Consider the following 55,953-nt stretch of genomic DNA (forward strand, 5'->3'; position numbering starts at 1 on the left):
ACTAGCGCGCATCCGTGCCCGACGATCAGCAGCCAGAACGCCGAGGTGCGGACGGCGGCGCGCAGGTCCATGTCGGGTCCGGTGGGCGGCTCGGGTTCCTTCACGACGGCGTCCGCGGGGGCAACGGCAACCCGGCGCCGCAGGCCACGCCGTGGGGCGAGCGGCCCCGGCAGCCACAGGCATGCGACCAGCCCGACGACGGTCGTCACGGCGGCGACGACGAGGAATGCGGTGCGCCAGCCCGCGGCGCCGAGCAGCCACACCACGGCGGGGACGAGCAGCCCGCCGAGCGCGATACCGCTGGGCAGCAGGCCGAGGGCGAGGGTGCGCCGGTCGGTGAGCGACTGGACGACGGCGACGGTCAGCGGGGTGATCCCGGCGGCCGAGCAGCCCAGGGACACCACGACGACGGCGCCGATGAACCCGCCGGCGGTGCCGGCGTGGGCCACCATGACGCAGCCGGCCGCGGTGCACAGGGTCCCGACGGCGGCGACGGCGCGGGTGCCGAACCGGTCGCAGGCCCAGCCGGTGACCGGGGAGATCGTGCCGTTGCCGAGCTGGATGATCGCGAACGCGACGGCGACGATGCCGGGGCTCCAGCCCGTGTCCGCGGTGATCGCGACGAGGTAGGCGCCGAACGCGCTGATCACGCACCCGGTCTGGACGAGCAGGAGTACGGAGCCGGCGACGACGACGCCCCAGCCGTGGCCCCGCGCGGCGGTGCGGCCCGGTCCCGTGCCCAGGGACCGGGCCCGGTCGGCGGTCAGCTGTCCGCGGGGGCCGGAGCGGTCCCGTTGGTCGAGGGGCCGCCCGCGGTCACCGAGGGCGGTGTGTCGAGGATCGGGTGGTGGCAGGCGGTGAAGCGGCCGCGGGCCACCTCCCGCATCTCGGGCACCTCGGCGGCGCACCGCTCGGTGGCCAGCGGGCACCGGGTGCGGAACCGGCAGCCGCTCGGCGGTGAGACGGGCGAGGGCATCTCGCCGGTGCCGACCTCGCCGCGTTGCGCGCCTTCCATCGACGGGATCGACGACACCAGCAGCCGCGTGTAGGGGTGCACGGGGGCGTCGAACAGCGCCTCGGTGGGCCCGAGCTCGCAGATCCGCCCGAGGTACATGACGGCGACGCGGTCGCTGATGTTGCGGACGACGCCCAGGTCGTGGGCGATGAACACCAGCGTCAGGCCGTATCGGGCCTTCATGTCCTCGAGCAGGTTGAGGATCTGGGCCTGCACGGACACGTCGAGCGCGGAGACGGGCTCGTCGCAGATCAGCACCTCCGGCTCGAGCACCAGGGCCCGCGCGATGGAGACGCGCTGGCACTGGCCGCCGGAGAACTGGTGGGGGCGCCGGTCGGCGACCTGGTCGGGGTCGAGCCCGACGGCGCGCAGCACCTCGGGGACGACCGTGGCCTTGTCGGCGCCGCGGCCCCAGACGACGAGCGGGTCGCCGACGATGTCGGGGATCCGCCGCCGCGGGTTCAGCGACGAGATGGGGTCCTGGAAGATCATCTGCAGCTTGGGCCGGAGCTTGCGGACCTCCTCGGCCGACAGCGACGCGAGGTCGCGGCCGTCGAAGTGGACGGCGCCGCTGGTGGGCTTGGGCAGCTGCATGATGGCGCGGCCGGTGGTGGACTTGCCGCAGCCGGACTCGCCGACCAGCCCGAGGGTCTCGCCGCGGCGGACCTCCAGGTTGATCCCCGAGACGGCGTGGACGATCTGTCCGGCGCCGGCGGGGAACTCGACGACGAGGTCCTCCAGGCGCAGGACGACGTCGTCGGTCGGCGGGTCGGCCGTGGGCTTGTCCATGACGACGCTGCTGTCGGTCGTGCTGCTCATGCGTGCACCATCTCCCCCGTCACCGGCGTCCCGGCGGCGGTCTCACCGCGTGCGACGTTGACCCGGCGCGCCTCGGCGTTCTCGGGTGTCCCCACCGGGTACCAGCACCGGTAGGAGTGTTCGACGGCCGACCCGCCGGGCAGGTCGGCGGCGTCGCGCAGCGGCGGCTCCTCGGTGAGGCAGCGGTCCTGCGCGTAGGGGCAGCGCGGGCTGAACCGGCATCCCTTCGGCGGGGCCAGCAGGTCCGGCGGGCGGCCCGGGATGACGGCGAGCCGGACGTGGTTGGGCCCGGTGATCGGCGGGACGGCGTTCATCAGCGCCTCGGTGTAGGGCATCCGGGGCGCGTCGAACAGGTCCTTGGTCGGCGCGGTCTCGACGATCCGGCCCGCGTACATGACGGCGATGCGGTCGCTGCGGCTGCGCACGACGCGCAGGTCGTGGGTGACCAGGAGCATCGCCATGCCCAGCCGGGACTGCAGGTCGCCGAGGAGGTCGAGGATCTGGGCCTGGACGGTGACGTCGAGGGCGGTGGTGGGCTCGTCGGCGAGCAGCAGCCGGGGGCTGCAGGACAGTGCGATCGCGATGGTGACGCGCTGGCGCATCCCGCCGGAGAGCTCGTGCGGGTACTGGCGGACGCGACGCTCGGGCTCGGACAGCCCGACCGAGCGCAGCAGCTCGACCGCGCGGGCGTTCGCGTCCTGTTTGGACAGCTTGTGGTGCAGGATCAGGGTCTCGGTGATCTGGGCGCCGATCCGTTTGACGGGGTTGAGTGAGGTCATCGGGTCCTGCAGGACCAGCGCGATCTCCTTGCCCCACACCGTGGACAGGCCCTTGGCGTCGAGCTCGGACAGCGTGATGCCGTCGAAGGTCACGGTGCCCGAGACCTCGGTGTCGCGGCTGCCGGCGATCAGGCCCATGACGCGGCGGGTGAACACGGTCTTGCCCGAGCCGGACTCGCCGACGACGGCGAGGACCTCGCCCTCCGACAGCTGCAGCGACACGCCTTCGACGGCGTGCACGACCCCGTTGCGGGTGTGGAAGCGGACGTGGACGTCGTCGACGGTGAGCAGGGCGCCGTCCTCGAAGCCCTCGCGCCGGGCGTGGCGGCCCGGGGCGGCCTTCGTGGCGGTGGCGGTGGCGGGTGTCGTCGGGCGCATCACAGGTTGCTCTCCCTGACCTCGAACAGCTTGCGGCTCCGCTCGCCGACGTAGTTGATGGCCAGCACGGTCAGGAACATGACCGCGGCGGGGATCAGCGAGATGTGCGGGTACTCGATCAGCTGGGTGCGACCGCCGGCGATCATGCCGCCCCACGACGGGGTGGGCGGCGGGATGCCCAGGCCGAGGAAGCTCAGCGAGCCCTCCACGACGATGAAGACGCCGACCATGATGAAGCCGTACGCGGCGACCGGCATCACGACGTTGGGCGCGATCTCGCGCAGGATGATCCGCATCGGTCGGCATCCGTAGGCGCGGGCGGCCTGCACGAACTCCCGCTGGGTGACCACGAGCGTCGTGGCCCGGGAGAGCCGGATGAACGTCGGCACCGACAGGATGGCCAGCCCGACGATCAGGTTGGTGAGGCTGGCGCCGAGGATCGCGACGATGGCGATGATCAGGACGAGGCCCGGGAACGCGAGGACGACGTCGGTGATCAGGGCGAGGACGCGTTCGGTGCGGCCGCGGAAGTAGCCCGCGACCATGCCGAGGATGCCGCCGACGACCGCGCCCAGCAGCACCGCGCACAGCCCGACGAGCAGCGAGGCCCGGGCGCCGTAGATGATGCGCGAGAGGTTGTCGCGGCCGAGGGTGTCCCCGCCCAGCCAGTGCTGCGGGGTGATCCCGCCGAACACGTTGTTGTAGTCGGGGACGGCGGGGTCCCACAGGGGCAGCAGCGGGGCGAAGATCGCCGAGATCACGATGGCGGCGATCCAGAACCAGGCGAGGTACCAGCCGTACGGTGTGCGCCTGCGGCGGGCCCTGGCCGGCTCGGTGGCGGTGGCCCCGGTGACGGGCTCGACGAGGTCGAGGTCCGCGGAGGTGATCTCCGAGTCGGTGGCGTCGCGGTCGGCGACGGCCGCCTTCTCCAAGCTCGTGGTGGTGGTCGTCTTCGGGATGTCAGGCATCGCGGCGCACCCGTGGGTCGAGGACGAGGTAGAGCAGGTCGATGATCATGTTGATCACGACGTAGGCGACCGCGACGAAGAGCAGTCCGCCCTGGAGCAGCATGTAGTCGCGGTTGAACACCGCCTGCACGATCATCTGGCCCAGGCCCGGGATCGCGAAGAGCGTCTCCACGATCACGGTCCCGCCCAGGAGCCGCCCGATGTTCACCCCCGAGAGGGTGATCAGCGAGAACGACGAGGGCCGCAGGGCGTGGCGCAGCAGGATGGTCCGTGGGCCGAGGCCCTTGGACCGCGCCATCAGGATGTAGTCCTCCTGCAGCGTCGAGATCATGTCCGACCGCAGGAGCTGTCGGTAGACGGCCGCCTCCGCGATCATCAGCGTCAGGCAGGGCAGGATGATCGTTCTCAGGTTGTCGAGCGGGTCGGTGAAGAAGCTCGTGTACCCGGTGGCGGGCAGGATGCTGGTGAGCCCACCGGCGAACAGCACGATCAGGACCATGCCGAACACGAACTGCGGCATGGCGGCGGCGCCGAAGCCCAGGGTCATCGAGGTGCGGTCGACGAAGCGGCCCGGCCGGTAGGCCGAGTAGATGGCCAGCGGCACCGCGACCAGCAGCGCGAGCACCTGGGCGATGATCGTCAGCTCGAAGGTCACCGGGATGCGCTGGGCGAGTGCCTCGGTGACGGGCTGGCCGGTCCGGAAGGACCGGCCGAGGTCGCCGGTGACGACCCCGCCGAGCCAGTCGACGTAGCGCACGATCATGGGCCGGTCGAGGCCGAGGTCGATGCGCACCTGTGCGACCTGGGCGGGGGTGGCGTTGTCGCCGGCGACGACGACGGCGGCGTCGCCCGGGAGCAGGTCGATCACGACGAACGACAGGAACGTCACCGCGATCAGCACGATGAGCAGATGGACCAGCCGTCGCCGGATCCGCCGCACGGCCGCCTTGCGCCGGCCCCCGCGCGGCGCCTTGCCCTGCGCCTCGCCGGGTGGCGCGGCCGTGGTCGGTGGTGTCGAGATGGTCATCTCTGCCATGGCGGCCTCAGCTCTCCCGCGGCGGCAACGCTGCGACCAGCGGGGTGTCGATGTCGACGGGTCCTACCGTGCCCGCCCCGCCGGGGTCGCCCAGTGGGGCGTCCCGGCCGGGGAGGGTGTCGTAGAAGAAGGCGGCGTTGTCGGCCAGGTGGGGGCGTTGGTCGTCGGTGAGCTCCTGCTCGAGCACGATCGCGTCGACCGGGCACTCCGGTTCGCACGCGCCGCACTCGATGCACTCGGCCGGGTTGATGTAGAGCTTGCGGCCGCCCTGGTAGATGCAGTCGACGGGGCAGACCTCGACGCAGCTGCGGTCCATCAGGTCGGTGCACGGCTCCGCGATCAGGTACGTCATCACCGCACTCCTCTCGGCTCGTGCGCGGTCACCGGTCGACCCAGGTGTTCGCGTAGAACATGTCGCGCGAGGTGTACCGGTCGATGCCCTTGACCTGCGGCTTCGTGATGGTCGACAGGTAGCTGCGGCTGAAGAACGCCACGGGCAGGTCCTTGCCGACGATCGACTCGACCTGCTGGTAGGCCTGCGTACGGGTGGTGTCGTCGCTGGTCGCGGCGGCCTGGTCGAGCAGCTGGTCGACCTGCGGGTTGGAGTACTTGCCGTAGTTGGTGTTGCCGCCGGTGTGCAGCAGCCGCACGGCGCCCGGGTAGGCCGAGTCGAACCCGCCGACCCATGTCGTGAGCTGGAAGTCGTTGCTCTGCACGACCTTCGACGAGAACTGCGCCAGGTCGTAGTACTGGACGTCGATGGTGATGCCGATGGCGGCCATCTGCGCCTGGATGAACTCGCCCATCGCCCGGCGCGCGGTCGTCGTCTTGAACGTGAAGGTCGGGTTGCCGCCGGCGGCCTTGTACTCGTCGACCAGCGCCTTCGCCTTGGCCGGGTCGTAGGCCGGCCACTCCTGGGAGGCGGCGTCGGTGTGGTAGGGACTGGCCTCCTCGAACAGGCTCTTCGCGGTGACGAGCCGGTTGTTGTACTGGCTCGCGCCGAGTGCGTTGAGGTCGAAGCCGCGGATGACGGCCTCGCGCATGCGCCGGTCGTCGAAGGGCGCCTTGGCGAAGTTGAAGTACAGGTACTCCCCCGCGTTGCCGGGGCCGTAGTAGACCTTCAGGTTCGGGTTGTTCAGCGCGGGCACGAGCTCCTGGCTGTAGCCGCCGAACGCGACGTCGACGTCGCCGTTCTGGATCGAGGCGAGCCGCGAGTCGGTGTCGGGGATCGGCCGGAACTCCAGCTTGTCCAGGTGCGGCAGGCCCTGCTGCCAGTACGTCGGGTTCTTCTGGAACGTGGCGTGCGAGTCGGGGATCCACTCGACGAAGGTGAACGGCCCGGCGCCGACGGGGTGGCGGCCGATGTCGGTGCCGTACTTCTGCAGCGCCGCGGGCGACACGATGAGCCCCAGGCTGCCGTAGGTGATGGGCTGGGCGAACACCGTCGGGAACACGCCGAGCGGGGCCTTCAGCGCGAAGCGCACCGTGTACGGGTCGGTCGCGGTCATCGACGCGATCTGCGCGGCGTAGGCGTGCGCGGGCGAGGACACCTTGTCGATGTGGCGCTGCACGTTGGTGATGACGGCCTGGGCGTCGAGCGGGGTGCCGTCGGAGAACGTCACCTCGGGACGCAGTGCGAGGTCCCAGGTCCTGCCCTGGTCGGGCGAGGTCATGGACTTGGCCATGAACGGCTCGAACTTGCCGCCGGGGGTCAGCTTCATCAGGGAGTCGTAGACGGCCATCGCGGCCATGTTCGAGTTCTGGACCGTCGGGTCGTAGCTCACGATCTCGCGGTCCATGCCCAGGACGAGGGTCCCGCCGTTCTTCGGTGTGCCCTCGGCCGCGAGGTCGGAGCCGTAGGGGTTCACCGCGGCGATCGGACCGCCGTTGTTGGGCTTGCCGCCGCCGGCCGCACCACAGGCGGCGACGGCCAGCATGCCGAGCAGCGCCACGAGGATCGTGACGACTCTCCCGGCCGACCGGGTCCGTGCGGGACGGATCCGCATGTGACTCTCCATCGAGTTCGTCGCGCGCACCGCGCGCGGGGTCGGGTGGTGCAAGAAGGGGGGCTCGCCGGGGCGGCCGCGGCCTGCGCGGGCCGCCGGTCCGGATCCGGGGAACGGGGGCGCCGGCACGTGGGCCGGGCCGGGGACCGGGCGCCCCCGTCCGCGGTCAGGTGCCTGCCGAGGGCAGCGGGTCGCGGTCGCGGATGCCGTCGACGTCCATCTCGATGACCGTCGGGTCCTCGTTGGTACCGAGGATGCGCCAGTCCTCGTCGGTGTCGAGGATCTTCTCGGCCGACCGGATGCTGCGGTAGTCGAGGTCCCCGGCCACGGCGGGCGCCTCCCCGCCCTCGCGGACCTTCTTCGCGGCCGCGATGAGCTGGCGGCGCATCCGGATGATCGCCTTGTCGGAGGTGCCGAGGCGCTCCTGGGTGCGGTCGTAGATCGGGCCCATCGACTCGGTGACCATCAGGTCCTGGCTGACGAACTCGGCGACCCCGGAGAAGCTGAAGTCCCGCTGGTGGTCGCGGTCGATGCCGTAGTCGTTCTCCGCGGTGTACTCGCGCGGGATGATGCCGTTGCCGTTGACCTCGGCACGGCCGAACTTGAACGGGCTCACCGAGAACAGGTTGGGGCCGCCGATGTCGCGCGGGTTGATCACCTCACGGGTGGTGATGCTGTAGCGCCAGCAGTTCTCGTCGTCGATCGGGACGAAGATGCCGAGCCGGCAGCCCCACGGGACGGTGGCGATCGCGGTGATGTACGGGAAGCAGAACGCGCTCATCCGGACGTGCTTGTGGCCGTTGGGCGTGGTCCGCACACCGACGTACTTGAACCCGTACCAGGTGTCCTCGATCTCCAGCCGCGGTGCGCGGTCGTGCAGCCAGAACTTCCAGGACTGCGGGTTCGAGGGGTAGCCGGGCTTGTCGCTGCCGTCGTCGGGGATGTCGGGGACGGCCTGGAACTGGTGCAGCCACGAGATGTGGGAGGTGTCGAGGTTGCCCTCCATCGCCTGCACCCAGTTGCAGGTGGTGTGCAGCTTGGTGGCCGACACGTGCTCGGGGGCCAGGGTCTCGGTGCCGAAGTCGCGGAAGGGCGTCATCTGCTCGCGCGGGCCCATGTAGGTCCACACGACGCCGCCGGACTCGTGCGTCGGGTAGCTGGTGATCTTGACCTTGTCCTTGAAGACGCTCTGCGGCGGCTCGCTGGGCATGTCGACGCAGTTGCCGTCGCGGTCGAACTTCCAGCCGTGGTACGGGCAGCGCAGCCCGCACTCCTCGTTGCGGCCGAACCACAGCGAGGCGCCGCGGTGCGGGCAGTTCTCCTGGATCAGGCCGACCTTCCCGTCGGTGTCTCGGAACGCGACCAGGTCCTCGCCGAGCAGGCGGACCCGGACGGGGTCGCCGTCGGGGGTGGGCGCCTCGCTGACGAGCAGGGCCGGGGTCCAGTAGCGGCGCAGCAGGTCGCCCATGGGCGTGCCGGGACCGACCCGGCACATGAGGTCGTTGTCCTCCGCTGACAGCATCGTCGTCCTTCTTTCCGGATCGGTGGTCGGCCGGTGGTGGGGCCGGTCGTCCGCGGGTCGCGGGTGGCCGGCCGGTCGTCAGGAGCCGGGCGCGGCGTCGGTGTAGGTGACGCCGAGGCGCTCGAGGTCGGCGCGCAGGCCGTACATGTCCAGGCCCAGCTCGCCCGCGGCGAAGCGGGCCCGCTTCTCCTCCTCGGAACGCAGCCGGGCGTTGCCGGCAGCGGCGACGTCGGGGGCCTCCTCGCGGGCGACGACGACGACGCCGTCGTCGTCGGCCACGATCACGTCGCCGGGCTCGACGCGGGCGCCGGCGACGACGATCGGCACGTTGACCGACCCGGGGCTGTTCTTGACGGTGCCCTGGGCGCTGACCGCGCGGGACCAGACGGGGAAGCCCATGGCGCGCAGCTCCGCGGTGTCGCGGACGCCGGCGCCGGTGACGAGGCCGACGACGCCGCGGGCGGCCAGTGAGACGGCGAGCAGCTCGCCGAACATGCCGTCGGTGGAGTCGGAGGTCGTGGTGACGACGAGGACGTCGCCGGGTTCGCACTGCTCGACGGCGGCGTGGATCATCAGGTTGTCGCCGGGGTGGGAGAGCACGGTGACGGCGCGGCCGGCGATCGCGGCGCCCTGCTGGCGGGGCTCGACGCGCGGGTCGAGCAGGCCGCGCCGGCCCTGGGCCTCGTGCACGGTGGCCACTCCCTGGGCGCGCAGTTCCTTCACGGCCGCCGCGTCGGGTGCGGCCGAGGAGCGAACCACGACGTGGCGGCTCACCGGACGCTGCTTCCGACCGTCGGGAAGGTGCGCATGTAGGCCTCGGCGTGGGCGACCGACTTCGGTGCGCCGTTGCGCACGGCCTGGACGCCGCGCCGGGTCGCGAGGTCGACGTAGTAGTCGACGAGGTGGCCCTGGGCGCCGCCCATGCACGTCATCGCGGCGTGCTTCTTCTCGAACACCGAGGTGATGTCGAGGAGGTGGTCGGGCGTGAAGTCGCACTGTTCGGGCTGGTGCGGCTCGAACGCCAGCACCTGCGCGGCCCCGAGCGGCTTCGTCTCGCGGTCGGGCAGGCCGTGGGCCTGGGCGACCATCCGTGCCCGCAGCACGAGCTCGTGGGTGAGCGCGTGGTCGAGGTTGTAGGGGTCGCGCGCCGCGTGGGTGAGGATCACCTCGGGCTGGGTCCGGCGGAACAGGGCGACGACGGCGTCGAGCACCGCGTCGGTGACCCGCAGCGGGTAGTCGCCCGCGTCGAGGAACTCGATGTCGGCGCCCAGGGTCTCGGCGGCGTTGGTCGCCTCCTGGTGCCGGGCGGCCTTGACGGTCTCGAGTGTCGCCCCCGGCTCGCGCCACAGGGCGGCGGACTCGCCGCGTTCCCCGTAGCTCAGGCACAGGACCGTGGCCGATCCGCCGTCCTCCACGGTGCGGGCGATGGCCCCGCCCGCGCGCCACACGAAGTCCGCTGCGTGGGCGCTCACGACCACGACGCGTGGTCCGCCGCTCTCGACGGAAGTCCTCATCGACGTCCTCTCCCCGACGTGCAGTTGTGCGTGCCGCCGTACCGCTCCCGGGTCCGCCACGGGCCGCGTCCGCGTGCCGGCCGCGGCCTGGCGGGGGACCCCCGCCGGCGGGCTTGTCGCCATTCGGTGTGGCACGGACCATAGCCCCGTGTTCGCGATAGTGGCAACTAGATTGTTAACAATCTTGGTTACGAGTACCGTGTGCCCGGTACCGAGCCCGACCGGGCTCCGACCCAGGGGGAACCGCATGGCCGCGAGCTACGAGACGGCGTCCGACGCTCCGTCGACCGCAACGGTCGACGGAGTCGTCACGGCCGTCCGCGACGGCATCATGCAGGGCCGATACGCGCCCGGCCAACGCCTTCCGGAGGCCGATCTGGTCTCGCTCTACCAGGCCTCCCGCGGCGCCGTGCGCACCGCGCTGGCCCAGCTGGAGAGCGAGGGAATCGTGCTGCGCGAACGCAACCGCGGTGCCCGCGTCCGCCCCATCTCCCTCGACGAGGCCGTCGAGATCACCGAGGCACGCGCCGTCGTCGAGGGCCTCTGCGCGGCCAAGGCGGCCCAGCGCATCACCACCGACGAGAAGAAGCGCCTGCGCGCACTCAGCGACGAGCTGCGCGCCGCCGTCGACGGCGGCGACGTCATGGCCTACACGCGCGTGAACCAGGAGGTGCACCGCGCCGTGCGCGAGATCTCCCGGCACGAGACCGCGGGCCTCATGCTCGACCGGCTGCGCACCCAGAGCGTGCGCTACCACTACACCGTCGCGCTCCTGCCCGGCCGGCCGGCCGTCGGCATGCGCGAGCACATCGAGGTCATCGAGAGCGTGTGCTCCGGCGACGCCGACCGCGCCGAGCAGACCATGCGCGCGCACCTGATGAGCGTCGTCGACGCCCTCCAGCAGCTGGACGCGAACCTGCACCAGTGGTGACCGGGCGGGCGGGGGCCGGACCGTCCCCGCCCGTCGTACCCGGCACACCGGACAACCAGATCGACGACAGGAGCAAGGATGCCCCAGACCGATCGGATCCTGACCACGCACGTCGGTAGCCTCCCCCGGCCCGAGCACCTGCTCGACCTGCTCAACGCCGACGACCGCGGCGAGGACGTCGACCAGCAGCAGCTCGCCGCCGCGGTGCGCGACTCGGTTCGCGACCAGGTGCGCCGACAGGCCGCGGTCGGGATCGACGTCGTGTCCGACGGCGAGATGAGCAAGATCGGCTACGCCACCTACCTGCGCCACCGCATCTCCGGCTTCGAGATCGGCGACGCACCCCGGGCCACCCCCGCCGACCTGGACGAGTACCCCGGCTACCGCGACCGCCTGCACGCCTCCGGCGACACCGTCGCCTACCTGCGCCCGATCTGCCGCGCCGAGCTCGCCTACGTCGACCGCGGCCCGCTCGACACCGACCTCGCCAACCTCGCCGCCGCCGTCGACGGCGCCGGGGTCACGGGCGGGTTCATGAACGCCCCCTCACCGGGGATCGTCGCCCTGTTCCAGCCCAACGAGTTCTATCCCGACGAGGACTCGTACCTGACCGCGATCGCCGAGACGATGAAGACCGAGTACGACGCGATCGTCGCGGCCGGGTTCGACCTGCAGATCGACGCGCCCGACCTCGGCATGGGCCGGCACAACAAGTTCAAGGACCTGTCCGACGCCGACTTCCTCAGGCGCGCCGAGGTGCAGGTCGAGGTGCTCAACCACGCCCTGCGCGACGTGCCCGCCGAGAAGGCGCGCATGCACCTGTGCTGGGGCAACTACGAGGGTCCGCACACGTTCGACATCGAGGTCGAGAAGATCGCCGACGTCGTGCTGAGCGCGAAGCCCGCAACCCTGCTGTGCGAGGCCGCCAACCCCCGCCACGGCCACGACTGGGCCGGTTGGGCGGCCGCGAAGATCCCCGACGACAAGGTGTTCTGCCCGGGGGTCATCGACACCACCACCAACTTCGTCGAACATCCGGGCCTCGTCGCCGAACGCATCCTGCGCTACACCGACATCGTCGGTCGCGAGCGGGTGATGGCGGGCACGGACTGCGGGTTCGGCACCTTCGCGGGCTGGGGCGGCGTCGTCGTCGAGCTCGCGTGGGAGAAGATGCGCTCCCTCGTCCGGGGCGCCGAGATCGCGACCGGGAAACTCTGGTGATCACCGCGTGAGCACGTTCGTACTCCTGCACGGAGCCTGGCACGGCGGATGGGTGTGGCGGCGCGTCGAGCCCTACCTGCGCGAGGCGGGGCACGACGTGCTCACGCCGACCTTCACGGGGCTCAGCGAGCGCGCCCACCTGCTCAGCCCCGCCGTCGGGCTCGACACCCACATCCAGGACGTCGTCGCGCTGCTGGACGCCGAGGACTGCCACGACACGATCCTCGTCGGGCACAGCTACGCGGGGCAGGTCGTGACCGGGGTCGCCGACCGCCGCCCGGGCCGCCTCGCCCTGCGCGTCTACCTCGACGCGTTCGTCGGCGGCGACGGTGACGCCGCGATCGACCTGCTCCCCGAGGAGGTCGCGGTGCACTACCGCGAGTCGGTCGCCACGGCCGGATTCGGATGGCTGATCCCGCCGCGCTCCCTGCACGTCCTCGGCGTCACCGACGACGCCGACCTGTCGTGGCTCTCGCCGCGGCTCACCCCGCACCCGTGGCGCACCTACACCCAGCGCCTCGAGCTCACCGGCGACCACGCCGACGTCCCCGCGCACTTCGTCGAGTGCACCGACTGGATGCGGGCCTTCGCCGCGCACGCCGCCCGTGCCGAGGCGGCCGGCTGGCCCGTCTCCACCATCCCGACCGGCCACGAGGCGATGGTCACCGCGCCCGAGGCACTGGCCAAGTCCCTGCTCTCGGCGGCGCCGGCGACCGCCGCCGCGGCATAGCTCTCTGGAGGCGAACCAACGATGGAGTTCCTGGTCCGGGCCGAGAACAGGCTGCCCGCCGACACCCCGGAGGAGGAGCGTGCCCGGCTGAAGAAGGGCGAGCGCGCCCGCGCCGACGAGCTGCGCGCCGCGGGCAACCTCAAACGGCTGTGGCGGGTCCCCGGGCGCAACGCGACGATCGGGCTCTACGAGGTCGCCGACGCCACCGAACTGCACGACGTCCTCGCGTCGCTGCCGATGTTCCCGTGGATGGACATCACCGTCGAGGCCGTCGCGACCCACCCGCAGGAACAGTGAGCGCCCCCGAGACCGTCGCGGAGGCCTACCTCGTCGCCCTGCGCGAGCGCGGCGTCGACCGGCTGTTCGTGAACGCGGGCACCGACTTCGCGACGATCGTCGAGGCCTACGCTCGGCAGAAGGAGTCGGGGCTGGCGCTGCCCGAGGTGGTCGTGTGCTCGCACGAGAACCTCGCGGTGTCGATGGCCCACGGTTCCTACCTGGGCGACGGCCGGGTGCAGGCCGTCATGCTGCACACCAGCGTCGGGTCGGCCAACGCCGTCTGCGCGGTGTCCAACGCCGCCAGCGCCCGGGTGCCGGTCCTGCTGTCAGCCGGACGCACCCCGCTGTTCGAGAGCGGCATCCTGGGCTCGCGCGACTACGGCATCCACTGGGCACAGGAGATGTTCGACCAGGCCGGGATGCTGCGCGAGCTGGTCAAGTGGGACTACGAGCTGCGCGACGGGGCCCAGGTCCGCGAGGTCGTCGACCGGGCGCTCGACCGGGCCCGCACCGACCCGCCCGGCCCGGTCTACCTGTCGCTGCCGCGCGAGGTGCTGGCCGCGCCGACCTTCGCCGCGCCCGCGCCGGCCGCGGCCCCGGTACCGACGCGCGCCCATCCCGACCCGGCCGCCGTCGACACCCTCGCCGAGCACCTGGCGACGGCCCGGTTCCCACTGGTCGTCACCGGCGACTCGGGCGCCGACCACTCGTGTGTCGCGGCGCTGGCCGAGCTGGCGGGCCGCTACGGGATCGGCGTCGTGGAGAGCGGACCGCGCCACGTCAGCATGCCCGCCGACCACCCCATGCACCTGGGCTACCGGCCCGGCGAGGTACTCGCCGACGCCGACGTCGTCGTCACCCTCGACCTCGACGTGCCGTGGCTGCCCGCCGCGGTCTCCCCCGCCGACGACGCCGTCGTCGTGCAGGTCGGGCCCGACCCGCACTTCGGCCGCTACCCGATCCGCTCGCACCGCTCCGACCTGACGATCACCGCGGCCTGCGGCCCGCTGCTCGCCGCGCTCGGGCCGGCGCTGCAGGCCCGCGCCGACCGGATCGACACCGGCCGCACGTCGCGGATCGAGGAGCTGGGCGGGCGGTGGCGGACCCGCCGGCAGGCGCTCCTGGACGCCGAGGCCGCGACCTCCGACGCGCCGATCACCAAGGCCACGATGAACGCCGCGCTCGCCGCTGTCGTCGGGCCGGACACGATCGTCGTCAACGAGTACTGGGCGCAGGCCGAGGTCCTCGCCCCGACCGTCCCCGGCTCCTACCTGGGCACCCCGCCCGCCGGCGGGCTCGGCTGGGGGCTGCCCGCGGCGATCGGGGTCAAGCTCGCCCGACCCGACGCCACGGTGGTCTCGACGCTCGGCGACGGCGCCTACCTGTTCGCCAACCCGGCCGCCTGCCACCAGGCCATGGCGATGCACGGGCTCCCGGTGCTGACGGTCGTGTGCAGCAACGACCACTGGGGCGCCGTGCAGGCCTCGGCGCTGAAGGTGCACCCGGACGGGCACGCCGCCGCCTCGGCCGACCTCTCCCCGCTGGCCCGGCTCGACCCGGTCCCGGCCTTCGAGACCTACGCCGAGGCCTCCGGCGGGTTCGGGGTCCGCGTCCGCTCCCGCGCCGAGCTGGTCCCGGCCCTGGAGGCAGCGCTGCGGGTGGTGCGCGAGGAGGGCCGCCAGGCCCTCGTCAACGTCGAATGCTCCTAGCCCGGGAGTGGCGATGGTCGCTATGGCGACCATCGCCGCGCACCGGCGCTGTTGGATGGGCCGGTGCTTCCCGCGCCCTGCTTCTGCACCGCTCCCGACGGCGCCCGGCTCGCCTACCGCGAGATCGGTGACGGCCGGCCGACCCTGTTGCTGCACGGGTTCTCCTCCACCGCGGTGATCAACTGGGTGGCGCCGGGGCATGCGGCGGCGGTCGCGGCGACCGGGCGGCGGGTAATCCTGCCCGACCTGCGCGGACACGGCGACAGCGAGCGCAGCCACGACCCGGCGGCCTACCCGCCCGACGTCGTCACCGACGACGTGTTCGCCCTGCTCGACCATCTCGGGCTCACCGACGGCGGCTACGACCTCGGCGGCTACTCCCTCGGCGGGCGGACCGCGCTGCGGGCGGTGGTCCGCGGCGCCCGGCCGGGGCGGCTCGTCGTCGCCGGGATGGGGCTCGCCGGGGTGACGCACATGCGCGGGCACGCGTTCGCCGACGTGTTCGGCCACGTACTGGCCGACACGCCTGCGGGTCCGTTCCCGCCGGGCAGCCCCGAGGGGCGGATCACCGACTTCATCGCGCGGATCGGGGCCGACCGGACGGCGTTGCGGCTGGCGCTGGGGACGGCCGTCGACACCCCGGCCGCCGACCTGGCCCGCGTCGACGTGCCGACGCTGGTCGTGTGCGGGGACCGCGACGATCCCGCCGACGCCCGCGCCCTCGCGGACATGGTGCCGCACAGCGCGTTCGCCACGGTGAAGGGCGACCACATCAGCGCGGCGAACCGCTCCGACGCCCTCGGCGCGGCCATCGCGACGTTCCTCGAGGCGTCCTGACCGCGCGCAACCCCAGCGCTCTCCCGTGGCCGCCGGACGACCGTGAGGTTGCGCCCGAGAACCCGCGCGCAACCGCACCGCTGTCGGCAGGGCGATTCGCGACGGTGAGGTTGCGCCCGGTGGGGGTCAGGCCGGGACGCGGCCCAGGGTGGCCAGGACCGCGGCACGGATGTCGGCGGCGCCGGGGAGGTAGGCGTCCTCCAGGGGCGGGCTGAGCGGGATCGGCAGGAACGGGGCGCCGACGCGTTCGACGGGGGCGTCGAGGTCGTCGAAGGCCGCGTGCTGGACGGCCGCTGCCACTTCGGCGCCGAACCCGCCGTGCAGGACGGCCTCGTGGGCGACGACGAGGCGGTTGGTACGCCGCACCGACCCCACGATCGTCTCCAGGTCGAGCGGGACGAGCGTGCGGGGGTCGATCACCTCGACCTCGATGCCCTCGGACGACAGCTCCTCGGCCGCCGCCAGGGCCTCGCCGACCATGCGGGACAACGCGACGACGGTGACGTCGCGACCCGGGCGACGGACGGCAGCCTTCCCGAGCGGAATCGGCTGGACCGGGTCGGGCACGGGCTCGCGCCGGAAGTACAGCGTCTTGTTCTCGACGACCACCACCGGCCCCGGCGACGCGATCGCGCTCGCGAGCAGCCCGGCGGCGTCGGCGGCGCCCGACGGCATGACGACGGTCAGCCCGGGCACGTGGGTCAGCCACGCCTCCAGGCTCTGCGAGTGCTGGGCGCCCGCCCGCTGCCCGGCCCCGCCCTGGGTGCGCAGCACCATCGGGACCCTCAGCTGCCCGCCGGACATGAAGTGCGCCTTGGCCGCCTGGTTCACCAGCTGGTCGAGCGCCAGGGTGATGAAGTCGACGTACATGATCTCCAGAACGGGGCGCAGCCCCGACTGGGCGGCGCCCACGGCGACGCCGCAGATGGCGGCCTCGCTGATCGGGGTGTCGATCACCCGGCCGGCGCCGAACTCCTCGACCAGGCCCGCGGTCGTCGTGAACGGGCCGCCGGCGCTGACGTCCTCGCCGAGGACGAAGACGTCCGGGTCGGCGCGCATGGCCTGGGCGATCGTGGTGGAGACGGCCTTGGCGTAGGTGAGGTCGGCGGTCATCGCAGCTCTCCGGGCACGCTCGACGGGAAGGGGCTCGACCGCGCCCAGGTGACGGCCTCCTCGACCTCTGTGCGCGCGTGTTCGGCGAAGGCCGAGGGGTCGAGGTCGGCGAGCCAACCCGCGTCGAGGCCCGCGCGCTGCAGCCGCAGGATCGGGTCCTTGCGCTGCCAGTCCTCGGTGGAGACGGCCTCGCGGTAGCGGTCGGGGTCGCCCTCGTAGTGCCCGCGCAGCCGGTGGGTGAGGCACTCCAGCAGCGCCGGCCCCTCCCCCGCCCGCGCGCGGTCCAACAGCGAGGAGAACGCCGTCCAGACGTCGGCGACCTCGTTGCCGTCGACGGTCCGGCGGGGCAGCGGGTAGGGCGCGACGACGTCGCCGACCCGCTCGACGGTGGTGTGCGCCGAGCGCGGGGTGAACTCGGCGAACCCGTTGTTCTCGCAGACCAGCAGCACCGGCAGCCGCCACAGCGTGGCGAGGTTGACCGACTCGGTGAACAGCCCCGCCTGCACCGCGCCGTCGCCGAAGAACACGACCGCCACCGCATCGCTGCCCTTGTGCCGGGCGGCGAGCGCGGAGCCGAGGGCGAGCGGGATGTTGCCGCCGACGACGCCCGTGGCGCCGAGGAAGCCGTGGGCGACGTCGACGAGGTGCATCGACCCGCCCATCCCCTGGCACAGCCCGCCCTCGCGGCCCATCAGCTCGGCCATGGTGCGGTCGAGCGGCGCCCCCTTGGCGAGGGCGTGCCCGTGGGCGCGGTGGCCGGAGTAGACGGCGTCGTCGTCGCGCAGCTGCCGGCACACCGCGGCCGCGACGCCCTCGCCGCCGATGGAGAGGTGGATGAGCCCGTGGACCTCGTCGGCCCGTTTGAGCGCGCCCACGCGCTCCTCGAACGCGCGGATGCGCCACATGGTGGCGAGGAGATCCCGCAGGACGTCGGTGTCGACGGAGACCGCGGTGGTCACCGGGCAGCCGCGACCGTTGCGTCGACCACGCGCCGGACGCCCGCGACGATCTTGGCGACGTCGGGCAGCACGAAGTCCTCCATCGGCCTGGCGTAGGCGATCGGTGCGTCTCGCGCCGTGACCTGCACGATCGGGGCGCGCAGTGACGCGAACCCGGCCTCGGCGACCTCGGCGGCGACGATCGCCGAGACCGAGGCGTGCCTCGTGGCCTGGTCGACGAGCACGAGCCGGCCCGTCCGCTCCACCGAGGCGAGGATCGTGTCCGTGTCCAGCGGGGCGATGGTGCGCGGGTCGATCACCTCGACCGACACCCCGTCGGCCGCGAGCTCCGCGGCGGCGTCCAGCGCGCGGTGCACGGTCCAGCCGGTCGCGACGATCGTGACGTCGTCGCCGGGGCGCACGACCGCGGCCCGGCCGAACGGCACGAGGTGCTCCCCCGCCGGCACGTCGCCGGTCTCCAGGGTGAGCAGGTAGTGGTGCAGGAACAGCACGGGGTTGTCGTCGCGGATCGCGGTGGCCATGAGCCCCTTGGCGTCCGCGGGTGTCGACGGCAGCGCCACCTTGAGCCCGGGCACGCCCATGAACATCCCGTAGATGGAGCCGGTGTGCTGGCCGGCCCAGCCGGCGGTGAACCCGTAGCCGGCCTTGAGCACGAGCGGCGCGGTGACCTGCCCGCCGGACATGTAGTGGAACCGGTTGGCCTCGTTGACGACCTGGTCCATGGCGACGAGCAGGAACTCGGCCATCGTGCAGTCGACGACGGGTCGCTTGCCCGCGAGCGCGGCGCCCGCTGCCATGCCGATCTCGGCGGTCTCCGAGATCGGGGTGACGCGCACCCGGTCGGGGCCGAAGGCGGCGACGAAGGGGTCCTCCGGGCTGCCGCCGACGCTCTGCCCGATGAGCAGGACGTCGTCGTCGCGGGCCATCTCCTGGTGGATGCCCTCCATGATCGCGGCGATGTAGGTGATCTCGCGGGCCATCTCGTGCTCCTGTGACTCAGGCGTGGACGAATCGGAGGGCGTCCGACGGCGCCGGGTCGGGACCTGCCAGCGCGCCGTCGACGGCGCGTTGCATCTCGTCGGCGGCCTCGGCGGCGATGGCGTCCGCGGCAGCGGCGTCGAGCACCCCGCCGGTGACGAGCGCCGCACGGAACCGCGGGACGGGGTCGCCGCGCAGCGCCGCCTCGTACTCGGCGACGTCGCCGAACACGGTGACGGCCTCGTGCTCGGGGTAGTGCAGCGGCACCCCGGGCGGGGCGATGGAGTTGCCGTGCGCCGAGAGCCGGTAGACCTGCGACTCCACCAGTGTCGGCCCGTCCCCGGCGCGGGCACGGGCGACGGCCTCGCCGACGGTGGCGCGCACGAGGTCGGGGTCGCCGCCGTCGATCGTGACGCCGGGCATGCTGTAGGCCTTGGCCTTGGTGGCCAGCGGTTCCCCGGCCGCGGCGTTGGCGTCCTCCTGCTCGACGCGCACCGACACGCTGTAGCTGTTGTTCTCCATCACGAAGACGATCGGGAGCTTCCACAGCGACGCGATGTTGAGCGACTCGTGGAAGGCGCCCTGCTTGCTGGCGCCGTCGCCGAAGAAGCACAGCACGACGTCGCTGTCACCGGAGCCCGCGCCGCGGACCTGCGCCGCGTACGCCGCGCCCGTGGCCTGCGGGATCGACTGCCCGACGATCCCGGAGGTGCCCAGGAACCCCCGCGCGGGGTCGGCCAGGTGCATCGAGCCGCCGTAGCCGCCGCACAGCCCGTTCGCGCGGCCGTAGATCTCGGCCATCATCGCGGTGGTGTCGCTGCCCAGCGCGATGGGATAGCCGTGGCAGCGGTAGGTGGCCAGCACCTGGTCTCCGGGCCGGATCGCAGCGATCGACCCGACGATCGAGGCCTCCGCGCCGTCGGCGAGGTGGGTGTGCCCGCGGATGACGCCCGGATGCTCGGTGAAGGTCCGTTTGACGCGCTCCTCGAACTCCCGGATACGCACCATCGCCCTGAGCATCTCGATCCTGGACGTCCCGATGCGGTCCACCGCGGTCACACCCCTTCCGCCGCGACCGGCGCGGCCAGTGCTGCGGACGTCGTCGTCGCCGTCCGGTCGAAGATCTCGTCGATGGGCAGGGCCCGCAACGCGTCGGAGAGCACCTCGACGCCCCACGGGCCGGTGTAGCCGAGCCCGCGCAGCGCGGCGACGTAGCCGGGGATGTCGAACTCCCCCTCGCCGGGCAGCCGCCGGTGGCGCGTCGTCTCGCGGCTGCGGTCGGGCATGTCCGCGAGCTGCCCGTCGGACAGCTCGACGTAGGTGAGGCGCCCGGGCGGGATCGCCGCCAGGTCCTCGGGGGTGACGGCGAGCTTGCCGAGGTGCCAGGTGTCGATCGCGATCCCGCCCTGCGCGGGGTCGGACGCCGAGACGATCTCGCAGACGGCGGCGAGCGACGGCGCGTTCACGTCGAAGGGCATCAGCTCGTAGGCCAGCGGTGGCGCCCCGCGGTTCGCGGCGTCGGCACACATGGCGGCGAACCCGTCGGTCAGCTGCGCCCTCGACGCGGTCGTGCGACGCAGGTTGCCCAGCTTGACGTGGTGGGCGCCGAGCTCGACGGCGGCGGTGAACAGCAGGTCGCGGCGGGCGTCGGAGGCGGTGCGGCGGGGGTCGCCGGGCTCGACGAACCAGTCGTCGAGGAACTCGACCTCCAGGTCGCGCAGGCCGGCGTCGACGAAGATCGACCGGATCTCGCCGAGGGTGCGCGTCTCGAGCAGGTGTTCGAGGTCGGTGTGCCAGATGCCGAGCCCGGTCATGCCGACCCGCGCCGCGTGGGCGCACCGGTCGGGCCAGTCGAACAGGCTCCACTCGCGGCCGGTCCCGATCTCCACGGGACCGGCGACGGTCCAGTAGGAGCCGAGGACGTCGGGGGTCGTCACGTGTCGTCACTCCCGGGGTCGAGCAGCAGGGCGTACGGGTGGGCGAGCAGGTCGACGAGGTCGCGCAGGAAGCGGGCGCCCTCGGCCCCGTCGAGGACCCGGTGGTCGCAGGAGAGGGTGAGCGCCATCCGGTGGTCGTGGGCGGCGCCGACGGCCAGGATCGCGGCCTGTCCCGGGATGACGACGGCCGTGAACTCGCGGATGCCGAACATCCCCAGGTTGGAGACGGTGAAGGTGGCGCCGTCGAGGTCGGTGGGGGTGAGCCGGCCGTCGCGGGCCCGTCCGACGAGCCGGTGCGACGCCGTGGCGACCGAGCCCAGGGCGCGGGTGTCGGCATCGGTGACGACGGGGACGACGAGCCCGGCGGGGGTCTCCACGGCCACACCGACGTTGACGCGGCCGTAGCCCACGGGGGTCTCGGCCCCGTCGGGGACGCCGGCGTTGACGGTGCCGTGGCGGCGCAGCGTGCGCCCGCAGGCGGCGACGACGAGGTCGGTGAGGGTCGGGACGACCGCGCCCGGCACGTGTCCGGCGGCGTCGGCGAGTGCGGCGCGCAGGTCGAGGACGGCCGTCACGTCGGCGTCGGCGGTGAGCGCGAAGGCCGGGATCTCCCGGTTCGACCGCACCATGCGCTCGGCGGTGACCCGCCGCGTCCGGTTGCGCGGCAACGGGGTCAGGGTCCCCCGCGCGGTGGGGTCGGCGGCGCCGGGCGCTCGCGCGGCGGCGGGTGGCGTGGCCGCGGCGGGTGCGCCGGCCGCGGCGGCATCGATGTCCGCGCGCACCACCCTGCCGTGGGGGCCGGTACCGGTGACCGCCGCGAGGTCGACGCCCAGCTCGCGGGCGCGGCGGCGGGCCAGCGGTGACGACGGCACACGCACCCGGGCGGGTCCGGGCTCCGCCCCGGACACCGCACCGGGTGCGGCCGTCCCCGGTGCCCCGGACGCGGGCCCCTCGCCCGCCCCCGGTGCACCGCGGTCCGTCCCGGCGCGACCCCCGCGGGCGGCCCGCGGCGGCGCCGCGGGAGCCGGTGGGTCCGTCGCCGGAGCCGTGCTCGTACTCTCGGCCGGCGCGGCGCCGAGCCGGGCGATCACGGCGCCGACGGGCACCGTCCGCCCCTCCGCGGCGAGGATGTGCAGCACCCCGTCCGCGTCCGCCTCGAACGTGACCGTCGCCTTGTCGGTCTCGATCTCGGCGAGCTCCTCGCCGCGGGCGACGGCCGCGCCGCAGGCGTGCAGCCAGCGCACGATCGTGCCCTCGGCCATCGACTCCGACAGCCGCGGCATCCGCACGTCGCCCCCCGGGCCGGTCATCGGCCGGCCGCCTTCGGGACCCACGTCGTCGTCACCGCACTCCTCGCCCCACGTCACTGCCACGGACCCGGGAGAGCTCCCGTCGTGGACCCCGCGACGCGGCGGGCGTCGACGGTTGCACACCGCGTCACGAGGTGGGAGAAGCGTCGCCGGGCGGGCCCCGCCGCAGCCATGGGGAGCGCGCCCGATTACCTGTCGATGCGTGCACCCCGTTGCGCGACAGCGCCGGGCGGCTCGCGGCGCCGGTCAGCTCGCGGCGGCCTCGCGCGCCGCGCGCCGGACGTCGCGCGGGGACAACCCGTACTCGCGTTTGAAGACGTGCGAGAAGTGGGTGGCGTCGGAGAACCCCCAGCGGAACGCGATCTCGGTGACGGTGCCGGCCGTCGGCTCCTCCAGGTCCTCGCGGCAGCGGGCGAGCCGGGACCTGCGCACGAGCGCGGCCACGGACTCCCCGGTGTCCTCGAAGGCCGAGTGCAGGGTCCGCACCGACACGGCGAGGACCTTCGCGATCGACTCCGGGCCGAGACCGGGGTCGGGCAGGTGGGCCCGGACGTAGCGGCGGACCCGGGCCCGCAGCGCCTCGCGCCGGGCCTCACGGGTCTCGGGCATGCCCGGTTCGACGACCGCGCGCAGCAGTTCCAGGACGACGTCGGCGGCGGCGGCCGCGGTGCGCTCGTCGAGCAGCGGGATTTCCGCGGCGAGCGCGTCGACGTAGCGGACGAGCAGCCGGGCCCCGGGCCGGCGTTCCAGCGACGACACCGACCCGACGTCGGCCAGCCGCGGGCTCACCGAGTGCACGAGGTCGCGGGGGAAGATCAGGGTGCGTTTGGTGAACGGTTCGACGACCTCGACACCGACGGCACGGGCCCCGTCCCACAGCCCGATCGCGCCGGCCTCCAGCACGTGGTGCTCGGTGCGGGAGCGGACGACCCGCTCCGCGCCGCGCAGCACCATCTGCAGGCCGATGTGGTCCTCCCCCGGGTCGCCCATCAGCGCGGTGGTGCGGCGCCCGGCGAACGGCGTGCAGGAGCACTCGACGAGGTCGAGCACGCCCAGTCGGCGCCGCTCGACGCGGCCCGCGAACCGGCCGATGTCGGGTAGCCGGACGTCGAAGGCCACATGGGTGGCGGCCAGCACGTCCTCCCACTCGGGGACGGGCCTGGTCGACGTCGGGCCGACCTGCCAGCTCTCCGGCGCCTCGTCGGCCGTGGTGGACGTGCTGGTCGACATCGGTGTCGACAGGGCCGTCATGGCCTCGCCCCTTCCGTCGTGGTCGTCCGGCCGTCGCCCGGAGCCACCGCTCCAGCGTGACCCACGGCCGGGCAGCGGTTCAACCCGTGACCCGGCCCCGGGTGCCGGGTTTGGCTCCGCGTGCACGGTTGTCTGTGCATCCGCGCCGCACGGGCGCAGGAGCCGCGGCGGCGCCGGTAGCGTCCGCCGCGACCGGGTTGCGCCGCGCCGGCGCGGGGCGGCGCACCGGCCGGCGAGGAGGCGGCATGCGTGCCGGGGTGTTCCGCGGCAGGGGCCGGATCGTGGTGGAGGACGTCCCCGATCCTGTCGCCGGTCCGGCCGACGTCGTGCTCGACGTCCACGGCTGCGGGGTGTGCGGGTCCGACATCGGGCAGTTCCGCGCGGGCACCGCCCGTGACGGCCAGGTGATGGGGCACGAGTTCGCGGGCACGGTCGTCGAGGTCGGTGCGCGGGTGGCGGGCATCGCCGAGGGTGACCTGCTGACGGGGCTGCCGATCCAGCCGTGCGGTGACTGCCGGCGCTGCCGCGCCCGTCTGGCGCACCTGTGCGAGCGGTGGACGACGCGCAGCATCGCGTTCGGGCTGCCCGGTGGGTTCGCCGAGAAGCTGCGGATCCCCGACGCCGAGCTGGGCAGGAACGTGCACCGGCTGCCCGCCGTCGCCGGGGCGACGACCGAGGCCGTCCTGGACGCGGGGACGCTCGTCGAGCCGCTGTCGGTCGCGGTGCACGCGGTGCGGCTGGCCGGGCCGGGCCCGGGCCGCAGCGCCGTCGTCACCGGGCTCGGGGCGATCGGCCTGCAGGCCGCACAGACGTTGCGCGCCCGGGGCTGCGGCCCGGTGGTCGGGGTCGACCCGTCGCCGGTGCGCCGCGCAGTCGCCGGGGAGCTGGGCATCGTCACGGTCGACCCGACGGTCGGGGAGGACGCCCTGACCGGGACGTTGTGCGCGCTCACCGGGGACGCCGAGGCCGACATCGTGGTGGAGGCCAGCGGTGTCGGCGCGCTGGTCGCCGGGGCGATGGAGATCGTCCGTCCGCGCGGGACCGTCGTGCTGGTGGCGCTCTACCACGCTCCGGCGACGTTCGAGCCGATGCGCGCGGTGCAGCGCGAGGTGGTGCTGCGCGGCAGCGCGAACGTCACCCCGGACGACTTCCGCGACGCCATCGAGCTGATCGGCTCCGGTGCCGTCGCGACGGCGCCGCTGCTCACCCACCGCGTCCCCCTGGAGCGGGTGCAGGAGGCGTTCGAGTCCCGGCTCGACGCGAACGCGTCGGTGAAGGTGCTGGTCACGACCCGGTAGCCGCGTCATGTGAGCGTCCGGACCGGGTTGCCGCCGATGAACGCCGCGATGTCCTCGACGACCTCGCGCCAGAAGATCGCGTAGCCGCCGCGGGTGACGTAGCCCAGGTGCGGGGTGGCGAGGACGTTCGGCAGCGTCCGGTACGGGTGGTCGGGGGGCAGCGGTTCGACGTCGAACACGTCGAGCCCGGCACCGGCGATCCGCTGTTCGCGCAGGGCGGTGACCAGCGCGTCCTGGTCGACGATGGGCGCCCGCGAGGTGTTGACCAGGAACGCGGACGGCTTCATCGCGGCGAGCTCGGCGGCACCGACGAGCCCGCGGCTGCGCTCGGACAGCACGAGGTGGACGGTCAGGACGTCGGCGGCGGCGACGAGCTCGGCCTTCGACGCGGCCAGGCGCACCCCGGCGGCCGCGGCCGCGTCGGCGGTGAGGTGGGTGCTCCACGCCGCGACGTCCATCCCGAACGCCAGCCCGACCTTCGCGACGAGCGAGCCGATGCGTCCCAGGCCGAGCACGCCGAGGGTGGCGCCGGCGAGGTCGACGCCGACGGTCTGCTGCCAGGGCCCGTTGCCGCGCAGGCCGCTGTTCTCGACGACGACGCTGCGCGCGAGCCCGGTGATCAGCGCCCAGGTCAGCTCGACCGTCGACGTGGTGAGCCCGCCGGTCCCGCACACGACGACACCCCGCTCCCGCGCCGCCGCGACGTCGACCGAGGCGTTGCGCATCCCGGTCGTGACGAGCAGCCTCAGGTCGGGCAGGCGCTCGATCACGGTGCGCGGGAAGGGCGTCCGTTCGCGCATGAGCACGACGGCGTCGTAGCCGGTCAGCGTCTCGACGAGCGCGCACTCGTCGGCGATGTGGTCGCGCCGGACGTCGACCGTCGCGTCGAGGCCCGACCAGTCGGCGGAGGTGAGCGCGACGCCCTGGTAGTCGTCGAGCACGGCACAGCGCAGCGTCACGTCTTCTCCTCATGAATCGGGCACGGTGTCAGCCCCCTCCGCGGACGGGCGTGGTGTCCGCGGCCGGGGCGTCGTCCTCGTCGAGCATCGCCACCGCGTCGCGCAGCACCGTGAGGTAGCCGGTGCGCTGTTTGCGGTACCGCTCGACCGGCGCGGAGACGGTGTAGCAGCCCATCAGCATCCCGTTGCGCCACACCGGCACCGCGATGCACGCGACACCTGCGGAGAACTCCTCGACCTCGGTGGCGTAGCCGTTGCGCGCCACCTGGGCGAGCTCCTTTGCGAACACGTCGGGATCGGTGATCGTCCGGTCCGTCACGGCCGTGAGCGGGTGCATCGCGAGGTAGCGTTCCCGGTCCTCCGGCTCGGCGAAGGCCAGCAGCACCTTGCCGGAGGCGCGGGCGTTGGCGACCCCGCGGTAGCCGGGCCGCAGGTTGGTCACCTGCACGGCGTGCGTCCCCGACAGGTGCGCGAGCACGACGGGGTTGCCGTTGCGCCACGCCGTCAGGTAGGCGCTCTCGCCGGTCTCCTCGATGATCCGCCGCAGCGGCGCGACCAGCTCCGGGGGCGGGACGGTCTGCTGGGCGTAGGCGACCGAGAGCACCTCCATCGCCAGCCCGAACCGGTACTGCTTGTGCTCGTCGCGGGTGAGCAGCTTGGCGTCGACGAGCGTGTTGAGCAGGTGGTAGACCGTCGGAACGGAGGTGCCGAGCTCGGCGGCCATGCGGTTGACCGAGCGTTCGGCCTCGGGCAGCGACGCGATGAGCATCAGCAGCTGCGCCGCGCGCGACACCGACTGGATCCTGGTGCCGGTTCGTGTCTCGTCCGCCATGTGCCGTCCCGCGTCTCGTCGTGGTGCTCGTGCCGTTGCCGGTGTACCGGCGGGGTCAGCGGTCCGGGCTGCGGACCGAGACCCCGCCGTCGACGGGCAGTGTCGTACCTGTGATGTAGCGGGCTTCGTCCGACACCAGGAACAGCGCCGTGTAGCCGACGTCCCAGCCGGTGCCCTCGATGCCCAGCGGGGAGGCGCCGCGGCGCCTGTCGCGCAGCACCGGGTCCATCCCCTCGGACGCGACCATCGGCGTGTAGATCGGGCCGGGCAGGATCGCGTTGACCCGGATCCCTTGTGCCGCATGGTCGATGGCCATGGCCTTGGTGAGCGCGATGACACCGCCCTTGGCCGTCGTGTACGGGGTGAGCCCGCGCGGGCGGATCGCGGAGATCGACGACAGGTTGACGATCGCGCCGCCCCCACCGTCGGCCATCACGGGGATGACCGACCGGCTGGCCGACACCACGGTGCGCAGGTTGACCGAGATGACGCGGTCCCAGTCCTCGTCGGTGGTCTGCAGGATGGTGCCCGCGCCCTCGGTGCCGACGTTGTTGTCCAGGATGTCGATGCGGCCCCACAGCGCCACGGCGGCCGCAGCCATGGCGGCGCAGTCGGCGGCCGAGGTGAGGTCGGCCTCGAACGCGGCGGCCTCCCCGCCCTCGGACTCGATGCCGTCGACGGTCGCCTTCGCCGCCGCGGTGTCGCGGTCGACGACGAGCACCTTCGCGCCGTGGCGGGCGAACAGGATCGCGGCGGCCCGGCCGGTGCCGATGCCCTCGCCGCGCGAGCCGCCGCCGGTGACGATCGCGATCTTGCCGTCGAGGCGGCGCGGGTTGGGTTCGGAGTTCGGCAGGGCGGCGTCGAGCCCGGGGGCGGTCATCGGGTCTCCTCGTCAGGGATGGCGCGTGCGATCACCGGTGCCTGCGCGCCGTCGCGGATGGGCAGTGGCACGGCGTCGATCTCGACGAGCCGTCCGGCCGGCCCCTCCGGGCGTGGCCCGAGGTGCTCGACGATCGCGATGTCGCGCGGCAGCGGTGCCATGTGCGCGGGGTACCGGTCGCGGTAGTCCGTCCCCACCGGGCGACTCATGACCCGAGCCCCAGCAGCCGTGCCGTCGTGCCGCCCAGCATGGCGGTGACGTCGTCGTCGGTGACGGTGGCGCCGTGGCGGGCCGCGATCTCCGGGAGGTCGCGGAACGTGTCGACCCAGGCGTCGAGCGGCATGACCGTGGAGACGCCGGGGCAGTCGCTGCCGAACACGACCCGCTCCAGGCCGATGCCGTGGCGGATCTCGGCGACGCGGGCGACGAACCGGGCCTCGTCCTCCAGGAACAGGCCCTGCCACAGCGACAGCTCCAGGTAGAGGTTCGGCTTCCAGCGGGCCATGTCGAGGGCGAGGTCGAAGTAGGCGCGCTGCCCGGCGTGCAGGATCACGAAGTCGACGTCGGGGAAGTCGGCGGCGGGCTCGTCGAGGTGCAGCGGGCTGCAGTAGGTGCTGACCAGGGGCGCGGCGAGCGGCCCTGTGTGTGACACGACGGGCACCGCGTACTCGCGACACAGCTCGTAGAGGGGCCGGCACACCGGGTCGGCCGGCGAGAACCCCGCGCAGGGGTGCAGCTTGAGCCCTCTGGCGCCGGCGTCGAGGGCGTCGCGGAACAGCTCGGCCGCGCCCGCGCGGCGGGGGTCGACACCGAAGAAGGCGATGAAGTGGTCGGGGTCGGACCGGGCGAGGTCGGTGGCGAGGCGGTTCTCCTCGACGATGGAACGGTCGCCCTCGCCCAGGCGCAGCCCGTAGTCGCCGAGCAGCAGGCACGACCGGTCGACGCCGGCCTTCTCCATCTCGGCGCGGATCTCCCCCGCCCGGACGTCGACGTCCTGGACGACGCCGTCGCCGTGGGCGTGCCCGACGGCCGTGCCGCGCGCCGCGATCTCGCGGACGCTCGCATAGCGCTCGAAGATCGACCAGAGGTGGCGGTGCAGGTCGATGATCATCGATCGTCCCCTTCCACCCACTCCAGGTGGGCGCGTACGGCGGCGGCGAACTCGTCGGCGTTCTCCATGAAGGCCATGTGTGGGGCGTCCAGCTCGACGAGCCGCGCGGCGGGCAGCCGGGAGGCCAGGTCCGACATGGCCTCCAGCGGTGTCGACGCGTCGACGCGGCCGGCGATGCACGTCGCCGGCACGGTGATGTCCCCGAGCCGGTCGAGGACGTGGTGCGCCCCGATGGCCCGCCAGGTGTCGGCGAGCGCGCCCGGGTCCATGGCGAGCAGCCGCTCGCGCGCGTGGTCGAGGTACGGCGCGCCCGACGCCAGGCCGTCGGCGGTGAACCAGCGGGTCATGGTGTCGTCCAGCATGCCCGCGGAGCCGTGTTCCTCGGTGGCGGCGGCACGGGCCTCCATGACGTCGGGGGCGCCGTCGGGGGTGGTGCACGCCAGCACCAGCGAGCGCACCATCCCCGGGTGGTCGAGCGCGAGGTGCATGGCGACCATGCCGCCCAGCGAGGCGCCCACGACGTCGAACGGGCCGCGCGCGTGGCCGGCGATCTCGTCGGCCATGTCGGCGAGGGTGAGGCCGGGCCGGGCGCGGCGGCGGTCGCCGTGGCCGGGGAACGTGACCGCGTGCACGTCCCCACCGTCGGCGCCGAGGTCGAGGAACCGGGCCGCGTCGCGGTCGAGGCCGACGGGGTGCAGGAACAGGACCGTCACCTCACGCCTCCGGGTCACGGACGGCGTGGACCTCGTACCCGTCGGGGATCGTCGGGGTGATCTCGCGGTAGACGTTGCGCACCATCGTCGTGAAGTGCGGCTGCAGCTTCGTGGTCCACTCGCTGGGCGGGCGGATGCGCCGGTACTCCTCGGTCTCGAGCACCTCGGGGTCGTCGAGGTCGTAGAGCGCCAGGTACTTCGGCTCGCCCTCGACGGAGACGAACCGCCGTGCGGTGCGGAACCCCGGGCACTGCTGCCGCTCTGGGAAGTGCTCCTCGGTGTACCAGCGGTTGAACTCCTCCTCGAACTCCGGATCGATGTCGATCAGGACGAGCAGCAGGCCCTTGCCCGTCGTCGGCGCGGTCACGCGGAGTCCTCCTGAGCTGGGGGGCGGGCCGGGAGGGGTCCGGCCAGGGCGTAGGCGTCGTGGGTCAGGTCCATGACCGCGGCCATGTCGGTGAGCGAGGCGAGCGGCGGCTCGCCCTCGCGGACCCGGCGCAGCGCGTCGCGCACGAACACCGGGTAGTGCGGCACGTTCGTCGTGTGCGCCTTCACGTGTTCGCGGCTGCCGTCGGGCGCGACGATCTCGACGTCGGTGGGTGAGGTCGCGATGACGTAGTGGTCGCGGGTCGAGTGCTGCGCGGGCATCAGGCAGCCGACCTCGCCGACGAACACGCGCCCGCCCGGGCGCAGCGGGACCAGCGAGTAGTCGGCGTCGGCGAACCGCGCCCGCATGACGGCGAACAGCTCGGTAATGATGCGCTGCGCCGCAACGGGATCGGCATCGTGGACGGCGACGACGTCGGCCTCGTCGCGCAGCGTCGGCAGGAAGAGGCCGAGGTGCCAGTGCGCGGCCCCGGTGACCGCGATCCGCATACGCGCCATCAGATCGCCCTGTTCACGCCGCCGTCGACGACGATCGTCTGCCCGGTCACGTACCCGGCCTGGGCCGAACACAGGAACGCGCAGAGATCGCCGACGTCGGACGGCCGGCCGATCCGGCCGACGGGGATCTCGGCGGAGTAGCGGCGCAGCTGCTCGTCGAGGTCGATCCCCGCCGCGGCGGCGACCTTGCCCTGCAGCTCGCGGAGCCGGTCGGTGAGGATCGGGCCGGGCGCGACGGTGTTGACGGTGACGCCGTCGCCGGCGTGGGTGTCGGCGACGACCTTGGCCAGCACGGTCACCCCGGCGCGGGTGGCCTCGGAGATGACCAGCCCGGGCCTGGGCTCACGGACGCCGTAGCCGGTGAGTGCCACGACCCGGCCGCGGCCGGACGCGACGAGGTGCGGCAGGGCCGCGCGCAGCAGCCGCACGGCGCTCATCAGGACCTGGCGGTGGCCGGTGTCCCAGTCGTCGTCGCCGGACTCGGCGAGGGTGACCGCGGGCGGCGGCCCGCAGTTCACGACGAGGACGTCGAGGCCGCCCAGCTGCGCGACCGTGGCGGCGACGAGCGCGGCGATGTCGTCGGCGCTCTCCAGGTCGGCGGCCACGTGCCCGGCGGCGCCGACGTCACGCGCGGCCGCGGCGAGGCGGCCGGGGTCGCGGGAGGACACGACGACGCGCGCCCCCTCGGCGACCAGGGAGGCGGCGCACGCGCTGCCGAGCCCGGAGCTCGCCGCGGTGACGAGCGCCCGGGTACCGGTCAGGCCGAGGTCCATCGCCGTCCCCTCTCCGCGGGGACGTCGGTGACGAGCGTGCGGAGGAAGGTCAGCGAGGCCGCGAGCCGTTCGCGCTGGTCGGCGACGCCGGGATGGTTGTCCAGGCCCTCGACGGAGAGCCGGTAGGGCTCGGCGCGCTCGGCGGATCCCGCCAGCACTCCGACGAGCGAGGTGAGGTCGGCGACCCCTTCGCCCGGGTAGCACCACTGCACGTCGAACCCGCGCCGGTGGAAGCGGTCCTCCACGTAGCGCGAGACGAGCCGGAAGTCCTTCACGTGACCCGACGGCGCCAGCGGGGCGAGCCGGGTGATGACCGGCAGCGGGTCCTGCAGCGACGAGATCGGGTTGATCAGGTCGAGGAACACCCCGACCCGGTGGGAGCCGACACCGGCGATGATCTCGGCGTACTCGTCGGCGGTGAAGTCGGAGTGGTTCTCCAGCAGGATCTGCACGTCGCCGGGCACGTCGTCGACGGCGCGGCGCAGGGTGTCGGTGACGTAGCGCTGCTCGGCCGCGATGAGGCCGGGCTCGTCGAACAGCTCGGCGCGGTAGAAGCCGGAGGAGACGCGGGCGAACGGGCTGCCGAGGGTCTCGGCGAGGGCGACCCAGCGCGTGATGCGGTCGACGCCGCCGTCGATCGTGTCGCCGTTGCCGACGCGGCCGACGACGTCGCCGGAGAGCGTGATCCCGAGGCCCACGTCGTCGGCGAGCGCGCGCAGGCCCTCCAGCCCGGCGGTGTCGCGGTCACGCACGTGGACGGCGTTGAGCTGCACGAACGCGAAGCCGAGGTCGGCGATCTCGCGCAGCACGTCCTCGAGGGAGATCTCGCCGGCCGCGAGGCGGCAGTGGTAGGAGAGCGTGTCGACGCCCAGGACGATGTCCACGGTCCGGTTCCCTTCCTCAGTTCCGCAGCCAGGCCCGTACGTGCCCGGCGATGTCGCCCGCGCCGGGCAGCAGCCCGGCGACGAGGCTGGGCGCGGCCGGGACCCGGGTGTCGGGCAGGCCGAGGCGCAGCGGCGGCACCCGCAGGGGCACGCCTCGGCCGGCGACGCGGGCGACGACCTCGGCGCCGAACCCGCCGGTCACGTTGGCCTCGTGCACGACGGCCAGCGCCCCGGTGCGCGCGGCGCTCGCGACGATCTCGTCGGTCGGGAACGGGTTGAGCCACACCGTCTCCAGCACCTGCAGGGAGATGCCCTCGTCGACGAGGCCGGCCGCGGCCTGAAGGACGCGGGCGGTCATGGCGCCCCAGGTGACGACGGTGGCGTCGGTGCCCTCGCGGCGCACCCGCAGCCCGCCGGGCGGCTGGACGGGCCCGCCCAGCTGCACCGGCCCCCGGCCCGCCGGGTACAGCGTCCGGTTCTCGATCACGAGCACCGGGTCGTCGCTGTGCACGGCGGCGACGAGCAGGTCGTAGGCGTCCTGCGCCGTCCACGGCATGCCGACCCGCAGGCCCGGGACGTGCAGGAACAGCGCCTCCAGGCTCTGGCTGTGCTGGGCGCACGCGCCGGGGGCGCTGCCCTGCTGGGTGCGGATCGTGACCGGTGCGGTGAGTTCGCCGCGGCTGACGTAGCGCACGTTGGCGAGCTGGTTGACGACCTGGTCGAACGCGACCAGCGAGAAGTCGACCCACATGATCTCGACGATCGGGCGCCTGCCCAGCATCGCCGCACCGACCGCGGAGCCGAGGATGGCGGACTCGCTGATCGGGGTGTCGAAGACGCGGTCGCCGAAGTCGCGGCGCAGCCCCCGGGTGACGCCGAAGACGCCGCCGGGCTTGGCGATGTCCTCGCCGTAGAGCAGCGTCTCCGGGATCTCGTGGAGGCAGCGGCGCAGCGCCGCGTTGACGGCCTCGCCGTAGGTGAGCTCGCGGGTCTCGGTGGCGGGGGTGACGACGGCCGTGTCAGGCATACAGGTGCTCCTCGGCGGTCGCGGGATCGGCGGGCGGGGCGGCCAGCGCCGCGGCCGACGCCGCCGCCATCTCCTCGCGGGCGGCCCGCTCGGCGCCGGTGATGTCGTCGTCGGGGACGTCGGCGTCGTGCAGCCGGCGGGTCAGCAGGGCGACGGGCTCGTTCTCGGCGTCGCGCTCGCGCTCGCCGGGGCGGCGGTACTGGTCGGCGTCGCCGATGTAGTGGCCGACGAGGCGCTGTGTCATGGCCTCGACGAGCGTCGGGCCGCCGCCCTCGCGGGCCACCTCGAAGGCGTCGCCGAGGCGGTCGCGGACCTGGTCGGGGTCGTTGCCGTCGATGCGCTCACCGGGCATTCCGTAGCCGGCCGCGCGCCGCCACAGCTCGGGTTCGCCGACCATCTCGTCGATCGCGGTGAGCTCGGACCAGGAGTTGTTCTCGCACAGGAACACCACGGGCAGCGAGAACGCGGCGGCGAAGTTCATCGCCTCGTGCACCGCGCCCTGGTTCATCGCGCCGTCGCCGAACACGGTGAGCGCGACGCGGTCGGTGCCGTCGTGGCGGCCGGCCAGTGCGGCGCCGCACGCGATCGGGGCGCCGGCGCCGACGATGCTGTTCTCGCCGAAGAACCGGTGGGCGGGCGCGGTGAGGTGGGCCGATCCGCCGCGGCCGCCGTTGACGCCGGTGGCACGGCCGAGGATCTCGGCGAACAGTTGCTCCGGCTCCACGCCGCACGCGATGGCCCAGGAGTGGCCACGGTAGGTGGCGAACACGGCGTCGTCGGGGCCGATGAGCGAGGACGCGCCGACGGCGACGCCCTCCTGGCCGATGCCCAGGTGGATCGAGCCGACGGCGTCGCCCGCAAGCCGCAGCTCGCGGACCCGTTCCTCGAAGGCGCGCATCCGCCAGACCTGGCGCAGGTCGGCGAGCGGCTGACTGCCGTCCATCTCTGTCCTCTCGAAGTCTGTGCAGGTCAGGCCCTGTGGGTCGGCCCGTCAGCCCGCCGCGAGGCGCTGGCCGCCGTCGACGGCCAGGGCGACGCCGGTGATGAAGGCGGCCTCGTCGGAGGCGAGGAAGAGCGCGGCGCCGGCGACGTCCCACGCGGTGCCCATTCTGTTGCGCAGCGGGACGTGGGAGTTGCGTTCGGCGTAGACGTCCTCGCGGGTGCGCCCGTCGAGGCCGACGCGGTTCTCGATGGCCATCGGGGTGTCCATCAGCCCGGGCAGGATCGCGTTGGCGCGGATCCCGTACTGCGCGTTGGTGATCGCGATGTGCTCGGTGAGCGTCACGACACCGGCCTTGGAGGTCCGGTAGGCGACGTAGGGGTAGTTGATCTGTGCGGCGATCGAGGAGATGTTGGTGATGACGCCGCCGCCGGCCTGCTCGCGCATGACGCGGATGGCGTGCTTGCAGGTGATCACCATGCCCTGCAGGTTGACCGCGGTGATCCGGGCGAAGGCGTCGGCCTCGATGTCGGCGACGGGGGCGTCGCCGCCGCCGATGGAGATGCCGACGTTGTTGTGCAGGATGTCGAGGCTGCCCCACTGCTGCACGCAGGCGGCGACGGCGGCGGCGACCTCGTCCTCGTTCGTGACGTCGGCGGCGATCGCGACGGCCTCGCCGCCCTCGCCGGCGATCTGCTTCACGGTGTCCTCGGCGGCGGCGAGGTCGCGGTCGGCGACGAGCACCTTGGCGCCCTCGCGGGCGAGCAGCACCGATGTCGCACGCCCGTTGCCGGCGGTCCGTCCCGGCGTCTGGCCGCCGCCCATCACGAGCGCGGCCCTGCCTGCCACCCTGCCGGTCCCGGGCTGTGCCATCCACCGACTCCTTCGTCGAGATCGCGCTGTATTTCAAATAGTGAATATTTGCGTCAATTCGTGAACGACGGTAATCATGGTCCGGCGCCCCGTCAACACCGCCGGGGCACCCGCGGCAACCCCGGCGCCGACCAGCGGTCCGACGGTCGTGGAGCACCCCCGCGGACACCCCGGACCGCCACACGGAGCGACGATGGCACTGGTGCCCTATCTGTCCGAGTCGGACCTCGCCGAGACCGATCGCGAACTGCTCGTCAGGCCGATCAACCTCTTCCGCGGGCTCGCCAACAGCCCCGACGGGCTGCGGCACTTCCAGGTCCTCGGCCAGTGGATCCGGCACGGGTGCGAGCTCGACCCGCGGCTGCGGGAGCTGGCGATCCTGCAGGTCGGGTACCTGACGGCGAGCCCCTACGAGTGGAGCCACCACGTCAGGATCGGGCACGACTTCGGCGTCACCGACGACGACGTCGCCCAGCTGGTCAGGGCGAGCAACGGCGAGGAGCACACCCTCGGCCGGCTGGAGACGCTCGTGCTCACCGGCGCCCGTGAGGTCACCGCGGACCGGTCGATGAGCCCGGACACCTGGTCGGCGCTGGAGAAGGAGCTCGGCCGGGCGCGGCTGGTCGACCTGGTGATCGTGGCGTCGTTCTACAACGCGGTCATCCGCATCCTCGGCACCCTGCAGATCGACGTCGAACCCGAGTACGCCGGTTACCTCGAGCAGTTCCCGCTGCCGGAGAAGCCCCTCGCGTGAGCGCCGGTGGTGGGCCCGCTCGTGCACCGGGCCCACCACCGATCGCGGCCGGCTCGCGACCCCGGGTACGCGCGTGGCAGGTGCTCGCTGCCGCCCGGCTCCTCGCGGGTCCCCCGTGAAGGTGACCTCGCCCGTCGTGAGCAGGGGCCGGTGATCCGGGGCGGTCCCGGCGCGGCGGGGCCGGGGCCGCACACCGGCGGCCCGGGCCGGCGACGGCGGCCGGGGGCGGTCAGCCGCGGCCCCGGATCCCGCCGTGGCCGCCGCCCCCACCGGTGTCCCGGGGACCTCGGTCACCGCCGGCGTCCTGCCGTGCCGTCGCGCCCGGCTCCCCCGCCCTCGCGCCGGCCGCCCGCGCGCCCGCGGCGACGTCGTCGTCGGACAGCTCGCCGAGGGTGGACTCCGCGACCCGGAACGCCTCCAGGGCCGCGGGCGCGCCGCAGTAGGCGACCGTCTGCAGCAGTGCCTCCTGGATCTCCTCCTGCGTGCAGCCGTTGCGGACCGCGCCGCGCACGTGCACCGACAGCTCGTGGTTGCGGCCCAGCGCGGTGAGCATGACGATCGTCAGCAGGCTGCGGGTGCGCCGGTCGAGCCCGTCGCGGGTCCACACCCCGCCCCACAGCGCGCCCGTCACGAACTCCTGGACGGGCCGGGAGAACTCGCTCACCGCGGCCATGGAGCGGTCGACGTGGGCGTCGCCGACGACGTCCCGGCGCACAGCGAGCCCGGCGTCCCAATGGGTGCTGCCCGGTCCGAACCCGCTCACGATCCCTCCCGGGACAGGTAGTCGTGCTGGGTGACCTCGTCGGCCCAGTTCGTCGGCCCCAGCGACACGGCGAGGTGGGTCATGATCGTGTCGGCGGTCCCGCCGTGCCAGTGCTGTTCCCCGGGCGGCACCCAGACCAGGTCGCCCGCGCGCACCACCTCGGGCGTGGCGCCCTTGGTGCACACCCAGCCCTGACCCGCCGTGACGACGAGGAGCTGGCCCGCGGTGTGGCTGTGCCAGAACGTCCGCGCGCCCGGGGTGAAGGTGACCGAGCCGATCGTCGTGCCGTCGGTGGCCGGCAGCACCGGGTCCGCGAAGACGGTCCCGGTGAACGTGTCGCTGCGCACCTGTGTCGGGGTGCCCTCCGGGGCCCGCCCCCTGACGATCTCCACGTCGGCCTCCTGTCGTCGCAACCGGATTTCGTCAGACTGTCCGACAATCTGCGGCCCGGCAACGCGGAGGTCCGGAGAGCACGGTCACACCGGCAGGCCCGGGCACGGGCCCGCCCCGTCAGGCGAGCAGTGGCGCCAGGCGGTCGGCGTGCTCGCGCAACAGGGCGACGAGCTCGAGGTTCGGGTCCGCGACCCGGCCGGCCGGGCCCGACAGCGCCAGCCCCGCGACGAGCCGTCCGTCTCCCGGGGCCCGCACCGGCACCGCGAGACAGCCCCGGTCGGCGCGCAGCTCCCCGCACTGACGCGCGAGGCCGTCGTGGGCGACCTCGTCGATGCGGGCGGCCAGCTCGCTCGTCGACGACACCGTGTGCTCGGTGAACACGCGCAGCTCCCGGACCAGCGCCCGCCACTGCGGCTGGTCGGCCAGCAGCAGCCGCCCCAGTGCGGAGACCTGCGGATAGCGGGCGAGCAGCGCGGCGTCACTGGGTGGATGGTCCGGGTCGGGGTCGACGAGCGTCACCTGCCCGGCCCCGAACGACGCGAGGTGCACGCCCCAGCGGACCATCCCGCGCAGGTGGTCGACGACGGCGCGGGCCGCGGTGGGCGGCGCCGTCGTCACCGGGACCGCCAGCCGGGCGGCGCGCCGGCCCAGCGCGAAACCCTTCAGATCGGGCAGCCGGACCAGGTACTCCTCCCCCACCAGCAGGTTCAGCAGCCGGTAGGTGGTGGCCTGCGGCAGCTTCAGCGCCGCCGAGATCTCCTTCGCGGTGATCCCCGGCCCGGCCGCGACGACCTCCTCCAGCACGGCGAGCGCGCTGCGGACGGCGCGGGGCTGCCGGCCCGAGAGCGGGAGCGGGTCCCGTGGCGCGGTCATGCGGCCCGGCCCGGGGTGCCCAGGACGTCGGCGGCGACGGTCTCGTCGTAGACCCCGATGGCCGCGACCTCCGCGGGCCGGCGCAGCCGCGCCCACACGAACCAGCCGACCGCCGCGGCGGCCAGTGCGGCGAGCACTACGACCACCGGTGTCCGGCCGGAGGCCAGGACGTAGGCGACGAGGGCGGCGAGCAGGATCGGCACGATGACCGCGGTCGCGGCGACGGCGGGCCAGGTCAGCTCGCCGATGCGGCGCAGGAACACCGGCGCCGCGAGGCACACGAGCAGGTACGCGACGAGGAACCCGCCGGTCGCGACGGTCAGCAGGAACACCAGTAGCGGCCCGAGCGCCGTCCCCGCCGCGATAGTCGCCGCGAGCCCGACGACGAGCACCGGCACGACGACGGCGATCGCGACGTGCGGGGTCGCGAAGCGGGGGTGGGTGCGGCCGAACGCGCGCGGGGCGACACCGTCACGGGCCAGCGAGAACAGGACCCGGGCGAGCGCGTTGGTGGTCGCGAGCGCGCAGGCGAAGAACGACATCGTGAGGCCCAGGTCGAGCAGCGGGGTGAGCCAGGGCCAGCCACCGGCGGCGGCGAGCGTCGGCACCGGGGCGTCCTGGGCGGCGAGCCCGCCGGGCACGGACGCGAACCCGACGACCTGGGTCTGCGCGGCGAACACGCACAGCAACCCGGAGACGGCGGCCGTCCACGTGACGGCGCGGGGCACGGTGCGGAACGGGCGGCGCGCCTCGGAGCCGAGCGCCGTCGCGATCTCGAAGCCGATGAACGCGGCGAGGGCGGGGAGCACCCCGGCGACGACACCTCCCAGCCCCGGGTTCGGTTGCGGCAGTTCGGGTCCGGCGGGCGGCGCGGCGAGCAGCAGCCCGAAGATCGCGAGCATCAGCGTGATCGACACCAGCTCGACGAGCAGCACGACCCGCGCCGAGAGCCGCACGCCACGCAGCGCCAGCGCGCCCGCGGCGAGCCCGACCACGACGACCGCACCAACGGGCACGGCCACCGACACCGGGCCGCCGAGCCGGGCGACCAGCGCCTGCAGGTAGGTCGCGCCGCCGGTCAGCGCCGCGGCCGCGAGCATCCCGTAGCCGACGAGCAGCGCCGCGCCGGACGCGAACGCCGCGCCGGGGTTGAGGCCCTTCGCCGTGAGGCTGTAGAGCCCACCGGTCGCGGCCATCCGCCGGGTGAACCGGGCGATGCAGCTCGCGACGAGCAGCGCCAGCGCCGTGGCCACGACGAACGACCACACCGTCCCGGCGCCCGCCGACGCCGCGACGATCGCCGGGGTGGCCGCCATGGCCGCCGACGGCGCCGCGCCCGACACCGACTGCGCGAACACCTCGAGCGGGGCCAGCCCGCGCCGGCGCAGCCCGTGCACGGGCGAGCGCTCCCGCAGCCGCGGCAGCACGCGTCGATCACGCAAGCGGGGCCTCCTCGCCGGACGGGACGCGAGCCTACGACTGCGCCCACCGCGGAATCCACCGTCCCACCTGCGATGACGGGTCGAACGAGAATTCCCGGCGACCGTTTCCCGGGGCGTGAGAACCGCCGCCGACCGGATTCGCGCTGCCCGGGACGGGCCTTTGACGGGGGTCGTCGCAGGCAGTGACGGTCGTCTCCCGTCCCAGCCGCCGCCCACCGGGAGACTCGACGATGAGTACTACGGACCGGCACGCCCCCCCACCCACGTCCGAGGGCCCACGCGGGCTCACCGGATCGCTCGGGGTGGGGTCGATCGTCTTCATGGTGGTGGCCGCCGCGGCCCCCCTCACCGTCATCGCGGGCACGGTCCCGCTCGGTATCGCCGCCGGCAACGGCGCCGCCTTCCCTACGACCTTCGCCCTGTGCTGCGTGATCCTGCTGCTGTTCGCGGTGGGTTTCTGCGCGATGAGCAGGCACGTCCCCGACGCGGGTGCGTTCTACGCCTACATCGCCCGCGGCCTCGGTCGCGCCGCGGGCACGGGCGCGGCGTTCCTCGCCCTCGTCACCTACACCGCGGTGCAGCTGGCGGTGTACGGCTACATCGGCGCGGTCTTCGACAGCCTGGTGCAGCACTGGGGTGGCCCGGCGCTGCCGTGGTGGCTGTGGTCGGTCCTCGCCCTCGCGATCGTCGCGGTGCTGGGGTACCGGCACATCGAGCTGTCCAGCCGGGTCCTCGGAACGCTGCTGCTCGCCGAGGTGGCGATCGTGCTGGTGCTCGACGTCGTCGTCATCGGCCGCGGCGGCGGCTCCCCCGAGGGCCTGTCGACCGCGCTGGTGCACCCGTCGGCCGTGGTGTCGGGGTCGCTGGGCATCGCGATCATGTTCGCGATCGCGTCGTTCATCGGGTTCGAGGCCACCGCGGTGTTCCGCGACGAGGCCCGCGACCCGCAGCGGACCATCCCGCGCGCGACCTACGCCGCGCTGCTCGTGATCGGGGTGTTCTACACGCTGTCGAGCTGGGCGGTCGTCTCCGCGTGGGGCGACACCGCCGCCGTCGAGCAGGCCACCGCCGACCCGGGGAACATGCTGATCACGACGATCACCAACGTGCTCGGGCCCGTCGGCGGTGACATCGCGCAGGTGCTGCTGGTGACGAGCATGTTCGCGGCGCTGCTCGCGTTCCACAACGTGCTGGCGCGGTACTACTTCTCCCTCGGTGGTTCGGGCGCGCTGCCCGCCGCGTGCGGGCGCAGCCACACCCGGCACCGGTCCCCGCACATCGCCTCGGCGACACAGTCGGTCACGGCGCTGGTCTTCGTCGCCGTGTTCGCGACCCTCGGGATGGACCCCGTGACGCAGGTGTTCGCATGGATGGCCGGCACCGCCACCGTCGGCGTCATCGCGCTGATGGCCCTCACCTGCGCGGCGGTGATCGTGTTCTTCCGCCGCGAGCGCGTCGACACCCGGCCGTGGCACACCGTCGTTGCTCCGGTGCTGGGGCTGGCGGGGCTGCTGATGTGCCTGTGGCTGACCGTCTCCAACTTCCCGACGCTCATCGGCGGATCTCCTGCCCTCGCCACCGCGATCGGTGCTGTGCTGGTGCTGGCCTTCGTGTTCGGGCTCGTGTGGTCGCGCCGCCGACCCGCCACACCGCCGCCACCCGCACCGACGTCCGACGCACCCTCGCCGGCCACCGACGCCGCCTGACCGGAAAGGACCGCCATGACTCTCGCCGAGTCCCGCACCGAATCGACCACCGGCCACCCGCTGACGATGACGACCGCCGAGGAGGTCGCCACCGTCCGCGACGTGCTCGCCGACGCCGGGCTGCTCACCGAGCACGTCCGCTACGCCTTCTTCGCGCCCGAGGAGCCCACGAAGTCCGAGGTCCTCGCCGGCGGGGACTGCGACCGCCGCTTCCGCGCCGTCCTGCTCGACATCTCGACCGGCCGCTCGTGGGACACCGTGGTCTCGACCAGGAGCCGCAGCGTGGTGTCCAACCGTGAGCTGGACCCGCCCGTCGACGGCCAGCCCCCGATCATCGACACCGAGTTCGAGATGATCGAGGACATCCTCAACGCCGACGCCGGCTGGGTCGCGGCGCTGCAGGAACGCGGGATCGCACCCGCGTCGGTGCGCGCGGTGCCGCTCTCCGCGGGCGTCTACGACTACCCGGACGAGGTGGGGCGGCGCATCGTGCGCGCCTTCGGGTTCCAGCAGGACCACGAGCGCGACCACCCGTGGGCGCACCCGATCGACGGCCTCGTCGCCTACGTCGACCTGACCCGGCGCAGCGTCGACCGGATCGTCGACGAGGCGCCGCACCCCGTGCCCGCGACCTCCGGCAACTTCGACGACCCCGAGGTCCAGGGCCCGCCGCTAGACTCGCTCAAGCCCATCGAGATCACCCAGCCACAGGGCAGGTCCTTCACCGTGGAGGACGGCCACGTCCGCTGGGGCAAGTGGGACCTGCGGATCGGGTTCAACGAGCGCGAGGGCCTCACCCTGCACCAGATCGCCTTCGACGACCGGCCCATCTGCTACCGGGCCTCGGTCGCGGAGATGGTCGTGCCCTACGCCGACCCGGCCCCGGTCCGGTTCTGGCAGAACTACTTCGACTGCGGCGAGTACATGTTCGCCCGCTACTCCGACTCGCTGCAGCTGGGCTGCGACTGCCTCGGCGACATCCACTACACCGACGCCGTCATCGCCGACGACCTCGGCAACCCGCGCACCATCCAGAACGCGATCTGCATGCACGAGGAGGACTACGGCGTCCTCTGGAAGCACTCGGACATGTTCACCGGCTCGCGCGAGACCCGCCGCCAGCGCCGTCTCGTGATCAGCTTCTTCACCCCGATCGGCAACTACGACTACGGCTTCTACTGGTACCTCTACCTCGACGGCACGATCGAGCTGGAGTGCAAGGCCACCGGCATCGTGTTCACCTCCGGCACGCCCGGCGAGTACGCGACCGAGATCGCCCCGGGCCTGGGTGCGCCGTTCCACCAGCACCTGTTCTCCGCCCGGCTGGACATGACCGTCGACGGGGTGGCCAACGCCGTCGAGGAGGTCGAGGCGCAGCGGGTGCCGATGGGCGAGGGCAACCCGTACGGCAACGCGTTCCGGCGCAGCGTGACCCGGCTGCGGCGCGAGTCCGACGCGCAGCGCCAGGCCAACGCGGCGTCGGCGCGGGTGTGGCACATCGTCAACCCGGACAAGCGCAACGCGCTGGGCCAGGAGGTCGGCTACGTCCTGCACCCCACCGGCCAGCCGACGCTGCTCGCCGACGACGCGTCGTCGATCGCGGCCCGGGCGGCGTTCTCGACGAAGGCCCTGTGGGTCACGCAGTACGACCCGGCGGAGCGCTACTCGGCGGGCGATTTCGTCAACCAGAACCCCGGCGGCGCGGGGCTGCCGGCGTGGGTGCAGGCGGACCGCCCCGTCGACGGCGAGGACATCGTCGTCTGGCACACCTTCGGGCTCACGCACTTCCCGCGCCCGGAGGACTGGCCCGTCATGCCGGTCGACTACACCGGTTTCGTCCTGAAGCCGGCGGGGTTCTTCGACCGCAACCCGGCCCTCGACGTCCCGCCGACGGTGACCGACCACTGCAGCGGCTGACCCTGCTCACGAGGTGCCGGCGCACGACATCGCGCGCAACCTCATTGCTGCTCCGCGCCGTTGCGGGCAGCGATGAGGTTGCGCGCGAGTGTGTGGGGCCGGGTCAGCCGGCCTGGGCCAGCTCCGAGGTCTCGACCATCGCGCGGGCGACGACCGGGCGCAGGGCCTCGGGGACGGGCTGGTGGGAGATCCGCAGGTGGGCGACGGCGCGGCGCAACGCCGCGACCTCGACGCGCAGGTGCTCGATCAGGGCCCGGTCCGCGGCGGCACGCTCGCTGTCGACGGCCCCGGACAGGCGCGACAGCTCGTCCACCAGCGGGCGCAGGGTTACGTCCACGTCGACACCTCTCCCTCGGCAACCGTCCCGTCACGCTATCGACGGTGCGGGCGCCCCCGACATGTGTCGCGGCCCAACGCGCGCCGACCACGGTTGGTGCCGCGGAACAACGCCGGCCCCCGGCTCGGACCCGATCGGCGGGGCCCCGGCCTGACCGGTTCGCGCCGGCGGGGAGCGGGCGGGCGGGCGCGCGGGCGCGGGTCTAGCGTGTCGCCGTGCTGCGCATCGCGATGATCGGGACGCTCGCCGTCCTCGGCGCATTCGCCGTCCTCGCCGCGACCGTGCTGGGCCCCGGCTGGTGGGCCGCCGCCGCGGTCCTGCTCGCCCTGCTCGTCGTCGCGGTGTACGACGTCGTCCAGCGCCGCCACGCCGTGCTGCGCAACTATCCGGTCGTCGGGCACCTGCGCTACCTGCTGGAGAGCATCCGGCCCGAGATCCAGCAGTACTTCGTCGAGCGCAACGTCGACGGGCGCCCGTTCGACCGCGACACCCGCAGCCTGATCTACCAGCGCGCCAAGGGGACCGCCGGGGAGAAGGCGTTCGGCACCGAGCACGACGTCAACGAGGTCGGCTACGAGTACCTGCTGCACGCGACGGTGCCCCTACCCCCGCCCGAGGAACCCCACCGGGTCCGCGTCGGCGGCCCCGACTGCGCGAAGCCCTACGACATGGCGCTGCTCAACGTGTCGGCGATGAGCTTCGGGGCGTTGTCGGCCAACGCGATCCTCGCCCTGAACAAGGGCGCCGCGGCCGGCGGGTTCGCCCACGACACCGGCGAGGGCGGGCTGTCGCGCCACCACCTCGAACACGGCGGCGACCTGGTGTGGGAGCTGGGCAGCGGCTACTTCGGCGCCCGCACCCCCGACGGCGGCTTCGACCCGGACCTGTTCGCGGCCAAGGCCGCCCACCCCGCGGTGAAGTGCGTGTCGCTCAAGCTCAGCCAGGGCGCGAAACCCGGCCTCGGCGGCGTGCTGCCCGGCCCCAAGGTGTCGGCGGAGATCGCGGCCGCCCGCGGTGTCCCGCAGGGCGAGACGTGCGTGAGCCCGGCAGCGCACCGCGTCTTCACCACACCGCGCGAGCTGGTGCGCTTCGTCGCCCGGATGCGGGAGCTCGCGGGCGGCAAACCCACCGGCATCAAGCTGTGCGTCGGCTCTCGCGTCGACGTCCTGGCCCTGTGCAAGGCCATGGTCGCCGAGGGCACCGGCCCGGACTTCGTCGTCGTCGACGGGTCGGAGGGCGGCACCGGCGCGGCCCCGCCCGAGTACGAGGACCACGTCGGCGCGCCGCTCACCGAGGGCCTGATGACCGTCCACAACGCACTCGTCGGCGTCGGGCTGCGCGAACGCGTCCGGGTCGGGGCGTCCGGGAAGGTCTCCACCGGCTCCGACATCGTCAAACGCCTCATCCAGGGCGCCGACTTCACCAACTCGGCGCGGGCGATGATGATGGCCACCGGCTGCATCCAGAGCCAGCGCTGCCACACCAACACCTGTCCCGTCGGCGTCGCCACCCAGGACCCGCGGCGGGCGGCGGCGCTCGACGTCGACGACAAGGGCGAGCGGGTGCGCCGCTTCCAGCAGGCGACGGTCGCCGAGGCGCAGCGCCTGATGGGGTCGATGGGTTCGCGCGGGCCGGCCGATCTCGGGCCGCACCAGCTGCGCCGCCGGATCGGGCACATGGACACCCGCTCCTACGCCGAGCTGTTCGACTGGCTGGCGAACGGGGAGCTGCTCGCCGAGCCACCGCGCGGCTGGGCGGGCGACTGGAACCTCGCGTCGGCCGAGCACTTCGGGCGCAGCAAGGCCTGAGCCGGCCCCGGCCCGGCGCCCGACGGTGTCGCGGCGGCTGCGCAGCTGGTCGGGGGCGTGCGCGGACGGTCGCCGTGAGCGTTGCCGCGCACGGGGTCCTACGTGGTCAGGTTCAGCTCGAAGCTGTAGAGGCTCGCGCGGTAGACGTGGGAGCCGTACTCGACGGCCCGGCCCGCCTCGTCCCACGCGGTGCGGGTCATCGTGAGGACCGCCGCGCCGCGCTGCTCACCCAGCAGCCGGGCCTCGGCCGAGGTCGCGGTCCGGGCCCCGACGACCTGCTTGGCCATCCGGGGCGCGTGCCCGCCGGCGCGGAGCAGGTCGTAGAGACCGCGACGTTCCAGCGCCTCGGGGTCGATCTCGAGCACCGACGTCGGCACCGCGTTGTGCATGAGCGCCAACGGCTCGTCGCCTGCGTAGCGCAGCCGTTCGATCCAGGTGACGTCGGCACCGAAGGGGATGCCGAGGGCCTGGGCGACGTCGTCGGGGGCGGCGACGACGCGCGCCTCCCGGACCACCGTGCGGGGTTCCTGGCCGCTCTTGAGCAGGTCGTCGTGCAGGCTCGTGAGCTCGACGGGCCGGCGCACCTTGGGGTGCACGATCTGGGTGCCGACGCCGCGCTTGCGGACGAGCATCCCGCGTTCGACCAGGTAGGAGATCGCGCGGCGCATCGTGGGGCGGGAGACGCCGAGCCGGTCGGCCAGCTCGATCTCGTTCTCCAGCCTGCTGCCGACGGGCATCTCGCCGCTCTCGATCTGCTGCTGCAGCCGGGACGCGACCTGGAAGTAGAGCGGTACGGGGCTCTCCCGGTCGATGACGACATCGGGATAGCGGATGTCACCACCGCGGACGTCCTCGGCCATACGTTCCACCCCGGTGCTCCGTTCGAATGTTCCTGACGCTTGTTTGTGAGTATGTCAGGACAAAGTATTGACGTGCTAGTGCGGCGAGCGTACATCTATCGCCGTGCCGGTCGGACTCCTCGGCGGCACGGAAGGGACCGACAGCGATGCAGCTGGGACCACCCCGATGACCGGCCCGATGAGCGGCCCGGCCACGCTCGACGTGCTGACGATGGGCCGCCTGGGCGTCGACATCTACCCGCTCCAGATCGGCGTCTCGCTGCGCCAGGTGGAGACCTTCGGCAAGTACCTCGGCGGCAGCGCCGCCAACGTCGCGGTCGCCGCGGCCCGCCACGGGCGCCGCGTCGCGATCGACACCCGCACCGGCGCCGACCCGTTCGGCGAGTTCCTCCACGACGCCCTGCGCGGCTACGGCGTCGACGACCGGCTCGTGCGTCCCGTCGCCGACCTGCCCACGCCCGTCACCTTCTGCGAGATCTTCCCGCCCGACGACTTCCCGCTCTACTTCTACCGCCGTCCCTCCGCGCCGGACCTGCAGATCCGCACCGACGAGCTCGACCGCGACGCCGTGTGCGGCGCATCGGTCCTCTGGGTCACCGGCACCGGGCTGTGCGAGGAGCCGAGCCGCTCGGCGACCCTGGCCGCGCTCCGCATGCGCGCCGAGAACGGCGGCGGGCTCTCGGTGCTCGACCTCGACTACCGGCCGATGTTCTGGTCCTCGCGCGAGGACGCCCGCGCCGCCTATGCGCAGGCCCTGCCCTACGTGAGCGTCGCCGTCGGCAACCTCGACGAGTGCGACACCGCCGTCGGGCAGCGCGAGCCGCGTCCGGCCGCCGCCGCCCTGCACGACGCGGGGATCGAGCTGGCCGTGGTGAAGCAGGGCCCGGCCGGTGTGCTCGCGTCGGCGACCGGCGGGTCACCCCTGCTGGCCGAGGGCGTGCCCGGCCAGGTCGAGGTGCCGCCGGTGCCGGTCGAGGTCGTCAACGGTCTCGGCGCGGGCGACGCGTTCGGTGGTGCGCTGTGCCACGCGATGCTCTCGGGCTGGGAGCTCGACCACGCGATGCGGTTCTGCAACGTCGCGGGCGCGATCGTCGCCTCGCGGCTGGCCTGCTCCGACGCCATGCCCACGACCGGCGAGGTCGACGCGGTGCTGGCGGGGACGCGGATCGAGGAGGTCGTCGGTGCCTGACCCCGCAGCCACGCCGGGCCGGCTCGGCCTCGGCGATCTCGTCGAGACCCGGGTCCACCGCCCGGCGCTGATCGCCGAGGCCGCCGCCCGCCGCGCCCGACCGGACTCGGTCCTCGCCGAGCACGGCAAGCTGATGATGATCGCCGCCGACCACCCGGCCCGCGGCGCGCTGCGCGCCGGCGACAAGCCCCTCGCAATGGGCGACCGCGCCGACCTGCTCGACCGGCTCTGCGTCGCGCTCGCCCGGCCGGGCGTCAACGGCGTGCTCGGCACCCCGGACATCCTCGAGGACCTGCTCCTGCTGGGGGCGCTGGAGGGCAAGGTCGTCGTCGGGTCGATGAACCGGGGCGGGCTCGCGGGCACCGCGTTCGAGATCGACGACCGCTTCACCGCCTACGACGCCGCCGCCATCGCCGCCGCCGGGTTCGAGGGCGGCAAGATGCTCACCCGCATCGACCCCGACGACCCCGGCACCGTCGCGACGCTGGAGGCGTCAGGACGTGCGGTCAGCGCCCTGGCCGGGCACGGTCTGATGGCCATGATCGAGCCCTTCATCTCCCACCGCGACGCGGGCGGCCGGGTCCGCAACGAGCTGACCGCCGACGCGATGGTCCGCGCGACCGCCGTCGCGGCCGGTCTGGGCACCACGTCGGCCTACACATGGCTGAAGGTGCCGATCGTCGACGAGATGGAACGGGCCATGGAGGCCACCACGCTGCCGGCGCTCATCCTCGGCGGCGAGGTCGCCGACGACCAGGACGCCGCCGTCGCCGGCTGGGCCAAGGCCCTCGCGCTGCCGACGGTCCAGGGCCTGGTCATCGGCCGGTCGCTGCTCTACCCGCCCGGCGACGACGTCGCGAAGGCCGTCGACACGGCGGTGGGGATCCTGTGAACAAGTTCGTCGTGCGACACGGGGACACCGCTGACGGCGTCTTCGATCTGGTGGTGACGCCCGAGTCCGCGGGGTGGGGATACAGCTCGCTGCGCGTGCTCGACCTGCCCGCCGGCGGCAGCGCCACCTTCGCCACCGGCGAGGACGAGACGGTCGTGCTGCCGCTGTCGGGGTCCTGCGTCGTCGAGGTCGACGGCGAGACCTTCGAGCTGGCCGGGCGCCGCGGCGTCTTCACCCGCGTCACCGACTTCGCCTACGCCCCGCGCGACGCCCGGGTGACGGTGTCGTCGGCGGCCGGTGGCCGGTTCGCGCTGCCCGCCGCCCGCGCGACCCGGCGGCTGCCCGCGCGCTACGGCCCCGCCGAGGGTGTGCAGGTCGAGCTGCGCGGTGCCGGGCAGTCGAGCCGGCAGGTCAACAACTTCTGCACCCCGGCGGCGTTCGAGGCCGACAAGCTCATCGCCGTCGAGGTGCTGACGCCGGAGAGCAACTGGTCGTCCTACCCCCCGCACAAGCACGACGAGGCCCGCGAGGGCGAGGCCCGGCTCGAGGAGATCTACTACTTCGAGGTCGCCGACGGCGGCCCCGGCTTCCAGCGCGTCTACACCTCCGGGCCCGGCCGCGAGATCGACGTCTGCGCCGAGGTCCGCTCCGGCGACACCGTGCTGATCCCGCACGGCTGGCACGGCCCGTCGATGGCCACGCCCGGCTACCACCTGTACTACCTCAACGTCATGGCCGGCCCGGACCCCGAGCGCGCGTGGCTGATCTGCGACGACCCGGCCCACGGCTGGGTCCGCGACACCTGGGCGGCGCAGGAGATCGACCCCCGGCTGCCCCTCACGACCACGACGGAGGCATCTCAGTGACCGTCCGGCTCACCGTCGCCCAGGCGCTCGTGCGGTTCCTCGCGAACCAGTACAGCGAGCGCGACGGCGTCGAGCAGCGGCTGATCCCGGGCTGCTTCGGCATCTTCGGCCACGGCAACGTCGCCGGCGTCGGGCAGGCGCTGCTGCAGGCCGCCCGCACCGGCGAGGCCGACCTGCCCTACCACCTGGCCCGCAACGAGCAGGGCATGGTGCACGCGGCCGTCGGCTACTCCCGCATGCGCAACCGCTGCCAAGCCATGGCGTGCACCGCGTCGATCGGCCCGGGATCGACGAACATGCTCACCGGCGCGGCCCTCGCGACGACGAACCGCATCCCGGTCCTGCTGCTGCCCAGCGACGTCTTCGCCACCCGCGTCGCGTCGCCGGTCCTGCAGGAGCTGGAACGCCCCGACACCGGCGACGTCTCGGTCAACGACGCCTTCCGCCCGCTCTCGCGCTTCTTCGACCGGGTCTGGCGGCCCGAGCAGCTGCCGTCGGCGCTGCTGGGTGCGATGCGCGTGCTCACCGACCCGGCCGAGACCGGCGCGGTGACGATCGCGCTCCCCCAGGACGTGCAGGCCGAGGCGCACGACTGGCCCGAGGAGCTGTTCGACCGCCGGGTCTGGCACATCGCCCGGCCCGTCCCGGAGCCCGCAGCGGTCGCCCGCGCGGCCGCACTGATCCGTGGGGCCCGGCGCCCCCTGCTCGTCGCCGGCGGCGGCGTCCACTACTCGCAGGCCTACGACGCCCTGCGCGCCTTCGCCGAGGCCACCGCGATCCCGGTCGCCGACACCCAGGCCGGCAAGGGCGCGCTGCTCTGGGACCACCCGCAGGCCGTCGGCGGTGTCGGGTCGACCGGCTCCCCCGTCGCCAACGCGCTCGCCCGCGAGGCCGACGTCGTCATCGGCGTCGGGACCCGCTGGAGCGACTTCACCACCGCCTCACGCACGGCGTTCGCGAACCCGGACGTCCGGTTCGTGAACCTCAACGTCGCCGCGTTCGACGCGGGCAAACACGCCGGGGCGTCGGTGGTCGCCGACGCCCGGGGCGGGTTGGAGGCGCTCGCCGACGCGGTCGAGGGGTACCGCGTCGGCGAGGCCGCCCTCGCCGCCTACACCGGGCACCGCGAGCGCTGGACCCGCGTCGTCGACGACGCCTACCACCTCGGCCACACCCCGCTGCCCGCCCAGACCGAGGTACTCGGCGCGCTCGACGACGTCCTCGACCCGCGCGACGTCGTCGTCCAGGCGGCCGGCTCGCTGCCCGGTGACCTGCAGATGCTGTGGCGGGCGCGCGAGGAGAAGGCCTACCACGTCGAGTACGCCTACTCCTGCATGGGCTACGAGATCGCCGGCGCCCTCGGGGTCAAGATGGCCGCCCCCGACCGCGAGGTGTTCGCCCTGGTCGGCGACGGCTCCTACCTGATGATGAGCAGCGAGATCGTGACGGCCGTGTCCGAGGGGATCAAGCTGAACCTCGTGATCGTGCAGAACCACGGCTTCTCCTCGATCGGGTCGCTGTCGGAGTCACTGGGCTCCCAGCGGTTCGGCACGTCCTACCGCTACCGCGACCCCGCGACCGGCGAGCTCGACGGGGACACACTGCCCGTCGACCTGGCCGCCAACGTCGCGAGCCTGGGCGCCGACGTCATCCGGGTCGCCACGATCGCCGAGCTGCGCGAGGCGATCGCCACGGCGCGGGCGTCGGACCGGACGACGGCGATCCACATCGAGACCGACCCGCGCGCGCCGGTCCCGTCGCCGGAGAGCTGGTGGGACGTGCCCGTCTCCGAGGTCTCCGCACTGGACTCGACCCGCGAGGCACGCAAGACCTACGAGCACGCCAAGGCGTCGCAGCGGCCCCTGCTGGGTCCTGCGTCAGGAGGGGACGACCGTTGAGGACCATCACCCACTGGATCGGCGGCAAGCCCGAGACCGGGACGTCCGGCCGCACCGCGCCCGTGTGGAACCCCGCGACGGGGGCGCAGCAGGCGGAGGTGGTGCTCGCCGACGTCGCCGACGTCGACGCCGCCGTCCGCTCGGCCGCCGCGGCCTTCGAGGACTGGTCCCAGTCGTCGCTGTCGGCCCGGACCAGGGTCCTCTTCGCGTTCCGCGAGATCGTCCACGCCCGCATCGGTGAGCTGGCCGAGGTCGTCTCCGACGAGCACGGCAAGGTCGTCTCCGACGCCCGCGGCGAGGTGCAGCGCGGCCTCGAGGTCGTCGAGTTCGCCTGCGGCATCCCGAGCCTGCTCAAGGGCGACTTCTCCGACCAGGTCTCCACCGGCGTCGACGTGTACTCCTTCCGCGAGCCGGTCGGCGTCTGCGCGGGCATCACGCCGTTCAACTTCCCGGTGATGGTCCCGATGTGGATGCACCCGGTGGCGATCGCGTGCGGCAACACGTTCGTCCTCAAGCCGTCGGAGCGCGACCCGTCGGCGTCGATGCTCGTCGCCGAGATGTGGGCCGAGGCCGGGCTGCCCGACGGCGTGTTCACCGTGCTGCACGGCGACAAGACCGCCGTCGACGCCCTGCTCGACCACGACGACGTCGCCGCGGTCTCGTTCGTCGGCTCCACCCCGATCGCCCGCTACATCCACGAGCGCGGCACCGCCGCCGGCAAGCGGGTGCAGGCACTGGGCGGGGCGAAGAACCACGCCGTCGTGCTGCCCGACGCCCCGCTCGACTTCGCCTCCGACCACCTCGTCGCCGCCGCGTTCGGCTCGGCGGGCGAGCGCTGCATGGCGATCTCCGCGGCCGTCGCCGTCGGCGGGGCGGGCGACGAGCTCGTCGCCGCCGTCGCCGAGAAGGCCCGCGCGGTCAAGGTCGGCCCGGGCCGCGACGACACCTCCGAGATGGGCCCCGTCGTCACCGCCGCAGCGCGCGACCGCATCGTCGGGCTCATCGGCACCGGCGAGGCCCAGGGCGCGACGCTCACCGTCGACGGCCGCGGGCTCACCGTCGCAGGCCACGAGGACGGCTTCTTCGTCGGCCCCACCGTGTTCGACAATGTCACCCCCGACATGGACGTCTACGCGCAAGAGATCTTCGGCCCGGTGCTGGCGGTCGTGCGCGCGTCGACCGTCGACGAGGCCATCGCGCTGATCAACGCCAACCCCTACGGCAACGGCACCGCCATCTTCACCTCCTCCGGCGAGGCGGCGCGGCGGTTCCAGCGCGGGGTGAAGGTCGGGATGATCGGGGTGAACGTGCCGATCCCGGTCCCGATGGCCTACTACTCGTTCGGCGGCTGGAAGGACTCCCTGTTCGGGCAGTCCCACATCCACGGCCCCGAGGGCGTCGCGTTCTACACCCGCGCGAAGGTCGTGACGTCGCGCTGGCCGCAGGTCGCCGCGGCGAGCGAGGCCGGCTTCCACTTCCCCACGGCAAAGTGATGACCTCCCTCGACAAGCTCACCCTCGGCACCGCCCCCGACTCCTGGGGCGTGTGGTTCGCCGCCGACCCCCACCAGGTCGGCTGGCAGACCTACCTCGACGAGATCGCGCAGGCCGGCTACTCCTGGACCGAGCTGGGCCCGACAGGGTTCATGCCGCAGGACCCGGCGCAGCTGCGCGACGAGCTCGCCGCCCGCGACCTGAAGGTGTGCGGCGGGACGATCTTCGCCGGCCTGCACCGCGGCGCCGACGCCCTCGACGACGCGGTCGAGGCCTGCGCGAAGGAGGCCCGGCTGCTCACCGCCGTCGGCGCCCGCCACCTCGTGCTGCTGCCCGAGCAGTACACCGACATGCACACCGGCGAGGCGACGCAGGCCGGGGACATCGACCCCGACCAGTGGAAGAACCTCACCACCGGTTACGACCGGCTCGGGCGCATCCTCGCCGAGGAGCACGGCGTCGACCTCGTCTTCCACCCGCACGCCGACACCCACGTCGACACCCAGGTCCGCGTCGAACGGTTCCTCGCCGACACCGACCCGCAGTTCGTCAACCTGTGCCTGGACACCGGGCACATCTCCTACTGCGAGGGCGACAACGTCGCCATCGTGGAGCGGTTCCCCGAGCGCATCCGGTACGTCCACCTCAAGCAGGTGGATCCCGTCGTGCGCGACCGCGTACGCCGCGAGAAGCTCTCGCTGGCCGAGGCGGTACCGCTGGGTGTCATGGTCGAACCGCCCTACGGCGAACCGGCCATGCCACCCCTGCTCGACGCGCTGGCCGCCGTCGACACCGACCTGTTCACCGTTGTCGAGCAGGACCTCTACCCGGTCGAGCCGCACATCCCGCTGCCGATCGGCGCCCGGACCGCGGGCTACCTCCGCGGCTGCGGGCTCGGGCCGGTACGCCGCTGGCCCTACTGACACCGCAGTAGCAACTCCACCGCAGTACCGACTTCCGCAGTACCGACGTCCGCAGTACCGACTTCCACCGCAGGACCGACATCGCGGTCCCCTTGCAGTCCCCTTGCAGCCCGGTCCGGGCTGACGTCCTCCGAAGGGAAATCTCAACGATGAGAAAGCGCATGGCGGTGCGTGGGCTGGCCGTGGTGGCCGCGCTCAGCGCGGCTCTGGCCGCGTGCAGCAGCCAGGGCGGCGCGAACGAGAACAGCAGTTCGGGCGCCCCCGCCGTCGGCAACGCCGGCGGCCAGCAGTACACGATCGCGATGGTGACCCACGAGGCACCGGGTGACTCCTTCTGGGACAAGATCCGGGCCGGCGCCGAGCAGGCCGCCAAGGAGCTCAACGTCACCCTCAAGTACTCGAACAACAACGACGCCGGGCAGCAGGCGACGCTGGTGCAGAACGCGATCGACTCCAAGGTCGACGGTCTCGCCGTGACCCTGGCCTACGCCGACCAGGTCGGCCCCGCCGCCCAGAAGGCGGTCCAGGCCGGCATCCCGACCGTCGCGTTCAACTCCGGCATCAACGAGTACACCAAGTACGGCATCGGCATGTACTTCGGCTCCGACGAGACCCTCGCGGGCCAGTCGGCGGGCCAGAAGATGACCCCCGGCGGCAAGGCGATCTGCGTCGTGCAGGAGCAGGGCAGCGTCGCGCTCGAAGCGCGCTGCGCCGGCGTGAAGGCCACCTTCCCGAACACGGAGAACCTCCAGGTCAACGGCACCGACCTGCCGTCGGTGCAGCAGACCATCGGCGCGAAGCTGCAGCAGGACCCGTCGATCACCTACGTGGTCACCCTCGGCGCGCCGATCGCACTCGCCGCAATGCAGGCCAAGCAGGGTGCGAACAGCCAGGCCAAGATCGTGACCTTCGACCTCAACGCCGACGTCGCGAACGCCATCAAGAGCGGCACCATCGAGTTCTCGATCGACCAGCAGCCCTACGTCCAGGGCTACATGGCGGTGCAGGCGTTGTGGCTCAACCTGACCAACGGCAACGACATCGGCGGTGGCAAGCCGGTCCTGACCGGTCCGTCGTTCGTCGACAAGTCCAACATCGAGAAGATCGCGACGTACGCCGCGAACAACACGCGCTGAGTCGCCCCGCGGGGGCCGGGTACACCCCGGCCTCCGCGGGAACCCTCCCGACGTCCCACCTCGAGTCACCGAGTCACACCCCTGGAGCACGCGATGAGTACATCCGTGGAGACAGAGCCGTCGCCGGAACCCTCGCCACCCACGTCGGGCGTGGACGAGCCGGTCCGGGTCCAGCGTTCCTTCGCCGCCCGAATGCTCGCCCGTCCCGAGATCGGGGCGCTGGCGGCCGCGATCGCGATCTTCATCTTCTTCTTCGCCGTCGCCGCGCCCTTCCGGACGCTGCCCGCCTTCGCGACGGTCCTCTATGCGAGCTCCACCATCGGCATCGTGGCCGTCGCGGTCGCGATGCTGATGATCGGCGGCGAGTTCGACCTGTCCGCCGGTGTCTCCGTCGCCACCGCGGCCCTCGCCTCGGCCATGATCGCCTACCAGTTCAGCCTCAACGTCTGGGTGGGCGTGCTGGTCAGTCTGCTGATCACGCTCGCGATCGGGTTCGTCAACGGGTATCTGGTGATGCGCACCGGCATCCCCAGCTTCCTGATCACACTCAGCACGTTCTTCGTCCTGCAGGGGATCAACCTCGGTGTCACCAAGCTCGTCACCGGCACCGTGGCCACCACGAACATCGACCGGCTCGACGGCTTCGCCTCGGCCCGGGCGGTCTTCGCGGGCGACCTGAACCTCGGGTTCATCACCGTCAAGATCACGGTGCTGTGGTGGCTGCTGTTCGTCGCCGTCGCGACCTGGATCCTGCTGCGCACCAAGACCGGGAACTGGATCTTCGCCTCCGGCGGCAACAAGGAGTCCGCCCGCGCGGTCGGCGTGCCGGTCAAGCGGGTCAAGATCGGCCTGTTCATGGGTGTCGCCTTCTGCGCCTGGTTCCTGGGCATGCACCTGCTGTTCAACTTCTCGTCCGTGCAGGCCGGCCTGGGTGTCGGCAACGAGTTCATCTACATCATCGCCGCGGTCGTCGGCGGCGCCCTGCTGACCGGTGGCTACGGCTCCGCGATCGGCTCGGCGCTGGGCGCGTTCATCTTCGGCATGGTGACCCAGGGCATCGTCTTCGCCGGCTGGGACCCCAACTGGTTCAAGGCGTTCCTCGGCGCGATGCTGCTGCTCGCCGTGCTGGTGAACCTCTACGTCAAGAACCTCTCGAACCGGAGGCGGTAGACCATGACCGACACGATCGCCGAACACGCGGCATCCGACCTGAAGGCCGGCACACCCCTGGTACAGATGCAGGGCGTCGGCAAGGCCTACGGCGCCATCCGCGCCCTCGAGGGCATCAACCTCACCGTCAACGCCGGCGAGGTGGCCTGCGTCCTCGGCGACAACGGCGCGGGCAAGTCCACCCTGATCAAGATCATCTCCGGGTTGCACCCGCACACCGAGGGCGAGCTCAAGGTCGACGGCCAGGTGCGCCAGTTCGCCTCACCGCGCGAGTCGCTCGACGTCGGGATCGCGACCGTCTACCAGGACCTCGCCGTCGTGTCCCTGATGGAGGTGTGGCGCAACTTCTTCCTGGGCTCGGAGATCCGCAAGGGCAACTACCCGGGTGCGCCACTGGACATCAAGGGCATGCGCGAGATCGCCGACGAGGAGCTCAAGAAGATGGGCATCCACGTCAAGGACATCAACCAGCCCATCGGAACCCTGTCCGGCGGGCAGCGCCAGTGCGTCGCGATCTCGCGTGCGGTGTACTTCGGCGCCCGCGTGCTGATCCTCGACGAGCCCACCGCTGCGCTGGGCGTCAAGCAGTCCGGCGTCGTGCTCAAGTACACGGCCGCCGCCCGTGACGCGGGCCTGGGCGTCGTGTTCATCACCCACAACCCGCACCACGCCTACATGGTCGGCGACCACTTCATCATCCTGAAGCTCGGCCGCTGCGTGCTCGACCGCAAGCGTGCCGAGGTCTCCCTCGAGGAGCTCACCACGCAGATGGCGGGCGGCCAGGAGCTCCAGGAGCTCCAGCACGAGCTCAAGCGTTAGAAAGGGACCTCCCAGTGACAATCGACGTCGGCGTCATCGGCGTGGGCATGATCGGCCAGGACCACATCCGCCGGCTCACCCATGTCCTGTCGGGAGCGCGCGTCGCCGCGGTCACCGACGTCGACCTCGACCGTGCCCGCACGGTCGCGGCCGACCTCCCCGGATCGCCCACCGTCCACGACAGCGGCGAGGCCCTCATCGCCGACCCGGCGGTCGACGCCGTCGTCGTCACCTCGTGGGGGCCGAC

Annotated in this window: 57 protein-coding genes (1 of these 57 only partly in view); 21 read left to right on the forward strand and 36 right to left on the reverse strand. The window is 73.0% G+C overall.

Annotated features, from left to right (window positions below; genetic code table 11):
* The 10 genes from AB7F12_RS25245 to AB7F12_RS25290 form a co-directional block, all read right to left on the reverse strand.
* Positions 1–650 (reverse strand): MFS transporter (locus AB7F12_RS25245; protein WP_428516904.1); only part of this gene is annotated, 650 nt, incomplete at its 3' end.
* Between the two features lie 113 nt (positions 651–763).
* Positions 764–1,834, reverse strand: coding sequence for an ABC transporter ATP-binding protein (locus AB7F12_RS25250; protein WP_428500417.1), 1,071 nt, complete (start codon positions 1,832–1,834; stop codon positions 764–766).
* Entirely contained in the window at positions 1,831–2,991 is a 1,161-nt protein-coding gene (locus AB7F12_RS25255) for an ABC transporter ATP-binding protein (RefSeq protein WP_428500418.1), read from the reverse strand. Before AB7F12_RS25255 ends, AB7F12_RS25250 begins: the two co-directional genes overlap by 4 nt.
* Positions 2,991–3,959 carry an ABC transporter permease gene (locus AB7F12_RS25260; protein ID WP_428500419.1) on the reverse strand — a complete coding sequence of 323 codons (969 nt, stop codon included), beginning with the start codon at positions 3,957–3,959 and terminating at the stop codon, positions 2,991–2,993. Before AB7F12_RS25260 ends, AB7F12_RS25255 begins: the two co-directional genes overlap by 1 nt.
* Positions 3,952–4,995 carry an ABC transporter permease gene (locus tag AB7F12_RS25265; RefSeq protein ID WP_428500420.1) on the reverse strand — a complete coding sequence of 348 codons (1,044 nt, stop codon included), beginning with the start codon at positions 4,993–4,995 and terminating at the stop codon, positions 3,952–3,954. Before AB7F12_RS25265 ends, AB7F12_RS25260 begins: the two co-directional genes overlap by 8 nt.
* A gap of 7 nt (positions 4,996–5,002) precedes the next feature.
* The gene (gene fdxA, locus AB7F12_RS25270; RefSeq protein WP_428500421.1) at positions 5,003–5,347 is read right to left on the reverse strand and encodes a ferredoxin; all 345 of its coding nucleotides are present in this window, start codon (positions 5,345–5,347) and stop codon (positions 5,003–5,005) included.
* A gap of 28 nt (positions 5,348–5,375) precedes the next feature.
* On the reverse strand, positions 5,376–7,001 hold the full coding sequence (locus AB7F12_RS25275) for an ABC transporter substrate-binding protein (RefSeq protein WP_428500422.1): 1,626 nt from the start codon (positions 6,999–7,001) through the stop codon (positions 5,376–5,378).
* 166 nt (positions 7,002–7,167) lie between these two features.
* Complete coding sequence (locus tag AB7F12_RS25280; protein ID WP_428500423.1) at positions 7,168–8,523, reverse strand: Rieske 2Fe-2S domain-containing protein; 1,356 nt, start codon at positions 8,521–8,523, stop codon at positions 7,168–7,170.
* A gap of 78 nt (positions 8,524–8,601) precedes the next feature.
* A complete protein-coding gene (locus AB7F12_RS25285; protein ID WP_428500424.1) occupies positions 8,602–9,297 on the reverse strand; it encodes a 4-carboxy-4-hydroxy-2-oxoadipate aldolase/oxaloacetate decarboxylase in 696 nt (231 codons plus the stop codon).
* On the reverse strand, positions 9,294–10,037 hold the full coding sequence (locus tag AB7F12_RS25290) for a PIG-L deacetylase family protein (RefSeq protein WP_428500425.1): 744 nt from the start codon (positions 10,035–10,037) through the stop codon (positions 9,294–9,296). The genes AB7F12_RS25285 and AB7F12_RS25290 overlap by 4 nt, the downstream gene beginning before the upstream one ends.
* Before the next feature lie 247 nt (positions 10,038–10,284).
* Between AB7F12_RS25290 and AB7F12_RS25295 the strand changes: the two genes are divergently transcribed.
* From AB7F12_RS25295 to AB7F12_RS25320, 6 genes are all read left to right on the forward strand, one after another.
* The gene (locus tag AB7F12_RS25295) at positions 10,285–10,968 is read left to right on the forward strand and encodes a GntR family transcriptional regulator (RefSeq protein ID WP_428500426.1); all 684 of its coding nucleotides are present in this window, start codon (positions 10,285–10,287) and stop codon (positions 10,966–10,968) included.
* Positions 10,969–11,046: 78 nt separating this feature from the next.
* Positions 11,047–12,189, forward strand: coding sequence for a cobalamin-independent methionine synthase II family protein (locus tag AB7F12_RS25300; protein WP_428500427.1), 1,143 nt, complete (start codon positions 11,047–11,049; stop codon positions 12,187–12,189).
* Positions 12,190–12,196: 7 nt separating this feature from the next.
* Entirely contained in the window at positions 12,197–12,919 is a 723-nt protein-coding gene (locus AB7F12_RS25305) for an alpha/beta fold hydrolase (RefSeq protein ID WP_428500428.1), read from the forward strand.
* 21 nt (positions 12,920–12,940) lie between these two features.
* The gene (locus tag AB7F12_RS25310) at positions 12,941–13,216 is read left to right on the forward strand and encodes a muconolactone Delta-isomerase family protein (RefSeq protein WP_428500429.1); all 276 of its coding nucleotides are present in this window, start codon (positions 12,941–12,943) and stop codon (positions 13,214–13,216) included.
* Positions 13,213–14,907, forward strand: a complete 1,695-nt coding sequence (locus AB7F12_RS25315; protein ID WP_428500430.1) for a thiamine pyrophosphate-requiring protein — start codon at positions 13,213–13,215, stop codon at positions 14,905–14,907. The genes AB7F12_RS25310 and AB7F12_RS25315 overlap by 4 nt, the downstream gene beginning before the upstream one ends.
* Before the next feature lie 63 nt (positions 14,908–14,970).
* On the forward strand, positions 14,971–15,744 hold the full coding sequence (locus tag AB7F12_RS25320; RefSeq protein WP_428500431.1) for an alpha/beta fold hydrolase: 774 nt from the start codon (positions 14,971–14,973) through the stop codon (positions 15,742–15,744).
* 126 nt (positions 15,745–15,870) lie between these two features.
* Here AB7F12_RS25320 and AB7F12_RS25325 read toward each other — a convergent pair whose 3' ends face one another.
* From AB7F12_RS25325 to AB7F12_RS25355, 7 genes are all read right to left on the reverse strand, one after another.
* Positions 15,871–16,857: an alpha-ketoacid dehydrogenase subunit beta gene (locus AB7F12_RS25325; protein WP_428500432.1), complete on the reverse strand. Its 987-nt coding sequence runs from the start codon at positions 16,855–16,857 to the stop codon at positions 15,871–15,873.
* Positions 16,854–17,816 (reverse strand): thiamine pyrophosphate-dependent dehydrogenase E1 component subunit alpha, encoded by a 963-nt coding sequence (locus tag AB7F12_RS25330; protein ID WP_428500433.1) that lies wholly within the window; start codon positions 17,814–17,816, stop codon positions 16,854–16,856. The genes AB7F12_RS25325 and AB7F12_RS25330 overlap by 4 nt, the downstream gene beginning before the upstream one ends.
* On the reverse strand, positions 17,813–18,796 hold the full coding sequence (locus AB7F12_RS25335) for an alpha-ketoacid dehydrogenase subunit beta (protein WP_428500434.1): 984 nt from the start codon (positions 18,794–18,796) through the stop codon (positions 17,813–17,815). Before AB7F12_RS25335 ends, AB7F12_RS25330 begins: the two co-directional genes overlap by 4 nt.
* Before the next feature lie 16 nt (positions 18,797–18,812).
* Positions 18,813–19,853, reverse strand: a complete 1,041-nt coding sequence (locus tag AB7F12_RS25340) for a thiamine pyrophosphate-dependent dehydrogenase E1 component subunit alpha (protein ID WP_428500435.1) — start codon at positions 19,851–19,853, stop codon at positions 18,813–18,815.
* Positions 19,850–20,731 (reverse strand): sugar phosphate isomerase/epimerase family protein, encoded by an 882-nt coding sequence (locus AB7F12_RS25345; RefSeq protein WP_428500436.1) that lies wholly within the window; start codon positions 20,729–20,731, stop codon positions 19,850–19,852. Before AB7F12_RS25345 ends, AB7F12_RS25340 begins: the two co-directional genes overlap by 4 nt.
* Positions 20,728–22,041, reverse strand: coding sequence for a dihydrolipoamide acetyltransferase family protein (locus tag AB7F12_RS25350; protein WP_428500437.1), 1,314 nt, complete (start codon positions 22,039–22,041; stop codon positions 20,728–20,730). Before AB7F12_RS25350 ends, AB7F12_RS25345 begins: the two co-directional genes overlap by 4 nt.
* A gap of 246 nt (positions 22,042–22,287) precedes the next feature.
* A complete protein-coding gene (locus AB7F12_RS25355; RefSeq protein ID WP_428500438.1) occupies positions 22,288–23,292 on the reverse strand; it encodes a helix-turn-helix domain-containing protein in 1,005 nt (334 codons plus the stop codon).
* A 245-nt stretch (positions 23,293–23,537) separates the two neighbouring features.
* Between AB7F12_RS25355 and AB7F12_RS25360 the strand changes: the two genes are divergently transcribed.
* A complete protein-coding gene (locus tag AB7F12_RS25360) occupies positions 23,538–24,590 on the forward strand; it encodes a zinc-dependent alcohol dehydrogenase (RefSeq protein ID WP_428500439.1) in 1,053 nt (350 codons plus the stop codon).
* Between the two features lie 5 nt (positions 24,591–24,595).
* Here the strand turns inward: AB7F12_RS25360 and AB7F12_RS25365 are convergent, their stop codons facing one another.
* From AB7F12_RS25365 to AB7F12_RS25425, 13 genes are read right to left on the reverse strand one after another with little or no spacing between them, the layout of a single operon-like run.
* Positions 24,596–25,543, reverse strand: a complete 948-nt coding sequence (locus AB7F12_RS25365; RefSeq protein ID WP_428500445.1) for a D-2-hydroxyacid dehydrogenase family protein — start codon at positions 25,541–25,543, stop codon at positions 24,596–24,598.
* A gap of 34 nt (positions 25,544–25,577) precedes the next feature.
* The gene (locus AB7F12_RS25370) at positions 25,578–26,381 is read right to left on the reverse strand and encodes an IclR family transcriptional regulator (RefSeq protein ID WP_428500440.1); all 804 of its coding nucleotides are present in this window, start codon (positions 26,379–26,381) and stop codon (positions 25,578–25,580) included.
* Between the two features lie 55 nt (positions 26,382–26,436).
* A complete protein-coding gene (locus tag AB7F12_RS25375) occupies positions 26,437–27,261 on the reverse strand; it encodes an SDR family NAD(P)-dependent oxidoreductase (protein WP_428500441.1) in 825 nt (274 codons plus the stop codon).
* On the reverse strand, positions 27,258–27,422 hold the full coding sequence (locus tag AB7F12_RS25380) for a hypothetical protein (protein WP_428500442.1): 165 nt from the start codon (positions 27,420–27,422) through the stop codon (positions 27,258–27,260). The genes AB7F12_RS25375 and AB7F12_RS25380 overlap by 4 nt, the downstream gene beginning before the upstream one ends.
* A 44-nt stretch (positions 27,423–27,466) precedes the next feature.
* The gene (locus tag AB7F12_RS25385; protein ID WP_428500443.1) at positions 27,467–28,372 is read right to left on the reverse strand and encodes an amidohydrolase family protein; all 906 of its coding nucleotides are present in this window, start codon (positions 28,370–28,372) and stop codon (positions 27,467–27,469) included.
* Positions 28,369–29,085 carry an alpha/beta fold hydrolase gene (locus AB7F12_RS25390; RefSeq protein ID WP_428516902.1) on the reverse strand — a complete coding sequence of 239 codons (717 nt, stop codon included), beginning with the start codon at positions 29,083–29,085 and terminating at the stop codon, positions 28,369–28,371. The genes AB7F12_RS25385 and AB7F12_RS25390 overlap by 4 nt, the downstream gene beginning before the upstream one ends.
* Position 29,086: 1 nt before the next feature.
* A complete protein-coding gene (locus AB7F12_RS25395; protein ID WP_428516900.1) occupies positions 29,087–29,452 on the reverse strand; it encodes a hypothetical protein in 366 nt (121 codons plus the stop codon).
* Positions 29,449–29,961: a hypothetical protein gene (locus AB7F12_RS25400; RefSeq protein ID WP_428516898.1), complete on the reverse strand. Its 513-nt coding sequence runs from the start codon at positions 29,959–29,961 to the stop codon at positions 29,449–29,451. The genes AB7F12_RS25395 and AB7F12_RS25400 overlap by 4 nt, the downstream gene beginning before the upstream one ends.
* A gap of 8 nt (positions 29,962–29,969) precedes the next feature.
* Positions 29,970–30,743, reverse strand: a complete 774-nt coding sequence (locus tag AB7F12_RS25405) for an SDR family oxidoreductase (protein ID WP_428498120.1) — start codon at positions 30,741–30,743, stop codon at positions 29,970–29,972.
* Positions 30,728–31,627 carry a sugar phosphate isomerase/epimerase family protein gene (locus tag AB7F12_RS25410; protein WP_428498121.1) on the reverse strand — a complete coding sequence of 300 codons (900 nt, stop codon included), beginning with the start codon at positions 31,625–31,627 and terminating at the stop codon, positions 30,728–30,730. Before AB7F12_RS25410 ends, AB7F12_RS25405 begins: the two co-directional genes overlap by 16 nt.
* 16 nt (positions 31,628–31,643) lie before the next feature.
* Positions 31,644–32,654 carry an alpha-ketoacid dehydrogenase subunit beta gene (locus AB7F12_RS25415; RefSeq protein ID WP_428498122.1) on the reverse strand — a complete coding sequence of 337 codons (1,011 nt, stop codon included), beginning with the start codon at positions 32,652–32,654 and terminating at the stop codon, positions 31,644–31,646.
* Positions 32,647–33,597, reverse strand: a complete 951-nt coding sequence (locus AB7F12_RS25420) for a thiamine pyrophosphate-dependent dehydrogenase E1 component subunit alpha (RefSeq protein WP_428498123.1) — start codon at positions 33,595–33,597, stop codon at positions 32,647–32,649. The genes AB7F12_RS25415 and AB7F12_RS25420 overlap by 8 nt, the downstream gene beginning before the upstream one ends.
* 48 nt (positions 33,598–33,645) lie before the next feature.
* Positions 33,646–34,467: an SDR family NAD(P)-dependent oxidoreductase gene (locus tag AB7F12_RS25425; RefSeq protein WP_428498124.1), complete on the reverse strand. Its 822-nt coding sequence runs from the start codon at positions 34,465–34,467 to the stop codon at positions 33,646–33,648.
* 193 nt (positions 34,468–34,660) lie between these two features.
* Between AB7F12_RS25425 and AB7F12_RS25430 the strand changes: the two genes are divergently transcribed.
* The gene (locus tag AB7F12_RS25430; RefSeq protein WP_428498125.1) at positions 34,661–35,221 is read left to right on the forward strand and encodes a carboxymuconolactone decarboxylase family protein; all 561 of its coding nucleotides are present in this window, start codon (positions 34,661–34,663) and stop codon (positions 35,219–35,221) included.
* A gap of 229 nt (positions 35,222–35,450) precedes the next feature.
* Here AB7F12_RS25430 and AB7F12_RS25435 read toward each other — a convergent pair whose 3' ends face one another.
* From AB7F12_RS25435 to AB7F12_RS25450, 4 genes are all read right to left on the reverse strand, one after another.
* Positions 35,451–35,984 (reverse strand): carboxymuconolactone decarboxylase family protein, encoded by a 534-nt coding sequence (locus AB7F12_RS25435; protein WP_428498126.1) that lies wholly within the window; start codon positions 35,982–35,984, stop codon positions 35,451–35,453.
* Positions 35,981–36,376 carry a cupin domain-containing protein gene (locus tag AB7F12_RS25440; protein ID WP_428498127.1) on the reverse strand — a complete coding sequence of 132 codons (396 nt, stop codon included), beginning with the start codon at positions 36,374–36,376 and terminating at the stop codon, positions 35,981–35,983. Before AB7F12_RS25440 ends, AB7F12_RS25435 begins: the two co-directional genes overlap by 4 nt.
* Before the next feature lie 118 nt (positions 36,377–36,494).
* Positions 36,495–37,250, reverse strand: coding sequence for an IclR family transcriptional regulator (locus AB7F12_RS25445; RefSeq protein WP_428498128.1), 756 nt, complete (start codon positions 37,248–37,250; stop codon positions 36,495–36,497).
* Positions 37,247–38,692 carry an APC family permease gene (locus AB7F12_RS25450; protein ID WP_428498129.1) on the reverse strand — a complete coding sequence of 482 codons (1,446 nt, stop codon included), beginning with the start codon at positions 38,690–38,692 and terminating at the stop codon, positions 37,247–37,249. The genes AB7F12_RS25445 and AB7F12_RS25450 overlap by 4 nt, the downstream gene beginning before the upstream one ends.
* Before the next feature lie 230 nt (positions 38,693–38,922).
* On the opposite strand from AB7F12_RS25450, the gene AB7F12_RS25455 reads away from it, so the two are divergent.
* Together AB7F12_RS25455 and AB7F12_RS25460 are read left to right on the forward strand one after the other, a co-directional pair.
* Positions 38,923–40,398: an APC family permease gene (locus tag AB7F12_RS25455; RefSeq protein WP_428498130.1), complete on the forward strand. Its 1,476-nt coding sequence runs from the start codon at positions 38,923–38,925 to the stop codon at positions 40,396–40,398.
* Positions 40,399–40,413: 15 nt separating this feature from the next.
* Entirely contained in the window at positions 40,414–42,315 is a 1,902-nt protein-coding gene (locus AB7F12_RS25460) for a primary-amine oxidase (protein WP_428498131.1), read from the forward strand.
* 103 nt (positions 42,316–42,418) lie between these two features.
* Here the strand turns inward: AB7F12_RS25460 and AB7F12_RS25465 are convergent, their stop codons facing one another.
* The gene (locus tag AB7F12_RS25465; protein WP_428498132.1) at positions 42,419–42,652 is read right to left on the reverse strand and encodes a hypothetical protein; all 234 of its coding nucleotides are present in this window, start codon (positions 42,650–42,652) and stop codon (positions 42,419–42,421) included.
* A 215-nt stretch (positions 42,653–42,867) separates the two neighbouring features.
* Between AB7F12_RS25465 and AB7F12_RS25470 the strand changes: the two genes are divergently transcribed.
* The gene (locus AB7F12_RS25470) at positions 42,868–44,460 is read left to right on the forward strand and encodes an FMN-binding glutamate synthase family protein (RefSeq protein WP_428498133.1); all 1,593 of its coding nucleotides are present in this window, start codon (positions 42,868–42,870) and stop codon (positions 44,458–44,460) included.
* A gap of 98 nt (positions 44,461–44,558) precedes the next feature.
* On the opposite strand, the gene AB7F12_RS25475 is transcribed toward AB7F12_RS25470, so the two are convergent.
* Positions 44,559–45,320, reverse strand: coding sequence for a GntR family transcriptional regulator (locus AB7F12_RS25475; protein ID WP_428498134.1), 762 nt, complete (start codon positions 45,318–45,320; stop codon positions 44,559–44,561).
* Positions 45,321–45,486: 166 nt separating this feature from the next.
* Between AB7F12_RS25475 and iolC the strand changes: the two genes are divergently transcribed.
* The 10 genes from iolC to AB7F12_RS25525 form a co-directional block, all read left to right on the forward strand.
* The gene (iolC, locus tag AB7F12_RS25480; protein WP_428498135.1) at positions 45,487–46,509 is read left to right on the forward strand and encodes a 5-dehydro-2-deoxygluconokinase; all 1,023 of its coding nucleotides are present in this window, start codon (positions 45,487–45,489) and stop codon (positions 46,507–46,509) included.
* Entirely contained in the window at positions 46,502–47,401 is a 900-nt protein-coding gene (locus AB7F12_RS25485) for a Cgl0159 family (beta/alpha)8-fold protein (protein WP_428498136.1), read from the forward strand. Before iolC ends, AB7F12_RS25485 begins: the two co-directional genes overlap by 8 nt.
* Positions 47,398–48,267 carry a 5-deoxy-glucuronate isomerase gene (gene iolB, locus AB7F12_RS25490; protein WP_428498137.1) on the forward strand — a complete coding sequence of 290 codons (870 nt, stop codon included), beginning with the start codon at positions 47,398–47,400 and terminating at the stop codon, positions 48,265–48,267. The genes AB7F12_RS25485 and iolB overlap by 4 nt, the downstream gene beginning before the upstream one ends.
* A complete protein-coding gene (gene iolD / locus AB7F12_RS25495) occupies positions 48,264–50,165 on the forward strand; it encodes a 3D-(3,5/4)-trihydroxycyclohexane-1,2-dione acylhydrolase (decyclizing) (RefSeq protein WP_428518011.1) in 1,902 nt (633 codons plus the stop codon). Before iolB ends, iolD begins: the two co-directional genes overlap by 4 nt.
* Positions 50,162–51,658, forward strand: coding sequence for a CoA-acylating methylmalonate-semialdehyde dehydrogenase (locus tag AB7F12_RS25500; RefSeq protein ID WP_428518013.1), 1,497 nt, complete (start codon positions 50,162–50,164; stop codon positions 51,656–51,658). Before iolD ends, AB7F12_RS25500 begins: the two co-directional genes overlap by 4 nt.
* Positions 51,658–52,581 (forward strand): TIM barrel protein, encoded by a 924-nt coding sequence (locus AB7F12_RS25505; protein WP_428498140.1) that lies wholly within the window; start codon positions 51,658–51,660, stop codon positions 52,579–52,581. Before AB7F12_RS25500 ends, AB7F12_RS25505 begins: the two co-directional genes overlap by 1 nt.
* 149 nt (positions 52,582–52,730) lie before the next feature.
* Complete coding sequence (locus AB7F12_RS25510; protein ID WP_428498141.1) at positions 52,731–53,717, forward strand: substrate-binding domain-containing protein; 987 nt, start codon at positions 52,731–52,733, stop codon at positions 53,715–53,717.
* Between the two features lie 93 nt (positions 53,718–53,810).
* Positions 53,811–54,887 carry an ABC transporter permease gene (locus tag AB7F12_RS25515; protein WP_428498143.1) on the forward strand — a complete coding sequence of 359 codons (1,077 nt, stop codon included), beginning with the start codon at positions 53,811–53,813 and terminating at the stop codon, positions 54,885–54,887.
* A gap of 3 nt (positions 54,888–54,890) precedes the next feature.
* Positions 54,891–55,706 carry an ATP-binding cassette domain-containing protein gene (locus AB7F12_RS25520; protein WP_428498144.1) on the forward strand — a complete coding sequence of 272 codons (816 nt, stop codon included), beginning with the start codon at positions 54,891–54,893 and terminating at the stop codon, positions 55,704–55,706.
* Between the two features lie 14 nt (positions 55,707–55,720).
* A protein-coding gene (locus AB7F12_RS25525) for a Gfo/Idh/MocA family oxidoreductase (protein ID WP_428498145.1) crosses the window boundary here: on the forward strand, positions 55,721–55,953 show its start. Its footprint extends 784 nt past the window's final position; the window shows 233 of its 1,017 coding nt (coding positions 1–233); its start codon is at positions 55,721–55,723; its stop codon lies beyond the right edge, outside the window.

This window comes from Pseudonocardia sp., from assembly GCF_050250275.1.
In the GTDB taxonomy this organism is placed as follows: domain Bacteria; phylum Actinomycetota; class Actinomycetes; order Mycobacteriales; family Pseudonocardiaceae; genus Pseudonocardia.

Excerpts from the sequence above, each read along its gene's own strand:
- AB7F12_RS25460 (WP_428498131.1), top strand. The coding sequence starts at position 40,414 with ATGACTCTCGCCGAGTCCCGCACCGAATCGACCACCGGCCACCCGCTG.
- AB7F12_RS25520 (WP_428498144.1), top strand. The coding sequence starts at position 54,891 with ATGACCGACACGATCGCCGAACACGCGGCATCCGACCTGAAGGCCGGC.
- AB7F12_RS25430 (WP_428498125.1), top strand. The coding sequence starts at position 34,661 with ATGGCACTGGTGCCCTATCTGTCCGAGTCGGACCTCGCCGAGACCGAT.
- AB7F12_RS25290 (WP_428500425.1), bottom strand. The coding sequence starts at position 10,037 with ATGAGGACTTCCGTCGAGAGCGGCGGACCACGCGTCGTGGTCGTGAGC.
- AB7F12_RS25415 (WP_428498122.1), bottom strand. The coding sequence starts at position 32,654 with ATGCCTGACACGGCCGTCGTCACCCCCGCCACCGAGACCCGCGAGCTC.
- AB7F12_RS25325 (WP_428500432.1), bottom strand. The coding sequence starts at position 16,857 with ATGACCGCCGACCTCACCTACGCCAAGGCCGTCTCCACCACGATCGCC.
- AB7F12_RS25375 (WP_428500441.1), bottom strand. The coding sequence starts at position 27,261 with ATGACCGCCCCCGGGCTCGACGCCGCCCTGCCGAACTCCGAACCCAAC.
- AB7F12_RS25370 (WP_428500440.1), bottom strand. The coding sequence starts at position 26,381 with ATGGCGGACGAGACACGAACCGGCACCAGGATCCAGTCGGTGTCGCGC.
- AB7F12_RS25295 (WP_428500426.1), top strand. The coding sequence starts at position 10,285 with ATGGCCGCGAGCTACGAGACGGCGTCCGACGCTCCGTCGACCGCAACG.
- AB7F12_RS25510 (WP_428498141.1), top strand. The coding sequence starts at position 52,731 with ATGAGAAAGCGCATGGCGGTGCGTGGGCTGGCCGTGGTGGCCGCGCTC.
- AB7F12_RS25355 (WP_428500438.1), bottom strand. The coding sequence starts at position 23,292 with ATGACGGCCCTGTCGACACCGATGTCGACCAGCACGTCCACCACGGCC.
- AB7F12_RS25405 (WP_428498120.1), bottom strand. The coding sequence starts at position 30,743 with ATGGACCTCGGCCTGACCGGTACCCGGGCGCTCGTCACCGCGGCGAGC.
- AB7F12_RS25360 (WP_428500439.1), top strand. The coding sequence starts at position 23,538 with ATGCGTGCCGGGGTGTTCCGCGGCAGGGGCCGGATCGTGGTGGAGGAC.
- AB7F12_RS25275 (WP_428500422.1), bottom strand. The coding sequence starts at position 7,001 with ATGCGGATCCGTCCCGCACGGACCCGGTCGGCCGGGAGAGTCGTCACG.
- AB7F12_RS25425 (WP_428498124.1), bottom strand. The coding sequence starts at position 34,467 with ATGGCACAGCCCGGGACCGGCAGGGTGGCAGGCAGGGCCGCGCTCGTG.
- AB7F12_RS25420 (WP_428498123.1), bottom strand. The coding sequence starts at position 33,597 with ATGGACGGCAGTCAGCCGCTCGCCGACCTGCGCCAGGTCTGGCGGATG.
- AB7F12_RS25300 (WP_428500427.1), top strand. The coding sequence starts at position 11,047 with ATGCCCCAGACCGATCGGATCCTGACCACGCACGTCGGTAGCCTCCCC.
- AB7F12_RS25310 (WP_428500429.1), top strand. The coding sequence starts at position 12,941 with ATGGAGTTCCTGGTCCGGGCCGAGAACAGGCTGCCCGCCGACACCCCG.
- AB7F12_RS25260 (WP_428500419.1), bottom strand. The coding sequence starts at position 3,959 with ATGCCTGACATCCCGAAGACGACCACCACCACGAGCTTGGAGAAGGCG.
- AB7F12_RS25455 (WP_428498130.1), top strand. The coding sequence starts at position 38,923 with ATGAGTACTACGGACCGGCACGCCCCCCCACCCACGTCCGAGGGCCCA.
- AB7F12_RS25350 (WP_428500437.1), bottom strand. The coding sequence starts at position 22,041 with ATGACCGGCCCGGGGGGCGACGTGCGGATGCCGCGGCTGTCGGAGTCG.
- AB7F12_RS25380 (WP_428500442.1), bottom strand. The coding sequence starts at position 27,422 with ATGGCACCGCTGCCGCGCGACATCGCGATCGTCGAGCACCTCGGGCCA.
- iolC (WP_428498135.1), top strand. The coding sequence starts at position 45,487 with ATGACCGGCCCGATGAGCGGCCCGGCCACGCTCGACGTGCTGACGATG.
- AB7F12_RS25505 (WP_428498140.1), top strand. The coding sequence starts at position 51,658 with ATGACCTCCCTCGACAAGCTCACCCTCGGCACCGCCCCCGACTCCTGG.
- AB7F12_RS25250 (WP_428500417.1), bottom strand. The coding sequence starts at position 1,834 with ATGAGCAGCACGACCGACAGCAGCGTCGTCATGGACAAGCCCACGGCC.
- AB7F12_RS25265 (WP_428500420.1), bottom strand. The coding sequence starts at position 4,995 with ATGGCAGAGATGACCATCTCGACACCACCGACCACGGCCGCGCCACCC.
- AB7F12_RS25255 (WP_428500418.1), bottom strand. The coding sequence starts at position 2,991 with ATGCGCCCGACGACACCCGCCACCGCCACCGCCACGAAGGCCGCCCCG.
- AB7F12_RS25385 (WP_428500443.1), bottom strand. The coding sequence starts at position 28,372 with ATGATCATCGACCTGCACCGCCACCTCTGGTCGATCTTCGAGCGCTAT.
- AB7F12_RS25445 (WP_428498128.1), bottom strand. The coding sequence starts at position 37,250 with ATGACCGCGCCACGGGACCCGCTCCCGCTCTCGGGCCGGCAGCCCCGC.
- AB7F12_RS25475 (WP_428498134.1), bottom strand. The coding sequence starts at position 45,320 with ATGGCCGAGGACGTCCGCGGTGGTGACATCCGCTATCCCGATGTCGTC.
- AB7F12_RS25400 (WP_428516898.1), bottom strand. The coding sequence starts at position 29,961 with ATGCGGATCGCGGTCACCGGGGCCGCGCACTGGCACCTCGGCCTCTTC.
- fdxA (WP_428500421.1), bottom strand. The coding sequence starts at position 5,347 with ATGACGTACCTGATCGCGGAGCCGTGCACCGACCTGATGGACCGCAGC.
- AB7F12_RS25515 (WP_428498143.1), top strand. The coding sequence starts at position 53,811 with ATGAGTACATCCGTGGAGACAGAGCCGTCGCCGGAACCCTCGCCACCC.
- AB7F12_RS25335 (WP_428500434.1), bottom strand. The coding sequence starts at position 18,796 with ATGGCCCGCGAGATCACCTACATCGCCGCGATCATGGAGGGCATCCAC.
- AB7F12_RS25280 (WP_428500423.1), bottom strand. The coding sequence starts at position 8,523 with ATGCTGTCAGCGGAGGACAACGACCTCATGTGCCGGGTCGGTCCCGGC.